The sequence below is a fragment of the uncultured Mobiluncus sp. genome (assembly GCF_947254095.1).
Classification (GTDB): Bacteria; Actinomycetota; Actinomycetes; order Actinomycetales; family Actinomycetaceae; genus Mobiluncus.
Map to the genome: position 1 here is coordinate 1 of NZ_CAMYBV010000016.1, position 45,698 is coordinate 45,698.

At 56.4% G+C, this 45,698-nt stretch carries 40 protein-coding genes and 1 pseudogene; 25 read left to right on the forward strand and 16 right to left on the reverse strand.

Features of this window, described 5'->3' with window-relative positions:
• Together Q0X47_RS06430 and Q0X47_RS06435 are read right to left on the reverse strand one after the other, a co-directional pair.
• Window positions 1–208 (reverse strand): annotated as a pseudogene (locus tag Q0X47_RS06430) (IS3 family transposase); the annotation flags it as partial.
• Window positions 205–522, reverse strand: coding sequence for a transposase (locus Q0X47_RS06435; RefSeq protein ID WP_367178288.1), 318 nt, complete (start codon window positions 520–522; stop codon window positions 205–207). The gene Q0X47_RS06435 and the pseudogene Q0X47_RS06430, both read right to left, overlap by 4 nt.
• Window positions 523–606: 84 nt before the next feature.
• Here Q0X47_RS06435 and Q0X47_RS06440 point away from each other — a divergent pair, with 84 nt between their 5' ends.
• Window positions 607–1,989 carry a hypothetical protein gene (locus tag Q0X47_RS06440; RefSeq protein ID WP_297724037.1) on the forward strand — a complete coding sequence of 461 codons (1,383 nt, stop codon included), beginning with the start codon at window positions 607–609 and terminating at the stop codon, window positions 1,987–1,989.
• A gap of 57 nt (window positions 1,990–2,046) precedes the next feature.
• On the opposite strand, the gene tsaD is transcribed toward Q0X47_RS06440, so the two are convergent.
• Both tsaD and Q0X47_RS06450 read right to left on the reverse strand, forming a co-directional pair.
• Window positions 2,047–3,159 (reverse strand): tRNA (adenosine(37)-N6)-threonylcarbamoyltransferase complex transferase subunit TsaD, encoded by a 1,113-nt coding sequence (gene tsaD / locus Q0X47_RS06445; protein ID WP_297724039.1) that lies wholly within the window; start codon window positions 3,157–3,159, stop codon window positions 2,047–2,049.
• A gap of 30 nt (window positions 3,160–3,189) precedes the next feature.
• Window positions 3,190–4,455: a class I SAM-dependent methyltransferase gene (locus tag Q0X47_RS06450; RefSeq protein WP_297724041.1), complete on the reverse strand. Its 1,266-nt coding sequence runs from the start codon at window positions 4,453–4,455 to the stop codon at window positions 3,190–3,192.
• A gap of 201 nt (window positions 4,456–4,656) precedes the next feature.
• On the opposite strand from Q0X47_RS06450, the gene groES reads away from it, so the two are divergent.
• Together groES and ddaH are read left to right on the forward strand one after the other, a co-directional pair.
• Window positions 4,657–4,950, forward strand: a complete 294-nt coding sequence (groES, locus tag Q0X47_RS06455) for a co-chaperone GroES (RefSeq protein WP_036324231.1) — start codon at window positions 4,657–4,659, stop codon at window positions 4,948–4,950.
• Window positions 4,951–5,150: 200 nt separating this feature from the next.
• Window positions 5,151–5,933: a dimethylargininase gene (gene ddaH / locus Q0X47_RS06460; RefSeq protein ID WP_295026814.1), complete on the forward strand. Its 783-nt coding sequence runs from the start codon at window positions 5,151–5,153 to the stop codon at window positions 5,931–5,933.
• Between the two features lie 177 nt (window positions 5,934–6,110).
• On the opposite strand, the gene Q0X47_RS06465 is transcribed toward ddaH, so the two are convergent.
• The gene (locus Q0X47_RS06465; RefSeq protein WP_279107354.1) at window positions 6,111–6,401 is read right to left on the reverse strand and encodes a WhiB family transcriptional regulator; all 291 of its coding nucleotides are present in this window, start codon (window positions 6,399–6,401) and stop codon (window positions 6,111–6,113) included.
• Between the two features lie 261 nt (window positions 6,402–6,662).
• Here Q0X47_RS06465 and guaB point away from each other — a divergent pair, with 261 nt between their 5' ends.
• The 8 genes from guaB (at window position 6,663) to Q0X47_RS06505 (ending at window position 18,292) form a co-directional block, all read left to right on the forward strand.
• The gene (guaB, locus tag Q0X47_RS06470; protein ID WP_297724044.1) at window positions 6,663–8,198 is read left to right on the forward strand and encodes an IMP dehydrogenase; all 1,536 of its coding nucleotides are present in this window, start codon (window positions 6,663–6,665) and stop codon (window positions 8,196–8,198) included.
• Window positions 8,199–8,241: 43 nt separating this feature from the next.
• Window positions 8,242–8,964 (forward strand): exonuclease domain-containing protein, encoded by a 723-nt coding sequence (locus tag Q0X47_RS06475; RefSeq protein WP_297724046.1) that lies wholly within the window; start codon window positions 8,242–8,244, stop codon window positions 8,962–8,964.
• 47 nt (window positions 8,965–9,011) lie between these two features.
• Window positions 9,012–9,788, forward strand: a complete 777-nt coding sequence (locus Q0X47_RS06480) for a queuosine precursor transporter (RefSeq protein WP_297724048.1) — start codon at window positions 9,012–9,014, stop codon at window positions 9,786–9,788.
• Window positions 9,789–9,805: 17 nt separating this feature from the next.
• Complete coding sequence (gene tgt / locus Q0X47_RS06485; RefSeq protein WP_297724050.1) at window positions 9,806–11,119, forward strand: tRNA guanosine(34) transglycosylase Tgt; 1,314 nt, start codon at window positions 9,806–9,808, stop codon at window positions 11,117–11,119.
• A gap of 85 nt (window positions 11,120–11,204) precedes the next feature.
• Window positions 11,205–12,323, forward strand: coding sequence for a GuaB3 family IMP dehydrogenase-related protein (locus Q0X47_RS06490; RefSeq protein WP_297724052.1), 1,119 nt, complete (start codon window positions 11,205–11,207; stop codon window positions 12,321–12,323).
• A 107-nt stretch (window positions 12,324–12,430) separates the two neighbouring features.
• Window positions 12,431–14,038, forward strand: a complete 1,608-nt coding sequence (locus tag Q0X47_RS06495) for an ABC transporter ATP-binding protein/permease (RefSeq protein WP_297724054.1) — start codon at window positions 12,431–12,433, stop codon at window positions 14,036–14,038.
• Entirely contained in the window at window positions 14,035–15,918 is a 1,884-nt protein-coding gene (locus tag Q0X47_RS06500) for an ABC transporter ATP-binding protein (protein ID WP_297724056.1), read from the forward strand. The genes Q0X47_RS06495 and Q0X47_RS06500 overlap by 4 nt, the downstream gene beginning before the upstream one ends.
• Window positions 15,919–16,186: 268 nt before the next feature.
• Entirely contained in the window at window positions 16,187–18,292 is a 2,106-nt protein-coding gene (locus Q0X47_RS06505) for a neutral/alkaline non-lysosomal ceramidase N-terminal domain-containing protein (protein WP_297724058.1), read from the forward strand.
• Window positions 18,293–18,476: 184 nt separating this feature from the next.
• On the opposite strand, the gene Q0X47_RS06510 is transcribed toward Q0X47_RS06505, so the two are convergent.
• Entirely contained in the window at window positions 18,477–18,869 is a 393-nt protein-coding gene (locus Q0X47_RS06510; RefSeq protein WP_297724060.1) for an MmcQ/YjbR family DNA-binding protein, read from the reverse strand.
• Window positions 18,870–19,085: 216 nt separating this feature from the next.
• Here Q0X47_RS06510 and Q0X47_RS06515 point away from each other — a divergent pair, with 216 nt between their 5' ends.
• The 4 genes from Q0X47_RS06515 to Q0X47_RS06530 all read left to right on the forward strand — a co-directional run bounded on the left by Q0X47_RS06515 (window position 19,086) and on the right by Q0X47_RS06530 (window position 25,046).
• The gene (locus tag Q0X47_RS06515; RefSeq protein ID WP_297724062.1) at window positions 19,086–19,568 is read left to right on the forward strand and encodes a DUF2975 domain-containing protein; all 483 of its coding nucleotides are present in this window, start codon (window positions 19,086–19,088) and stop codon (window positions 19,566–19,568) included.
• Window positions 19,569–19,787: a helix-turn-helix transcriptional regulator gene (locus Q0X47_RS06520; RefSeq protein ID WP_297724064.1), complete on the forward strand. Its 219-nt coding sequence runs from the start codon at window positions 19,569–19,571 to the stop codon at window positions 19,785–19,787.
• Window positions 19,788–20,137: 350 nt separating this feature from the next.
• On the forward strand, window positions 20,138–23,425 hold the full coding sequence (gene ileS / locus Q0X47_RS06525; protein WP_297724066.1) for an isoleucine--tRNA ligase: 3,288 nt from the start codon (window positions 20,138–20,140) through the stop codon (window positions 23,423–23,425).
• Window positions 23,426–23,795: 370 nt separating this feature from the next.
• Complete coding sequence (locus Q0X47_RS06530) at window positions 23,796–25,046, forward strand: AAA family ATPase (RefSeq protein WP_297724068.1); 1,251 nt, start codon at window positions 23,796–23,798, stop codon at window positions 25,044–25,046.
• 47 nt (window positions 25,047–25,093) lie between these two features.
• Here Q0X47_RS06530 and Q0X47_RS06535 read toward each other — a convergent pair whose 3' ends face one another.
• From Q0X47_RS06535 to rlmC, 5 genes are all read right to left on the reverse strand, one after another.
• Complete coding sequence (locus Q0X47_RS06535; protein ID WP_297724070.1) at window positions 25,094–25,990, reverse strand: aldo/keto reductase; 897 nt, start codon at window positions 25,988–25,990, stop codon at window positions 25,094–25,096.
• Window positions 25,991–26,036: 46 nt separating this feature from the next.
• Entirely contained in the window at window positions 26,037–27,374 is a 1,338-nt protein-coding gene (locus Q0X47_RS06540) for an MFS transporter (protein WP_297724072.1), read from the reverse strand.
• 45 nt (window positions 27,375–27,419) lie between these two features.
• On the reverse strand, window positions 27,420–28,793 hold the full coding sequence (locus tag Q0X47_RS06545; RefSeq protein WP_297724075.1) for an MFS transporter: 1,374 nt from the start codon (window positions 28,791–28,793) through the stop codon (window positions 27,420–27,422).
• Window positions 28,794–28,863: 70 nt separating this feature from the next.
• Window positions 28,864–29,343, reverse strand: coding sequence for an ABC transporter permease (locus tag Q0X47_RS06550; protein WP_297724077.1), 480 nt, complete (start codon window positions 29,341–29,343; stop codon window positions 28,864–28,866).
• Window positions 29,344–29,422: 79 nt separating this feature from the next.
• Window positions 29,423–30,679 carry a 23S rRNA (uracil(747)-C(5))-methyltransferase RlmC gene (rlmC, locus tag Q0X47_RS06555; RefSeq protein ID WP_297724079.1) on the reverse strand — a complete coding sequence of 419 codons (1,257 nt, stop codon included), beginning with the start codon at window positions 30,677–30,679 and terminating at the stop codon, window positions 29,423–29,425.
• Window positions 30,680–30,728: 49 nt separating this feature from the next.
• Here rlmC and Q0X47_RS06560 point away from each other — a divergent pair, with 49 nt between their 5' ends.
• Window positions 30,729–31,994, forward strand: a complete 1,266-nt coding sequence (locus Q0X47_RS06560; protein ID WP_297724081.1) for an alpha/beta fold hydrolase — start codon at window positions 30,729–30,731, stop codon at window positions 31,992–31,994.
• 21 nt (window positions 31,995–32,015) lie between these two features.
• Here the strand turns inward: Q0X47_RS06560 and Q0X47_RS06565 are convergent, their stop codons facing one another.
• On the reverse strand, window positions 32,016–32,441 hold the full coding sequence (locus Q0X47_RS06565; protein WP_297724083.1) for a Fur family transcriptional regulator: 426 nt from the start codon (window positions 32,439–32,441) through the stop codon (window positions 32,016–32,018).
• Window positions 32,442–32,576: 135 nt separating this feature from the next.
• Here Q0X47_RS06565 and Q0X47_RS06570 point away from each other — a divergent pair, with 135 nt between their 5' ends.
• The 3 genes from Q0X47_RS06570 to Q0X47_RS06580 all read left to right on the forward strand — a co-directional run bounded on the left by Q0X47_RS06570 (window position 32,577) and on the right by Q0X47_RS06580 (window position 35,443).
• Window positions 32,577–33,623, forward strand: coding sequence for a metal ABC transporter solute-binding protein, Zn/Mn family (locus Q0X47_RS06570; protein WP_297724085.1), 1,047 nt, complete (start codon window positions 32,577–32,579; stop codon window positions 33,621–33,623).
• A 114-nt stretch (window positions 33,624–33,737) separates the two neighbouring features.
• Window positions 33,738–34,586 carry a metal ABC transporter ATP-binding protein gene (locus Q0X47_RS06575; RefSeq protein ID WP_297724087.1) on the forward strand — a complete coding sequence of 283 codons (849 nt, stop codon included), beginning with the start codon at window positions 33,738–33,740 and terminating at the stop codon, window positions 34,584–34,586.
• A complete protein-coding gene (locus Q0X47_RS06580; protein WP_297724089.1) occupies window positions 34,586–35,443 on the forward strand; it encodes a metal ABC transporter permease in 858 nt (285 codons plus the stop codon). Before Q0X47_RS06575 ends, Q0X47_RS06580 begins: the two co-directional genes overlap by 1 nt.
• Before the next feature lie 85 nt (window positions 35,444–35,528).
• Here Q0X47_RS06580 and Q0X47_RS06585 read toward each other — a convergent pair whose 3' ends face one another.
• Window positions 35,529–36,365 (reverse strand): exopolyphosphatase, encoded by an 837-nt coding sequence (locus Q0X47_RS06585; RefSeq protein ID WP_297724091.1) that lies wholly within the window; start codon window positions 36,363–36,365, stop codon window positions 35,529–35,531.
• A 445-nt stretch (window positions 36,366–36,810) separates the two neighbouring features.
• Between Q0X47_RS06585 and recA the strand changes: the two genes are divergently transcribed.
• From recA to miaA, 5 genes are all read left to right on the forward strand, one after another.
• Window positions 36,811–37,923 carry a recombinase RecA gene (recA, locus tag Q0X47_RS06590; RefSeq protein WP_297724093.1) on the forward strand — a complete coding sequence of 371 codons (1,113 nt, stop codon included), beginning with the start codon at window positions 36,811–36,813 and terminating at the stop codon, window positions 37,921–37,923.
• Complete coding sequence (locus tag Q0X47_RS06595; RefSeq protein ID WP_297724095.1) at window positions 37,920–38,450, forward strand: regulatory protein RecX; 531 nt, start codon at window positions 37,920–37,922, stop codon at window positions 38,448–38,450. The genes recA and Q0X47_RS06595 overlap by 4 nt, the downstream gene beginning before the upstream one ends.
• Before the next feature lie 29 nt (window positions 38,451–38,479).
• A complete protein-coding gene (locus tag Q0X47_RS06600) occupies window positions 38,480–38,965 on the forward strand; it encodes a CinA family protein (RefSeq protein ID WP_297724097.1) in 486 nt (161 codons plus the stop codon).
• Between the two features lie 88 nt (window positions 38,966–39,053).
• Entirely contained in the window at window positions 39,054–40,550 is a 1,497-nt protein-coding gene (miaB, locus tag Q0X47_RS06605) for a tRNA (N6-isopentenyl adenosine(37)-C2)-methylthiotransferase MiaB (protein WP_297724111.1), read from the forward strand.
• Window positions 40,551–40,559: 9 nt separating this feature from the next.
• Window positions 40,560–41,519 carry a tRNA (adenosine(37)-N6)-dimethylallyltransferase MiaA gene (gene miaA, locus Q0X47_RS06610; protein ID WP_297724099.1) on the forward strand — a complete coding sequence of 320 codons (960 nt, stop codon included), beginning with the start codon at window positions 40,560–40,562 and terminating at the stop codon, window positions 41,517–41,519.
• Here the strand turns inward: miaA and Q0X47_RS06615 are convergent.
• From Q0X47_RS06615 to Q0X47_RS06625, 3 genes are all read right to left on the reverse strand, one after another.
• On the reverse strand, window positions 41,460–42,389 hold the full coding sequence (locus Q0X47_RS06615) for a hypothetical protein (RefSeq protein WP_297724101.1): 930 nt from the start codon (window positions 42,387–42,389) through the stop codon (window positions 41,460–41,462). The genes miaA and Q0X47_RS06615 overlap by 60 nt on opposite strands.
• Window positions 42,390–42,559: 170 nt before the next feature.
• Window positions 42,560–43,204: a class I SAM-dependent methyltransferase gene (locus Q0X47_RS06620; RefSeq protein ID WP_297724103.1), complete on the reverse strand. Its 645-nt coding sequence runs from the start codon at window positions 43,202–43,204 to the stop codon at window positions 42,560–42,562.
• Between the two features lie 18 nt (window positions 43,205–43,222).
• Window positions 43,223–44,206: a hypothetical protein gene (locus Q0X47_RS06625; RefSeq protein ID WP_297724105.1), complete on the reverse strand. Its 984-nt coding sequence runs from the start codon at window positions 44,204–44,206 to the stop codon at window positions 43,223–43,225.
• A gap of 15 nt (window positions 44,207–44,221) precedes the next feature.
• On the opposite strand from Q0X47_RS06625, the gene hflX reads away from it, so the two are divergent.
• A partial coding sequence (hflX, locus tag Q0X47_RS06630; protein WP_297724107.1) for a GTPase HflX occupies window positions 44,222–45,698 on the forward strand: 1,477 nt, incomplete at its 3' end.

Sequence of the window (45,698 nt, forward strand, 5' to 3'; positions counted from 1 at the left end):
CGTACACCCGATAATTTTCCTCGAAAACCCGGCGCACCTCACCAACCAAAACCTCGTCACGCAAGGCTCGGCTACTTGGCGGGCGCTTCTTGACCAGACGATAGCCACGAGAAGTAATAAACCCTCCTTCCAAGCTAGCGCCCAGTGTCCGGCAAATCGGCTCGACCCCGAAACAATCCTTATATGCGTCAATATAGGCGATCATCATCGGGCCGGTCGGTCGAGCTCCGCTGCGAAAAAAGCCGAAGCAGTTTTCAAAATCTCATTCGCTCTACTCAGCTCAGCAACCTCACGCTTAAGCCGTTTCACTTCCTCGTGTTCTTCACGCGTCATCCCCTGCCGCTCACCCGTGTTCACAAGATACTGCTCGTACCAGCGACGCAACGACTCAACCGATGTACCCAGCCGTGGAGCAATCTCGCTGATAGCCCGCCACTGCGTACACGACCTGTCATCAGCCAGACGATCACCAACCATCCTCACCGCACGATTCCTAAACTCCTGCGAATACCTCATAGACATGTTCCAATCCTCTCAAAAACAGACAGGAACAAAACCCAGTACACTTCACCGATACGTATAGTGTGTGGCGGGTAGCATGAGTTTATGAGTTCTTTTGGTAGTCTTCCTCAGGGTTCGGTTTCTGTTGGTTATCAGTCTGGTTTTATGACTAGTCCGCAACCGAGTGGTTCGGCGCCTGGGTCTGGGGGGCGTCGGTTGTTGGTGGTGGGGATTGTGTTTGTGTCGTTGTTGTTGGTTGTGGGTGTGGTGGTTTTGTTGTTTGTTTTGGGGGTGTTCCGGTCTCATTCTGGGTCGAGTTTGGCTAATGGTTTGCAGATGGATATGGAGAAGTTGGTGGTGATTCAGGTTGAGGGTGAGTCGGCTGAGGGGGTACGTCCTTATTCGGTGTTTTTGCCGGAGGATAAGCTTGCGGTTTTTGCTCCGGTGGGGGAAAAAGTTTATTTCAATGTGGTTCGGAAGGCGACTGGTGGTGAGGTTTCGTCTTGTGGTTCGAAGGTGTCGTGGCCTGGGGGTTCTGATGGTAAGGGTGGTTCTTTGCCGGCTTGTGGGCCGGGTCAGCGTTATTCGTTAGAGAATAATGTGATGGCGTGTGCTGATGTGGCTGTTCCGAAGGCAGCTGGTAAGGATGAGGGTTTTGGGCAGGTGCTTTATAGCGGTAAAGATTTGAAGATTGTTGCTGCTCCTGGGGTGGATAATGCCAAGGCGCTTTCTGGTTTTTCTCCAGACGGCAAATTGTTGTGGTCTAAAGAGCTTGCTACGCCGGGTCAGGTGAGTTTTGATGGTTCGCGTGTTATTGTCACTAGTTTTGAGGGTTCCAAGGTGTCTATTGAGGGTTACGGGGCCGTGGAGGAGAGTCAGAAGTCTTCTGAGTCGCCGACCCTGGTTGAGGCCGCGAAAGGGCCGGATAAAGACGCCATCAAAGACTTCGACTTTATGAATAACTTCGTACCTGCTGAGACTGGTGCGGATGATTTTTATTGTGATTACTCCAGCAATGATGGCACCCCGTTATTTCATAAGATTCCAGATACGAATGATGGCTGCTGGTTTGCCATGATCGAGGGAGAATCTCAAGAAATAATAGAAGGAGAAGGTCTATTTGAGGGCTGGCATATACTCTCATTTGATTTTTCTGACCCTAATCTCCAGCCGAAATATGCAGATATAAATTCGGATGGATACACCGATCTCTTGGTTGTAGGCAGACTCCCTGAAGACTTGGAACAGTTCGCCTATATTTTTGACCCCACCGACCCAGAACATCCCTATGTCGCAACATTAGGATTTATTGGTCAGGATTCTTCTTCTGGTTATCAATATGGGGTACACGGGCTGATAGAAGCCAGAGGTAGAGATACTAAGAGCGGGGAACCGTGTGTTATGTCGCGTTATCGGGTTGAAAATGATGCGAATGGCGTGCCCCGCGTGGTCGACTATGAACGGGGGAATTTCTTGGAATGCCTGTAAACCAGTGTGATTCCGAGGGAAACAACCAGCCTGTAAAAATGTGAAGCCCATGTTGCCCTAGACGGCGACGCGCGTCAGTTCCAGGGCAGAAACTGGCGAAAAATCCGCCTGGCTCGGGGCGTTCGTATCCGCAATCGCCGCCGTGATAGCCGCAATCTGCGCCCCATTGTCGGTACAGAACTTCAGCGGGGGAATCCGCAGGGTAACGCCAGCACGCGCGCATTCCTCCGTTAGCCATTCACGCAGCCGAGAATTAGCGGAATATCCGCCGCCTACCACCAGGGTTTTTGCCTCGAAATCGGTTAGCGCCCGCATAGTCTTGCTCACTAGGGAGTCGTTTACGGATTCCGAGAACCCCCGACAAATATCCGCTACCGGCAGCCAGGGTTTTCCCTCGCGCGCGGGGGCGAAATCCGCGGTAAAGTCCGGGCGTCCGCTGACTTCCGGGGCGGCTTCGAGTTGACCAACATAGCGCGCTACCGCGGTTTTCAGCCCGGAGAAAGAAAAATCATAAGGGTGGGTCTTCGCGTACTTTGCGCCGGCCAGACCGCGCGGAAAATCAATCGCCCCTAGTCTGCCTTCGCGGGCCAGGCGGTCCACGTGTGGCCCTCCCGGATAGGGCAGTCCCAGCACCCGTCCGACCTTGTCAAAAGCTTCCCCCGAAGCATCGTCAAGAGTACCGCCCAGTTCCCTGATTCCACCCGCAGCCGCAAAATCGGTGATGAGCAGCAGGTTCGTGTGTCCGCCGCTGACCACCAATCCCACCGCCGGCAGTTCCAGTTCGCCGTTGACCAGCTGGTCCACCGCTAGGTGTCCAATGACGTGATTCACTCCGTAAAGCGGCTTACCAGTGGCTACGGCCAGCGCTTTCGCCCCGGCGATTCCTACCGCCAGCGAACCAATCAGCCCCGGACCAGCGGACACGCCAATCTGGTCAATGTCTGCGAGCTTCACACCCGCCTCATCCAAAGCCTTGGTGACCACGGGCAGGAACGACTCCAAATGCGCCCGAGAAGCAATCTCGGGAATAATCCCGCCGTAGCGGGCATATTCATCCATCGAGGTCGCGACCACATTCGCCAACAGCTGAGTTTTCCCCGCCACGATGGCCGCCCCCGTTTCGTCGCAGGTAGATTCGATTCCTAAAGTCAGTCTTGCACCGTTTAACACGCGTTTATTTTAGTTGGTTTTTTCCGGGGTCTAAATTTCTGCATAGCGCCGGCACAGAATCGCCCGATGTCGGCTGCCCAAACGCGTGGCAATCAAAGTCAAATCCTCGCCGTCTTTGGCGGGTTTTCCCAGCAGTTTTCGGCGCAGCTGCGCGGGGGAGACATCGGCTCCGCGTTTCTTAATTTCCAAAGACCTGATTGGTCGCGCCTTTAGCCCAGCGCGAATCTTTTTTTCGTCTAAAGGTAGGACTTCCAGAACTTTGAACCAGCCACCTAGTTTTGTGTCTGCTGCCTCTGGGGCAGTATTCCGGCTCAGATAGGCGATTTTTTTTGATACCGTTTTTGTGTATGTGTTTTTTGCAACTTGGGCCAGCAGTCCCGCCCGGATGATTGCGTCATCGGGTTCAAAAATCCATTCCCCCAGTTCATCTTCGGTCGCAATAGTCTCGCTTAACTGGGCAGGTGTGTTGCACGGGGCAGCGGTTTCATCGTGCAGCGCAGCCACAATCTTGCCGTGTTTATCCATCAACAGAGCGGAACGCCCCTGTTGACGAATCAAGTCACCCAGCCAGATTCCCGCCTCCACAAGCTCGCCTCCCACAGAAATCCACTGGGTTTCGCACTGGGCCGGCAGGGATTGATAGTTGATTCCAGGGGCAATCTTTACGCCAAGGTTCCCGTGCGGAATCTCGTCTTGCCAAGCGAGAATGCGGGAAAGCGGGGGCTTCCAAGACTCCGGCTGAAGTCGCCTGCCTGAAGCATCGCGCCGGGCTGGGTCTGCGAAAGCGCCATCAACTCCCTCGGCACGCAACTGTTGCCAGTCCAGCTCCAAAATATCTGCCTGCGTGACCTGGGCTTCGGGATAGGCACGCAGGTTCATCAGCGCTGCCGCCGCGGTAGCTTCATCGAGTTCAAAAGCTGTGACCAGCAGCCCCAAACCGGCCAACGCCAGGGATTCTGTCCCTAACCCACAACCCAAATCAGCGACCTTGTGACAACCGGCGTCACGAAAACGTCCGGCGTGTACGGCAGCCACCGGCAAACGCGTCGCTTGTTCCAAACCGTCTCGGGTGAACAGCATTCCTTGCGCGAAATCCCCGAATTTGACCCGCGCTGCCTCCCGCAGCTCCAGCTGAGTCAAAATGGCTGCCACCAGCTCCGGCGCGACACCGCGTTTCCGTAAACCGGCGCTCAATTGGTCTGCGAGCGCCGGCGTGTAGGGTCCCAGGGTTCCCAAGGATTCCAGCAATTGGAACCCTTCTTTACTCAACACGGGCACCAGCGAATTTTCAGCCATAGTTCAATCCTAAGGGCGAGCAGAGCCAAAGAGGGAACCTCGCGGGATGGAGATATAACAGTGCGATATGAAAACGACTTAGCACTCGGGTTGCGAGAGTGCTAAATGCGGCATAAAATACAAAGCGACTGGCAGGGTGCCACCCGCGACGGCGCTCGGTTGGTGAAATATCATCAGGAACTTAGAGAAAGGGCAATCGCAGTGTCGGTTTGCATTAAACCTTTGGAAGATCGGGTTGTTATCAAGCAGCTGGAAGCGGAAACGGTTACCGCTTCGGGGCTGGTCATCCCGGATATGGCAAAAGAAAAGCCGCAGGAAGGCACCGTCGTGGCGGTAGGCCCCGGTCGCGTTGACGACAAGGGCGTGCGTGTGCCGATGGATGTCAAGGAAGGCGACAAGGTCATTTACGCCAAGTACGGCGGCACCGAAGTCAAGTACCAGGGCGAGGAATACGTTATTCTCTCTGCCCGCGACTTGCTCGCAGTGGTCGAGTAATCGAGACGCACTTTGAAAAGGCCGGACGTATGTCCGGTCTTTTCTGTTAAGTTATAACGTCACTCCTCCTGGCACATTCCAGCGCCGCAACGCCGAAACCACAGGAATATGAAGGGCTACACCGATATCCCCAGTGAGCCCGGTTATCGCATTACGCCGATCTCTTGACGGGTTTCCGGACCGCTACTACGCTGGAAGGCATGACTAGGAAGTTAGCATTAGTTCGTCGCCCCAGCCCCAAAATGGCTGATGGCATTGTGACACACATTGAAAAGTCTGCCGTCTCTTATGATCTGGGTTTGCGCCAGTGGGAAGGCTACGTTAAGGCACTCAATGATAATGGGTGGGAAACCGTCGAGGTTGAGCCCGCTCCGGATTGCCCTGATTCGGTATTCATTGAGGATCCTGTTTTCGTCTATGGGGATCTCGCTATCATCACTCGCTCTGGAGCTCCGGAGCGTCGCGCTGAGGTTGCGGGAGTTGAAAAGGCTGTTCGGGACGCCGGATACCGCGTGGCTTACATCAAGGAACCCGGCACCGTAGACGGGGGAGATATCCTGAAGTTTGATGGTAAAGTCTGGGTCGGACAAACTCCCGGCGGCCGCACCAACGAAGAAGGGGTGCGCCAGCTTGCCGAGTACTTGAAGGAATTCGACGCGGAAGTCATCCCCGTGGAAATGACCAAGGTGCTCCACCTCAAGAGCGGTGTCACCGCCTTGTACGACGGCACTGTAGTCGGCTACAAACCGCTGGTGGACGACCCGACCGTGTGGGACAAGTTCATGGAAGTTCCCGAAGAGCCCGGTTCGCACGTCGTTTTGCTTGAGGATAACAAGATTCTGATGTCCGCCGCCGCTCCCAAGTCCAAGGAACTCTTTGAGAGCATGGGTTACGAAGTGGTCGCGGTAGACATCGGCGAGTACGAGAAGCTCGAAGGTTGCGTGACCTGCCTCTCTGTGCGTCTGCGCGGTGACGTGGGCTAGCGGGCAAACTGGACTTTTCGCCACAATCCGGCGCGTCTGAAAGTTAGTGTTTGGCGGGTCGGGCAGGCGATTAGGTTTTCGGTTATATAGACATTTTGGGGGCTGAGCCACTGGCTCAGCCCCCAAAATATATGCAATTTCTAGTGGCGGATTCGCCCCCGCCCGGGCTCTACAGGTTTAAGCGGATTTAGCCTCCCGTTCTTTCCAGTAAGCGGCGCGTTCCTCCTCAGTCATGCCGCCCCAGATGCCATAAGGTTCATGGGCATTCAGAGCGTAGCTGCGGCACTGTTCCAATACCGGGCAAGTCGCGCAAATCGCTTTGGCCTGCGCAGCACGCCGCCGCCGGGTTCCCCCGCGTTCACCGTCTGGATGGAAGAAAGCCGCCGTCCCTAAATCCTTGCAGGCAGCTTCATCTTGCCATTCCCAGGATTCAATAGTCGGAGCGGGGAGATACGTTACATTACTCATTTTCTTCCTTTCCCTCGCGGTGTTTTCTTACTCTTCAAGACTAGGGGGTGGGCCGGCAATCCAGCGTCCTACCACAGGACGATTTAGACTCGCCAGACCGTCCTTCAGTAGTAGTGAACCAAACTCTGAACCCAATCCGAGCGAATCACCGGCAAATCCAACTTGAACTGCGATTCCCACCCTGTCAGCACCGTTAGCGTGAGAGCGTTAGAATAAACATCAACATTAAAAGATTTATTCCCAGGTATTTAAGGAAGGCATATGAGCGAAATCACGAATCCCTTGCAAGACCTTGAAAACGGTGTTGAACCGCGGATTTTAACCGGTTTGACCTATGACGACGTGCTGTTATTGCCTGAGGTTACTGATGTGATTCCCGCCGAAGTGGATACCTCTACTCGCTTTTCCAAAGAAATCAAGCTGCATATTCCGCTGATTTCTGCCGCTATGGACACGGTGACTGAATCACGGATGGCGATCGCTATGGCGCGTCAGGGTGGCATGGGAATTTTGCACCGCAATCTCTCCATCGAAAGCCAAGCCCAACAGGTGCGCCAAGTGAAACGTTCCGAGTCAGGCATGGTGACCGATCCCGTCACTATCGGCCCTAACGCCACTATTGAACAGCTCGACGAACTGTGCGCCAAGTATCGGGTGTCGGGCTTGCCGGTCGTGACTGATGACTACGAATTGCTGGGAATCATCACCAATCGCGACTTGCGTTTCGTGCCCGCCGCCCAGTGGAGTACCAAGACAGTGCGGGAATGCATGACGCCAATGCCGCTGATCACCGGGCGCACCGGTATTTCTCGTGAAGAAGCGATGAAGCTGCTGGCGGAAAATCGCATAGAGAAACTGCCTTTGATTGATGAAAACGGCAAGTTGACCGGCCTCATTACGGTCAAAGACTTTGTCAAGACCGAGCAGTTCCCGCACGCTACTAAAGATTCCCAAGGTCGTTTGGTGGTCGGTGCCGCTATCGGTTACTGGGGCGACGCGTGGGAACGCGCCCAAGCCCTGGCAGAAGCAGGCGTGGATGCCCTGATTGTAGATACCGCTAACGGCGGGGCCAAGCTGGCTCTAGAGATGATTACGCGAATCAAGAACGATTCGGGGTTCTCCGGGGTGCAAGTTGTGGGCGGTAACGTCGCCACCAGGGAGGGTGCACAAGCCCTGATTGATGCGGGCGTTGACGGGGTCAAGGTCGGTGTCGGCCCGGGGTCCATTTGTACCACTCGCGTGGTGGCTGGGGTGGGGGTGCCCCAGATTACTGCCATTTTGATGGCTGCCGAAGCATGTGCCCGCGCGGATGTGCCGCTCATCGCCGATGGCGGTTTGCAGTATTCCGGCGATATTGCCAAAGCCTTGGTCGCTGGCGCTCAGACGGTGATGCTGGGTTCCCTGTTGGCAGGCTGTGAGGAATCCCCAGGTGAACTGGTGTTTATGAACGGCAAACAGTGGAAGCACTACCGCGGAATGGGTTCGCTCGGGGCCATGAGTTCGCGCGGCCGCAAGTCCTACTCAAAAGACCGTTATTTCCAGGCCGATGTCTCCAGCGACGACAAGATTGTTCCCGAGGGCATTGAAGGCCAGGTTCCCTACCAAGGCACCCTCGGCTCGGTGGTGTATCAGCTGGTGGGAGGGCTGCACCAGTCGATGTTCTATACCGGGGCACATACCATTGAGGAGCTGCGCCATCGGGGTCGTTTTGTGCGTATCACCCAAGCAGGATTGCGAGAATCACATCCTCATGATGTTGAAGTCACCGTGGAAGCCCCGAACTATCAACGTCACTGAGGCTAGGGATTTTCGCCTCCAGGGTGTGTGAGAGACTTTGGCTATGAATGAAATGAACCATATGAATGCCCCCTGGCTTCATCAGGAAGTCTTGGGTTTCGACACGGAAACGACCGGTGTCTTTACGTCCCGCGACCACATCGCCACGGTGTCGTTAATCCGCAGGACAAACGGCGAGGATGCGCCGCTTTACTGGGTCATTAATCCGGGCGTTCCCATGCCTCCCGCTGCCGGGCGAGTCAACGGCCTGACTGATGAATATTTGCAGGCTAACGGGGTTGATCCGCGCGTTGGCCTCGAGGAAGTTGCGGGTATTCTCGCGGAAACTATGCTGCGGGGAGTGCCCGTCGTCGGTTTCAACGTCACCTTCGATTTTGCGATTTTGGAAGCGGAACTGAAACGTCACGGTTTGCAAACGTTGCACCAACGCTTGGAGGGACAGTTAGAGCCGATTGTCGATCCCTTGGTGCTGGACCGAATCTTGGATCGCTATCGAAAAGGGAAACGTAACTTGGCCTCCGTATGCACCGCCTACGATTTGCCGTTACGTGATGATTTCCACAACGCTCAAGCCGATGTTGCCGCGACTTTGGATTTGCTCTATGCCATGTCTGAGCGATTCCCGGAATTGCTGGAAATGGGCCCCGGGGAAATTATGCGGTTCCAGGCGGAGGGCCACAGTCAATGGGCTCAGAGTTTCAACGAGTTCATGGCGGCGCGAAAACCGGACTTTCACCCGGTATCCTTGCGCTGGCCGCAGTTTTAACGCCCTTTGAGGGATACGTCAGGTTTAAGAGTAGGGGAGAATAATCAGTGAAATCGACCGAAAGGTCTGAACAGGCAGTGCGACCGGTGGTTAACTTCGTGGCTGCGGGTAAGGGCCGTTTTTTTGATATCTTCATGACCTTGTTTGTAGCGCTGCTGCTCATCTCGAACATCTCCGCCACTAAGCTCATCGGGGGACCGTGGGGATTGATTTTTGATGGGGGAGCCGTCATGTTCCCCTTCACCTATATCCTGGGAGACATTCTCTCGGAAGTCTATGGATTCCGTGGAGCTCGCCGAGCGGTGCTGACTGGGTTTGGGATTTCTATCTTGGCTTCGGCCCTGTTTTTCCTGGTTGCCAAAGCGCCGCCGGCCAGCGGAGACTTCATCACGCCCGCTTTTTCTCAAGTTTTCGGGTTCGTTCCGCGTATTGTGGCGGCTTCCCTTGTGGGGTATGTGCTGGGGCAGCTGTTAAATGCCCTGGTGCTGGTGCGGATTAAAGGCCGCACCGGAGAGCGTTTCCTCTGGATTCGCATGATTGCCTCGACCCTGGTCGGGGAGCTGGTAGACACCCTCGCGTTTTGCACCATCGCTTTTGCCGGGTTGATTTCGGGGCCGGAATTTTTCAACTACGTGCTGACCGGTTACGTGTACAAGTGCGCGTTGGAAATCATCATGTCGCCGCTCAGCATTCAGGTCATCGGGTGGGTGAAACGCGGCGAAAAAAATTATGTACCGATTGATACAGAATTGCCCGTCGCACTGTCTCAGGGCCCAAATAATGGACCAATAGGTACAGAAACCGCTTCGATGGAACTTTCTTAACCTGGAGTGATGCTTTAGTGAGTGAATACTTTGAGGTCGTGGCTCGTCTGGGTCAGCTGGGGCGAGCAGGGGTTATTCACACTCCACACGGAGACATTCCCACCCCCGCTTTTATACCGGTCGGTACAAAAGCAACAGTGAAGGCGCTTATCCCTGAGATGGTTCGGGACCTGGGTGCGGCGGCGGTGCTGGCTAACGCTTACCACCTCTACCTACAGCCAGGACCGGAACTTGTCGATATGGCAGGTGGGCTGGGGGCTTTTATGCACTGGGAGGGGCCAACTTTCACCGATTCCGGCGGATTCCAAGTCCTCAGTTTGGGTGCGGGATACAAGAAAGTCCTCAGCCAGGAATTCGCCGCCTCAGCTCGGGAACGTAGCGCTTCGCGCAATCACGGTAACCATGAACGCTCCGGGGACAAACGCAAACTTTTAGAACAGGCGGAAGAAGCCGCGGAACTGTCGCCTCCCGATAAACGCCAAGCTCACCCCGGCTTAGCGCGGGTTGACGACGACGGCGTTAATTTTCGTTCGCACCTAGATGGGTCCAAACATCGGTTTACCCCGGAAATCTCGATGCAGATTCAGCACCACTTGGGTGCCGATATTATTTTCGCCTTCGATGAACTAACTTCCCTGTTGCATTCCTACGACTACCAGGTAGTTTCCCTGGAGCGGACCCGAAAATGGGCGGAGCGCTGTCTGGCGGAACACGAGCGTCTCACCATAGAGCGTGCCGACAAGCCTTATCAGATGCTTTTTGGAGTGATCCAAGGTGCGCAATGGGAGGATTTACGTCGGAAAGCGGCACACGACCTCGGGGAAATGGAAATCTCGGGGCGGTGCTTTGACGGATTCGGTATCGGAGGCGCCTTGGAAAAGGAAAATCTCGGTGTGATTTGTTCCTGGGTGTGTCAGGAACTGCCTGAGGACCGCCCACGTCACCTGTTGGGGATTTCAGAACCGGAAGATTTCTTTGCCGGCATCGAAAACGGAGCTGACACTTTCGACTGCGTATCGCCGTCTCGTGTGGCTCGTACTGGAGCGGCGTATTTACCCACCGGCAGGACGAATATGGCGCGGGCAGCATTTCGAGAGGACTTTGGCCCTCTCCAGGAGGGGTGCGGCTGCTATACCTGCACAAACTACACTCGTGCCTATCTTCACCACCTGCTGAAGGCTAAGGAAATGCTGGCTTCGACGCTGCTGACCATCCACAACGAGTATTACACCGTCCACTTGGTTGACAGTATTCGTCAGGCTATTATCGCAGGTGGGGACGCGTATCGAGATTTTAAACAACAGACTTTAAGCAGGCTGGGACGGGAATGACCGTTGCGGTATGAGAATGGCGGGAAAACGTGTACCCGGTAACGCTAGAGACTCCCGCTGGGGCGCATTTTGGTAGGCTGAATCCATGAATGATGAAGTTCAGATTGGGCGCGGCAAACGGGGGCGTCGAGCCTATTCTTTTGATGAAATCGCGGTGGTGCCCTCTCGCCGCACGCGAGATCCTCGTGACGTGTCACTGGCCTGGCAATTTGACGCTTATTATATGAAGGTTCCGGTCATGGGGGCACCGATGGATTCGGTGATGAGCCCCCAGAATGCCATCGCCTTGGGAAAAATGGGCGGAGTTGGGGTCTTGGACCTGGAAGGGCTGTGGACCCGGTACGCTGACCCCCTGCCCTTGTACGAAGAACTGGCAGAACTTGACGAAGTCGGAGCCAAAGCTACCGCCAAGTTGCAGGAAATTTACACCGAACCCATTAAGCCGGAACTAATGCGGGCCAGGCTAGAGGAAATTAAAGCCGCTGACGTCATCGTGGCCGGGGCGATGAGCCCGGCCGGCACTCAAAAACTGTGGGACTACGTGGCGGATTCAGCGCTGGATCTGTTCGTGGTGCGCGGTTCCACCGTGTCTGCAGACCATGTGTCTTCCCAGGTAGAACCCCTCAACCTCAAACAATTCGTGCATCAGTTGGATATTCCGGTCATTGTCGGGGGAGTGGCCACCTACACCGGAGCGCTGCACCTGATGCGCACCGGTGCGGCCGGAGTGCTGGTGGGATTCGGCGGGGGAGCCGCCTCCACCACCCGCCGCACCATGGGGATTCACGTGCCGATGGCGACGGCGGTAGCGGACGTGGCGGCGGCACGGCGGGATTTCTTGGATGAATCTGGCGGCAGGTATGTCCACGTTATCGCAGACGGCGGCATTGGTCTTGCTGGCGACGTGGTGAAAGCTATCGCTTGCGGGGCTGACGCCGTGATGCTGGGAAGTGCTTTGGCCAGGGCTTACGAGGCACCCGGACAGGGCTGGCACTGGGGCAGCGAGGCACACCACTCCACCTTGCCGCGCGGTTCTCGGGTCAAGGTCGGCACTGTCGGCACCATGGAACAGGTTATGTTCGGTCCTGCCGACAACGCCGAAGGAACCCTTAATATGATGGGAGCCCTGCGCCGGACGATGGCCACGACGGGTTACACCGATGTTAAGGAACTCCAGCGAGTTGAAGTGGTCACCAGCTATTGAGTAACTCCCGCGTAGTCCCAAAAAAGCCAGGTAAACCCCAGTTTGCAGCGCTACAAACCGCTGCGGGTCGCCGCGCGAATCGCGTGGTACTGGGGCTGTTTTGGCTCATGACACTTGGCCTGATTACGGTGTTTGTTGCGGCAGGAGAGATTCTCGACTTTTATCTCCACCCCGAATGGTCCTTTCCTGCCACTCTCCACTGGGTTCTCGCGATAGTGGGTATTGCCTTGGTCTTTGGGGCAAACTTTTCCTTGTCGCGGCGCTCGACCCGATCCCAGATACGTGAAGAAAATTACGTCCGAAAGACTCTTTTGACCCAGAGTTTTCGAGCTGGACCCGCGCGGATGAATCAGGAAAGCTCCGGAAAAGTCGTGGCGTTGGCAACCGAGTCAGCCGAAAAGTTTACTCGGTATCGTCAAGGGTTTTTGCCCGAGGTTCAAGGCTCTTTCAGCGCGCCGGTGCTGATAGTGGCGGCAATGGGGATTTTTGTTCACCCCTTCCTGGCGCTGTTGATGGCGCTGTGCCTGCCGTTGGCAGCGGGGACGGTGTGGCTGTTCCAAAAGCTCTTTCGGCGTTCCTCGGCGAAATCCGCACGAGCACGGGCGGCTTTAGCGGCAAATTACTTGGAAGTATTGCAAGGACTCACAACCCTGCAGCTGCTGGGGGCGGCGGATCGGATGGGGGACAAACTCGAGACAGTAGGCGAAGAGAATCGGCTAGCTACCATGAGCCTGCTGCGTTCCAATCAAGTCATAATTTTTGTACTCGACACCGTGTTTTCGCTATTCGTCATTACGTCCGTGGCCGCCCTGTCAATGTTCCTGGTTTCTATCGGGGAGATGACTCTGGGCAAAGCGGTGACGGCACTGGGCTTGGCGATGTTGCTGCTGGAACCGATTGACCACTTCGGGGGGTTTTTCTATATAGCGATGGGTGGACGGGGCGCCGGGCGAGCCATCTCGGGTTTTATAAACTCGCGGTTCGTGCATTTGACTGCCAGCTGCGAGGGTGCCTCCGTAGCTCTTCATGGTGATGCTGAAGTTGCGGATGAGGACATTCGTGCGGGAGATACTGAGATTCCCGCGGTATATCTGGATAATGTTGGTGTGCGCTACGGAAGCCATCAGGTTCTGCAAGGGGTGAACCTGAGGGTGTCTTCCGGTGAACGCGTGGCTATTGTGGGGGATTCTGGACAGGGGAAAACTACCTTATTGAACGTAATGAAAGGATTTTTGACCCCAAGTGAGGGCCGGGTTGAGGTCGCCGGTAAAACCGCGGACTTGGCACAGTGTTCGGCGTTGGTCAGCCAAAATACCTGGCTGTTTACCGGCACCGTGCGGGAAAACCTCCAGATGGCAGCCCCGCAGGCATCTGATACCGAATTATGGGATGTTTTGCGCGCGGCCCATCTTGACGCCGAAATTAAACAGATGCCACTGGAACTGGATACTCCTCTAGGTGAAAACGGAGTGGGGCTTTCGAGCGGACAAAAACAGCGTCTCAGCCTGGCGCGGGCCATCGTGAGCGGTCGAAAAATTCTGCTGCTCGATGAAGCGACTTCTCAGGTTGATCTGAATTCTGAGCGAAAAATTTTGGAGGCTCTCCAAGCCCTGGGGCATGACTATACACTCATCATGGTGTCACACCGCGGGGCTCTGACTGCGCTGGCAGATCGCATTTTGCGGGTCGAGAACGGAAAGCTGGTGGAACGGTGACACCATCGAGCAACGCACCCGACTCAAAGAACACGGCGCCTTCTCGCTCGACTGAGGGCAGGGGCTGTTCCTCGTCCACAGTTATTCCCTCTGAGCCAGCCGCGGCAGGGTTGCGGACAGTCGTCCGCTGGTTGCTGTCCTCGACTCGCCCAGTATTAGGGCCGGTAGCTGCCTCCACCCTCGCCAGGCTAATCGATCAAATACTGGGCATAGTCCTGTTCACCATCCCTGCGGTGTTGGTGGTGAACCTGGTGATGAGCAGTGCGGACTGCGGTTGTGTCCGTGGTGTGTCAGCCAACTTGGGGGGACTGTTGACGGTGATGGCAGGGACTGCGCTTCTGAAAGGTTTGAGTCGTTACCTGGAACAATACTGGGGTCATCTGGTTGCCTTCAAAGCCTTGGAACTGTTGCGGACCCAAGCCTACCGTGCCATTTACCCCCAGGCTCCCGCCATAGTGACCAATAATCATAGCGGAGACCTCTTGGCGCGGCTCACGAAGGATATAGATCGTATCGAAGTATTCTTTGCTCACACTTTTGCTCCGGCGATAACCGCCTTCCTGGTTCCCGGTATTGTTACCGCGGTGACTTTCGCGGTTGCGCCCTGGCAGCTGGGCATAGCCGTGGCGGGAATTCTCATTGTAGGACTTTTGATACCTTGGTACGGTATATCTTCTGGACACATGGCCGCGCGCAATAAACTCGCAGCTCGTGGGCGTGTCGCCGCGGACGTCACGGATTCGCTGGGAGGGTTGGCGGAAGTCGTGGGATACGGCCTGTGCGAAGGGCGTCTCGCCGGCAGTGACAGGTTAGGCGAGGAACTGGTTCGAGCCAGCCTACGTGAGACTAACAAGTCAGCATTCCGCGGCGCGTTTCTCTCCGCGTGGAGAATGGCTGCGGTCCTGATCCTGCTGGCGGTGGGCGGCGCGCTCTATCGGTCAGGCACTCTCGAAATGGCTGCCTGGATAGCAATACTTTTTGCGGTTTTGCGCTGCTGGGACGGATTTAAAGCCGTAGTGGACTTCGGAACCGAACTGAATACTTCTCTGGCTGCGGCGCGACGCGTCTACCAGTTGACTCACGCCGGACTGGAGCTTCGCGAGGGGTCGGAAAACGTGCGTCACGGCACGCCTTTGGCAGCGGAATTTAGCCATGTCAGCTTTCGTTATCCCAAACCGACCAACGCGCCCCCGCAAATTAGCGCGGCACCGGGGACTATTGAACAAATCAACCTCAAGTTAGCGCCGGGCTCGTGGACCGCCCTAGTGGGGGCGACAGGTGGCGGAAAGTCAACCCTGTCACGACTCCTGCTGCGTTTTTACGATCCCGAAGCGGGAACTGTCCTCCTGGACGGGCGCGATCTGCGCGAATATCGCCTCGCGTCCCTACGCAAAGCGGTGTCTCTAGTCAGCGCCGAGTCAACGATTTTCGATATGACCGTTGCCGAAAACTTACGTCTGGCCAGTCCGCAAGCCAGTGAAAGCCAACTGTGGTGGGCTTTGGCAATGGTGGGAATGGACGCGGAAGTGAAAGCGATGCCGGGGGGACTGCAGCACCGTGTGGCTTCGCGAGGGGCGGCTCTCAGCGGGGGACAACGCCAGAGGCTTTCCCTGGCTCGGGCCTTGCTGCGCCAATCCCCAATCCTCATCTTGGACGAGCATACGGCGCACCTGCCTGCACCTTTAGCTACCCGCATCAACGATAACCTGCGCAGTCTGAAACCGCGCCCCACCGTCTTGGAAATTACGCACAACTTAGATCAGATTGCCCGAGCCGATTGGGTGGCGGTGCTGGATCTGGGTCACATTGTGGAACAGGGGAAACCGGAGGAGCTCCTGGCGAACCCAGAATCAGCGCTGTGCCGCCTGCGGGGCCAATAAAAGCTCAGACAGCACGCCCAGATTTGCCGTCTACTCACGGCTGGCAGGGGTGGGGGAATTATTGGACTGACAAACCGGGGCAGTTTTGAGAGTTTATTTAACTTAATTTTTGAACAATTTGCCTATTGGAGGGCAAAATATCCCCGATTTCTTAAGCTATCGTGAAAAAACTCTGAAAAAATCCAGATAATTTCCAGTGTATGCTAGGGGTTGTCGGTGTTCTTCGCTGACCATGCCAACTTCAACTCAACGCAGAGCAGGAAACAACATGAAAAAAACACAACGATTTAAGCGGCTCGCTATAACCTTTACCGGGGCAGTGGCGCTGGTCGGAGCCAGCCTGGTAGGCGTGTCCGGACTGACACCGGAGGCTAGCGCTTCCGAAAGCAATTACTTGATAGGCGCCGGTATCTCCGATGTGACCGGCGCTATTGCGGAAAACGGCGCCTTCGGCTACGCCTCGCACCAAGAGATGAAAGGCCTGCAGCAACGTGTGTATGCCCATGCCTTTATCGTCGCTGATCAGGTTACCGACAAGCGCGTGGTTTATGTCAGCGTCGATACCGGCGGCACTTTCAACGCGGTACGGGTACGGGTTTTGGACAAACTAAAGGCAATGTATCCCGGTCTGTATGACGAGGGCAACGTGATGATTGGCATCACCCACTCGCACGTGTCGCCGGCCGGAACCTCCACCGATAAACTTTATGAAATCGCCGCTGAGGATAAGACTATGCACGGGTTCAGCCAACAGGTGTTGGATATCACCGTGGACGGCATCGTCAACGCAATTTCGAAGGCGCACAACAACCTCGAGCCTGGGACCATCGAGATGAAGCGCACTAACGTCCACGGCATCACCCGGAACCGCTCTCTGGCGGCGTACCTGCAAAACGATGACGTCAACAAATACGACGACTCGGTAGAAACGACGATGGACCAACTGGAGTTCACTTCCGCCGCCGGTGAGAAACTCGGCGTATTCAACTGGTTCTCAACTCACGCCACGTCCTTCCCGATGCACTGGGACCTGTATTCCGGCGACTCGAAAGGCTACGCGGAATACCTGTACGAACAGAAGTTCGGGACTGATCCTAATCAGGACAAGACCTTCGTGGCGGCGTTCCCTGCTTCAGGTACGGGAGACATGGTTCCCGTGGCGGGCAACTCGTCCTCCACCCCGGAATTCATGGGAACCCCTGATGATTACTACAACGCTGAAAAGCATGGTCAGGAACAGTTCGACGCATCCTGGCAGCTGTGGAATAGCCCCGGAGACGCAGTAAAAGGTGCCGTTGACTATCGGGGACGTTACGTCCAGTTTAAGAACTATGTCGTCAAAGCGGCTTACACGGAAGGCGCCGGGGACCAGAAACTGTGCGTCCCAGCTCGTGGCTATTCCTTTGCCGCGGGCGGAGAAAACGGCCCCTCGGGAATTCCTGGAATCTATGAAGGTATGACCAGGGACAATTTCTCGGTTCGCGATGTCATCAACAAGGTCGATCAATCCAGCTTGGGCGGTTTGGTGCGTTTCGCCTTTGCCTCGATTTCTTGGACGGGCAATGATCCCTGCCAGGCGGAAAAGCCAGTTTTGCTCCCCGACGGCAAGTGGGGCTGGGCTTCGACCGTGGTGCCGGTACAGTTGCTGCGTATCGGCAACGTGGCTATTGTCGGGGTTCCGACTGAGACGGGCACCATGGGCGTGCGCCACCTGCGGGAATCCGTGGAACGGATTTTGGCACCGCTCGGCGTAGAGAAGGTCATCTTTTCTGGAGCAGCGAACGATTACGCCGGTTATGTTTCCACTCGTGAAGAGTACGCTGCCCAACATTACGAGGGCGCTTCCACCGAGTTTGGTCCTTACGAATTGTCGGCCCTGCAGCAAGAGGTAGATGGCTTGGCGCAAGCTATGGTCGACGGCACTGCGGTCAGCAACGATGCGTGGCCCAAGGTCAGCACGCGAGGCAAAATCAATCGTGCCGGGGTCGTGCTGGACGACAAGCCGTGGCGTCAACAGTTTGGTCAGGTGCTGATTCAGCCCCTCGAACAGTACAACCAGGGAGATACGGCGAAAGCCGTGTTCCGTGGGGCACACCCCAAGAACAACTTGCGCGTGGGCGGGACCTTCCTCAAGGTGCAGCGTCAGGCCGAGGATGGGACTTGGCAAGATTACTTGACGGACCGTGACTGGGACACCAGTTACCGCTGGGAACGTGAAGGCGCCAGCTATTCTCGCACCACGGTCGAGTGGCGGATTCGTCAGGGCACCCCGGCCGGAACCTACCGGTTGGTGCAGGACGGTGACTGGAAGAACGGTTGGAACCACCGGATTATTCCTTACGAGGGTATATCTAATCCATTCACCGTGAACTAGGACTAACGAAAATTACTCCCCCTAGTCCGGGCAGCTGGTTTTCGCCGGCTGCCCGGACTTCGTGATTTCGTCAATCCGGCGAATCGACAAAGTTGGTGGTGCAACCGAGGTGACGAGGAACTAGGTGGAAAACACCTAGGGAAAAGCCCTAAGTACGAGATTCGACAAAGGGTGCGGAGCGGGGTTAGGCCTCCGAACTGGGCCAGTGTCGCAGGGAATCGGGCAGCTGCGGGCGGGACTTGACTGGCAGACGTGATACCACGTTCAGGTAAGATTCCTGAACCAGCACTTTCAACAGTTCCAGGTTGACCTCCGCGCCGGGGTACACGCTGATCCAGCGGTCTTTGTTCATGTGCCAGCCAGGAGTGATTTCCGCGTAGCGCTGGGTCAGTGCCAGGCCGTCCTCCGGCAACACGGCCAAGTTCACAACCGGGGTGCCGTGGACCTCCACCATCACCACGAACCACTTCCCGCACACTTTTACGGCCTCCCACTGCGGGGAATACACCCAAAGCTCGGTCTCTGGCAGCTCCAGAGCCACCGCCCGAGCCTGATCCCACAATTCCTCGGCTTTCATGCGTCCCCCTCGTGGCTGACTGTCTGACTTCTAACTGACGTACCCAGATGATTGTCTGTCAGAATGTTCACTCTAAACTGTAGCGTTTTCACAGGTTTTGTGGGTCTCTCTAGCTGGTGAGCGAATTGTTCCAAAGGTACAACCGGGCGCGGCTATGGGCAGATTCGTGCAGTAATACCTATTGACAAACGATATATAAGTATCGATAATCGATATATGAAGTTTTCTCGAATTTACGTAATTTTGTCGCAAGTTGCCTTGATTGCAGCTCTTCCTGGGGTGCTGTTGCTCCAGCTATTTTGCGTATATGCGGCATGGGAAACGGGAGAGGAATTCCCCGAGGTTAGCCACCTGGTTGTACCATACGCGTTGGCAGCCGTAGCAGCGCTCATTTGTGTGCAGGTACTGATTGTGGCGTTGATTATGCTGGTAAGGGCAGTTAACAAAGGAGCTTTTTTTACTGCTAAAACCATGAAATGGATTAACTTAGCGCGTCTCATGGTTGCTATCGGCCCCGGTATCGTCGCGATAACCGGTGGGCACATGAGCATTTTTGCACCGGCAACCAGACCGGAGCCGCCACTTTTATTCCTCGGCGGAATAGTTTTGGGAGTGGGGCTATTCTCCCTGGTCAGCCTGGCTAAGAGTATTTTTCAAACCGCGCTGGACGACGCGGCAGAGTTAGCGGAGGTCATCTAAGTGATTACGGTAAATCTGTCGGTGTTGCTGGCCCAGCGGGGTATGTCGGTTCAGGACTTTGCGCAGGCTGTGGACATCACGGCGGCGAATGTCTCGATACTGAAAAATGGTCACGCCAAGGCAATCCGCTTCTCTACACTGGAAAAAATCTGCCGAGTTTTGGAGTGCCAGCCGGGAGACATTTTGAGCTACACCCCACAGGGAGATAATCCGTCCTAACCTTTGGAATTTCTGAACCTCAGGCAAAAGGACACTTTGTTTGAGTCCAGAGAAAAAACTGGATAGAGTGGAATCCGCGTTGAACCGGTCCGGACTGTTGAGTTCGGGTATCGCCGGGGAGCTTCGGAAAGAACGGTTGCGTACCATGTGTGCGACTCATTAGACTCCGACGGGCAGGCCCGTTACAGCCAAATTGAGCGGCTCGCTGGGCCAACTCAATAGTCTGGCCGCACCGATTGGTCGGTACCCAGGCTATTGCGGGACCACGTGAGCAAGCGAGGTGGTACCGCGCCCACCGACAGAGTGTCGCAGGCGTCCTCGTGAATGAACGATTCGCGATAAGGACGAAGATGAGCGAGAAAAAACGCGGGTTCTACCCCAAACACCGGGATAATTCCCTGGACGCTAGCCCGAATTTTCCGAGCCTTGAAACCGAAACCCTGGCGTTTTGGGCTAAAGATCATACTTTCCAGGCTTCTGTAGATGCCCGTCCCGCTGGTCAAGACGGCAGTAACGAGTTCGTGTTCTATGATGGACCGCCCTTTGCCAATGGCTTGCCGCACTATGGCCACCTGTTGACTGGCTACGTGAAAGACATCGTGGGGCGTTACCAGACCATGCAGGGACGCCGTGTGGAGCGGCGCTTCGGATGGGACACTCACGGTTTGCCCGCCGAACTGGAGGCGGAACGCATTCTCGGCATTGAGGACAAGGAACAAATTGAAGGCCCTGGCGGAATGGGCATTGAGGCCTTTAACCAGGCCTGTCGTGAGTCGGTACTGAAATATACCAAAGAGTGGGAAGAATATGTGACGCGCCAGGCGCGCTGGGTCGACTTTGAAAACGACTACAAGACCCTCGACCCCACCTTTATGGAATCGGTCATTTGGGCGTTCAAGACCCTCTACGACAAGGGCCTCATCTACGAAGGCTTTAAGGTGCTGCCTTACTGCTGGCACGACGGTACCCCCCTGTCGAACCACGAACTAAAGATGGACGACGAAATCTATCAAAACCGCACCGACCAGACCGTCACGGTGGGTATGCGTCTGCGTGACACCGACGAGATGGTGCTGATTTGGACCACGACCCCGTGGACGTTGCCCAGCAACCTAGCGGTCGCCGTCGGGGAGGACATCGACTACGTGCGCGTCACGCCGACCCAGGGGGAGTTGCAGGGGCAAACCGTAATCCTGGCCCAGGCTCGCTTGGCGGCTTATGAAAAAGAACTTGGGGAAAACCCGGCTGTTTCCGCTCCTTTCAAAGGCTCTCAACTGGTTGGCCTGGAGTACTATCCCATTTTTGATTACTTTGAAGATGCCAAAGCTGCCGCCATCGCCGATGGTACGGCAGACCAGCCGGGACACGTGGGGCCGGGGTCGAAAGCCTGGACCATCATCAGTGCCGACTTCGTGTCCACCGAGGACGGCACCGGGCTGGTGCACCTCGCCCCGGCCTTTGGTGAGGACGACATGAATGTTTGCGCTACCCACCAAATCGGGGTGGTCATGCCGGTAGACGGAAACGGGGTCATCACCCAGCAAGTCCCAGATTACGCGGGAAAGAACGTTTTTGAGGCAAACCGCTACATCATCGCTGACCTGCGCGACGAAACCGGCCCGGTAGCGACCCGTGAAGCGCGGCAGCGTCCCTGCCTAGTGAAGGTCGCCTCTTACGAACACTCCTACCCGCACTGCTGGCGTTGCCGCAAACCGCTCATCTACAAGGCAGTGTCCTCGTGGTTCGTGCGCGTTACGGAGTTCCGTGACCGGATGGTGGAATTGAACCAGCAAATCACTTGGACACCGGAACATACCAAGAATGGTATCTTTGGTAACTGGCTGGCCGGGGCGCGCGACTGGTCAATTTCGCGCAACCGTTTCTGGGGTTCCCCAATTCCGGTATGGAAATCGGACAATCCCGCCTATCCGCGCATTGACGTTTACGGCTCTTTTGCGGAACTGGAACGGGACTTTGGGGTCAAGATCGATAACCTGCACCGGCCGTTCATTGACGGGCTAACCCGCCCGAATCCCGATGATCCCAGCGGAAAGTCCACGATGCGTCGTGTCCCGGAAGTGTTGGACTGCTGGTTTGAATCCGGGTCTATGCCCTACGCCCAGGTCCACTATCCCTTTGAAAATCGGGAATGGTTCGAGACGCATTACCCCGGCGACTTCATCGTGGAGTACATCGGCCAGACTCGTGGCTGGTTCTATACCTTGCACGTTTTGGCGACCGCGCTGTTCGACCGGCCGGCGTTTTTGAACTGTATCTCGCACGGTATCGTTCTGGGTGATGACGGGCGCAAGATGAGTAAATCGCTGCGCAACTACCCGGACGTTAACGAAGTTTTCGACAAGTACGGTGCGGACGCGATGCGTTGGTTCCTGATGAGTTCCCCGGTGGTCAGCGGGGGCAACCTGATTGTGACCGATAAAGGTATTCGCGACACGGTACGGCAAACGATTCTGCCGGTGTGGAACGCCTACTACTTCTTTACGCTCTATGCCGGCACCTGTCAGCAGGGCGCGGGCTACGAGGCGAAGCCCGTGGACGTGGATGATGTAGCGAGCGTCAACGCGCTGCCGATGATGGACCGTTACCTGCTGTCCGCCGCGCGCCAGCTGTTCCACGATTTGCGCACGGAGTTGGATAACTTCCACATTCCGGAGGCTTGCGAACATGTCCGCCAGTTCACCGAGGTGTTGAACAACTGGTACATTCGCATTTCTCGCCAGCGTTTTTGGGACGAGGATCCGGCTGCCTTTGACGTGCTCTACACCGTGTTAGAGGCGCTGATGCGGGCGATGGCTCCGCTGCTGCCTTTGATTGCAGAAGAGGTCTGGCGGGGGCTGACCGGGGGGCGTTCCGTACACCTGATGGACTACCCGAACTGGGACGATGCTGTCTACGATGGCGCGCTCGTGGACGCCATGAACGAGGTGCGCGACATCGTCTCGTGCGCCCACGCCTTGCGCAAGGGCGCTAACCTGCGGGTGCGTTTGCCGCTGAGCCGCCTCCAGGTGGTCGCCGCGGATCCGGAGGCTCTGCGTGATTACACGACGCTCATTGCCTCCGAGGTCAACGTCAAGTCCGTGGAGGTGCTCGGCGTTGCCGAGTCCGGATTGCAGTCGAGCCAGGAACTGACGCTCAACCCCAAGGCTTTTGCCCCCGAGGTGCGCAAACTGACTTCTGCATTGTTCCAGGCGCAAAAGTCCGGTCAGTGGCGCTTGGACGGTGACGCCGTGGTGTTCGACGGGGTGGAACTCGGTGGAGAGCCGGTGCGCCTCACGGGTGAACAGTTCGGGCTGGTGACAAAGGTTGCCGTCGAGCCGGGAACTGTTGCTGATGTGCTGGATAGCGGCACTTTTGTGGTGCTGGACACCGAAGTGACCGAGGAGCTGGAAGCGGAAGGCTACGCCCGCGATGCGATTCGCGCGGTGCAAGACGCTCGTAAGAACGCGGGTCTGGACGTGGCTGACCGGATTGACCTGACGCTGGGCGTGCCCGCCGATCACCTCGAATGGGTGAAGACTCATGAGCAGCTCATCGCCGGAGAAACCCTGGCCGTGTCCGTGAGGGTCAATCCTTCGAGCGGCAAGGAACTGGAAATCAATGTGACCAAGCACGTTTAGAAATCTGTTCAGAAATTTTCATAGCGAAGGGCGATAATCTTCCGGATTACCGCCCTTCGACCTATTTACGATTCATTTTTCCTCGTGGTGTCTTGTCCCTTAGATTAATGTGGGGTAAGCGCGGCAACAAGACTGAAACAATACTGAGATGGGTACTGCGGTAAGCTCTACCGACAGTGAGAGGTTCACCGCTCTTTCCGTCTATACTCCAAACGCCACGAAGTCAAGTGTTTGTAAAAAACACTGAGAATCTGATAGAAATGGGTGTAAGAGGAGCCTCATCTAGGTGGAGGCCGGGGTCAGAGGAATTCCGGCATTCTGTCTAAAATCCCGAGAGAACGAGGCGAAAACACGCGAAAGTGGCGGAGAGATGCGCAAACTTTTTATACTTTACGGCCCACAGGGGGCCGGCAAAACGACGTTTGTGCAGGAAAATAAGCTCGAAGAGTTTTCCGTCAGCGCTGATGAAGTGCGTCGCATGTTTTCCCGCTATGTTCCCGCTCTCGATGGCGACAAGGTCTTAATCGCCGGGGAACATTTGCAGCGTTTGACCCGCCGCATTGTGCAAGAACAAGCTGATAACTTGATGTTTCTGGGCTCTCCGGTCATCATCGATGCGGTCAATGCCTCGCCACGCTCACGTTCGCAGTGGGAAGCGCTGGCGGATTCGCACGGCTACGACGTCTTAGCGGTGGACTTTACCCAGGTTAGCCGGGAGGAATTGCTGTCCCGTAACCTCAAACGCGGGGGAGACCGGATTCCAGATATTGAGTCATTCTTGGATCGCTTCGATTCCGTTCCGCCGCCGCAGACCATCACCCCGGCACAGATGCTGGATTGTTTTAAAACTTGTCAGGTTGACCTGGGCAATCGGCCGGTGCGGGTGGTTGGCGATGTGCAGTCCTGCGGGGGCGCCTTAGAACAGGCTGTGGCAGAACTGGGCACTCCGGACGCCAAGTGGATTTTTGTGGGCGACTTGTTTGACCGCGGTCCCGATGCCGGAAAAGTCTGGAAAATCCTGCGCTCCGTAGACAACGTGGTGATCACCGGAAACCACGAGAAATCCCTTTTGAACGCCTTGAAAGGACGAGGCACCAAGAGCGCCACCGCGGAATCTGTGAAACAGTTACTGACCGCTGGTGCGACCCGCCAACAACTCGAAGATTGGTATCGTTCCACCGTGCCGTTCTATGACTTCCGAGTCGGGGGGACGCCCGCCACGCCCTCAGTTTCCGATGCTCAGGGAACGAAATCTGAACCGGAGAAACGCCCGGGAGCTCGCGAATATTTTGTATCCCACGGTGGGGTATATCCAGAAACCATCAGAGAAATCCGCCGCACCGGCTACTGCGATTTACCTGATGATTACTTTATTTTTGGGGCGGGTACGCGCGCCAACACCTATCGGCGGCGCTACGAGTTCAAAAACTTCCCTGAAATGGGGGACCATGAAATCGTCCAACTGCACGGGCATCGCAACGAAAGTCGGGAAAACTTTGTGAACCCCGGGGTGATCGACCTCGAATCCGGGGTGGACAAGGATGGTTGGCTCTCGGTTTACGCTATCGACGGCGTTACCGGTGAGGGCCAGATTCACAAGTACCGCGAGCCGCGGGACTGATGACCGCAACCACGCTGGTGATTCCGTCAAGGCACCATGGGAAACGTTTATTTCGCGCCGTTTACGTGGTCGGGGTGCGATCCAGTGCGGCCCGTCTCGCCCCGATCCAAACTGTCGAGAGCCGCTCGCGCGGGGGCATCTAGTGCAAACTCCAGCACGGCAAAGTTCTCTCGCATCCTCTCGATATGATTCGACTTCGGGATAACCACGTCGCCGCGCTCTAGAGCCCAACGCAACACGACTTGAGCTGGGGTCCGCCTCAGGCGTTTGGCGGTCTCAATCAAAACCGGGGTGTCAAAGAACCGGCCTCGCGCCAGGGGAGACCAGGCCTCAATGACCCCGCCATGCGCTTTGGTGAATTCCCTAACCGCGTTATTGGCAAACCATGGGTGTACTTCAACCTGGTTGACCTGCGGAAAAATCCCCGTCTCAGATTGCAGTCGCTGCAGATGCGAGACTTCAAAGTTCGACACCCCCACGTGACGGGCTCGCCCATCAGCCACGAACTCCTGCAACACCCGCCATAAACCGGGATAGTCCCCGCCGTAAGCCTCGGGCATTGGCCAGTGAATGAGGAACAAATCCACGTAATCGGTTTGCAGACGCTGCAATGACTCGGCAAAAGTGCGGCGGGCTACATCAGGCTCGTGATGGGGATTGTTCAGTTTGGTGGTTAAGAAGAACTCGCTGCGCGCGATTCCCGATGCCTGCAGGGCCGCGCCAACTTGCGCTTCATTTCCATACATTTGGGCGGTATCAATGTGCCGATACCCCACTTCCACCGCGTTCTCCACGATTTCTTGGGCATTTTCGGGAGCAATTTTATAAGTACCGAAACCTAGTTGAGGAATCCTCGCGACCGGAGAACCTGAGCTGTCGTCGCCGCACCCGAGGGGAAGCAGCGGAACCCCAAAACTGTCCACCACGGCTTGTGACTCCGTCATTTTCCCTCCATTCTGGCGGTGGTGCCGCCTGAGAAACGAAACACGATTACTCTACGGATTTCACCTTATAAATCATCAGCCCGCCAATCACGAACATCACGGCCATCGCGCTGAACAAGACCGTGTAGCCAATGGAATAGCTGGCGATGAAGACAATTACCGGAACTCCAAAGATGGGGGCTAACACCTGCGGGAGGGTCGCGGAAATGTTGAAAACACCGAGGTCACGACCGGAATCGTCAGTGGGAGGAAGGACTCGGGTGGTGATTGCAAAGCTCACCGCGATGAAAATACCGTGGCCAATCCCAATAAAGATCGCAGCGAGAATCGTCCAGGTCCAAGTTTGCAAGAACGCGAGGATGAGGCTGCCAATCGCCATGGTGACTGAGGAAATGAAGATGAGCCGTCGGTACTTCATCAGATAGTCGGCGACAAAACCGATGATGAAGGCGCTAAACATGGTGAGCAGCGCATAAATCGTGGACAAAATCAGCACGCCGGTGGTTGGATTCGGGTAATGCAGCACATCTTCGAGGTAATAGAGCAGGTAAAGCGCTATCGTCATGAACGGTGTGAACATTAGGAGGCGGGAGAGCCAAGTCCAGATGAAATCCGGGTATTTGCGCGGCGGAACCCAGAACCGCTGGAAAAACTTTTTGATGGGGATCGGGTCTCGGCGAGAACCGAGGAAACGGTCGTTGGAGTTCCACAAGTAGGGAGTCACACAGATGGTTAGCAGCAACACTAAGACAACGTAGGCAGCCACGATGCCCATGTAGTTGTGGATTAGATTCGTACACAGGGTTGCCAAGCCGACTCCTAGCAAAGCTCCCAGGTTCTGGCCGGCTCCCAACCAGCCGCCCATTTCTCCGCGGTACTCAATCCTGACTGAATCGTTCGGAATGGCGTTGGTAGCGATAAATGCGGCGTTTAGCGCCGCCTGGGTCAAAACCCACGTTCCCGCCAAAGACGCGGGACACCACGACAAAGTCAAGCCTGCGAGCGCGAAAACTCCGCATAAAACCCCGCCCAAGACCCAAGGCGCCCGACGTCCGTATTTTGAGTAAGTCCGGTCAGACAGTGCTCCGAAAACAGGAGCGGCAATCATCGCCATAAATGCTCCGCAGCCGGTGACTACGGAAAGCACAATTTCTTTTTGGTCGCGAGCTATCATCGAGGCTTGCAAGCCGATGAGTAGCTGAATGGGGGCAAATAAACAGGCATAAATGCCGACCTGAGTCAGCAGAAGGGCGAATTTCCGCTTGGTCGCGGGGACTTCCAGCGGTTCAATGGTTTCTTTCTTGGCGTGAAAAATGCCGGGCGACCAGGAACGCGGCCACCGACGTGGTCCTTGCGTAGCGGGGGTCAGATCCGGAGAGTTCACGCGTTAAGCCTAACGTTAAAACACCTGATTGCAGGACGATTTCGGTCATACAGGGGGCAGAGATGACAAAGATTTCAGGGTCAGGAGGTAGAACCCCACGGACGCGAGCTGAGAAATGATGGAAACGGCAACCATCGCGGGGATATTGAGGTCATAGAGTGCTCCTATCAGCCAAGATCCGAGGAACCAGGCGATTCCAAAGCCGGTTTCAAAAACACCGAACCCGGTGGCGCGCCGATCCTTGGGCATAATTTTGGCTACCGCGGCTTTCATGATGCTTTCTTGGGCGCCCATCCCCAGACCCCACATAACGATGCCAATGACGATGAACCAGGGGTTGCCGCTCAAGAATACGAATGCTGAAAACGGCGCCGTCAGGAGGGTTGAGACAATGAGCGCCCGCAAGCCAATACGGTCGAACCAGGTTCCAAAAATGAGCGCGGCGATGGCGTCGACCGCCATTGCCCCCGCGTAGAGCAGCGCCAATGCCGCTTTCGGGAAAGCCGCAGTTTTCGCGGCATGCAGAGTAATCAGCGTGAAGTCCGTGAAACCGAAAGCGAACAAGCAGATAGCGGCCATATAGAGGGCAAAAGCTCGGTTGAAACGAAAACCGGGGGCGTTCGCGGAAACGGAGGGTAACGCGCTTGTGGGGGCGCCGTCGGAAGGGGTGTCGCCGGTGGGGGTGTCGCCAGTCGGGTCGGGCGCACCAGGTTCCCGGAGCGAGTCAGCCGGGGCGGGGGCGTTTTCCGGCGAGGTGGCGGGTTGGTCAAAAATTTCGGGATGAGGATAGAAGTGCCAGGCTAATACGGTGAGCGCGATGGTGATGAGCGCGGGAATGCCCAAGGTGAGAAAGCCGAGGCGGTAAGTCCCGAACAGGTCTTGCGTGCCGATAATCAGACCAACGAGGAACAGTAGCAGGGGCCCCAGGAATGCGCCGAGTTGGTCGAGGAATTCCTGCAGTGCGAAACCTTTACCAGTACCGATTTCGTCTGCCGCAAAGCTGACCAGGGTATTTTTCGCGGGCTTCTTAATGGCTTTGCCCACGCGTTCCAAAACCACCAGACTGCAGGCAAAAATCCAGCCATTGTCGGGAACGAGCGCGAGAGCGGGAATGGCCAGCACCTGGATGGTGTAGCCGAAAATAATCAAACCCCAGTAGTGCTTGGTTTTGTCTGCCCAAAAGCCTGAGAGCAGGCGCAACGAGTAGCCGCACAGTTCCCCAAAACCGGAGACAAAACCAATGGCTGCCGCTGACGCCCCGGTCAGGTTCAGATACTCACCCAAAACGGAGCGAGCGCCCTCGTGAGTCATATCCGAGAACATGGACACGATACCCATCAGGACAATAAACGTGAACGCTCCGCGCGAAATAGTCCGCGACCAGCGAGGATTGTTCTTTTGCTCCGAATCCGAGGACACCACGGCTTCTATGGTAGTAGTTCAGGGGTAATCACGAGAAGAGGTGAGACGGGCGTTCAGGGTATAGGTTTCAAAATAGAGTCAGCAGGTAGCCATCGATTAAGGCGATGGCACAGTACATGATAAACGCCCTGATGAAAGCGGAGATGTGCTTTCGTGGGTCCTGGTAGAGAGCGGGTTGGGGGAGCTTTGAGAATCTGATGCGCGGGGTGCGTCGCCACCACAGCAAATCAATGACAATTAGGTCGAAAACGTTCAAAGTTTGTCCGAGAATCAGCAGGGAGAGGAAATTATGCGAAAAGTTGCTCTGGCGGATAAATATCCCGAAAACAAATAATATGACTAGAAAGAGGAGGAAATTGGCGGTGAAGGTTAGGAGAGGATTCTGTTCCTTGAACTGGTGTTGGTATTCCGGGAAAGAACGGATACGGCTTTGCACCGCATCGGGGTAAGAACTGTAGTTCTGTAAGTTTTTAGCATCGGTGCCAGTTCCTAAAATGCAGAGCAGGAACAATAGCGCGCACAAAACGGTCGCTTCTATAAACAACATATGAAGTACGTCCAATCATTTACCGGCATGTCGGATAGTTGTTTGGTGTTTAGTCTCCCATAGCGCTAATTTTGTGGCTCTATGACTGTCTTGACAGTAATACTAAACATTCAACATGCGAGGTATGCGGGAACATGTCTACCAGCTTGGCTGCGGCAATCTGGTAGGAACGCATTCGGCGCAGGTCCGCCACCAGGGTTTCCTGGAAACAGGAGGAATAGATGAGGTGGGGGATATCGGATTGCTCCAGCCAGGAGGATAATTCGGGCCCAAGCCCGCGCCGCGGCGGGTTTACCACCACCAAATCTGGCGGTATAAGTTTTTGATTAGTAGCCCACTTAGTCGCATCGGCGGTAATGAAATGCGGCCTAGGCACAACGTCATCGCGGGAGCTCTCAAGGGTGTTCTCAGCGCCTTGCCCCACCGGGCTAGCCGCAGTCGCACCCGCCATTTCGACCACGGCCTTCTTCGCGCCATCAATGGCCGGCCCCACGACTTCCACGCCCGTCACCTGCGCAACCCCGGCGGAACTCAGTGCAAAGGCAAATCCGCCCACTCCGCAATACAAATCCCAAGCGGTTTCCGGCTGGAGTTCGCGCGCCCAAGTGGCAGCTTGTATATACATAGCCTGAGATGCGGCGGTATTCGTCTGGAAAAAAGCCCCCGGCGCCAGCCATAAATCCGTGCCGATACCGGGCATATGTATATATTTTTCTTCGGAAAGGATGATTTCCTCCTGGCCTTCAATGACGGTGGTGTGTTCGGGCTGAATGTTTACCGAAAACACCCGCAGGTGGGGCAACTCGGCCTGAAGCTCGGACCAGGTATTTTCAATCCGATGTAGGGCAGCTTTCGAACGCAACACAAGACGCACCATCAACTCGCCCGCAGGGTTGGCACTGACCAGCGCGTATTTGACTTCGCCCTTAGCGGTGGCGATGTTATAGGGGCGAGCACCGAGACGCTGCAGCCAAGCCCGAATGGGAGCGAAAGCGGCGCGAATTGCCGGTACATACAGCGGACACGACTGTAAATCGACGCCAGCAGGATGATTCTTAGTGGGGGCCAGTCCGAGCACAATCGACTTCTTGGACCCCGACACCACCATTTTTGCCTTATTGCGAAATTCTTTCTGGGGACTGCGGTAAGTTGGCAGCCACTCGAAATGCGACTTCGCAGCGGATGGCTGAGCGGGATTTCGCCGCGAGGAGGGACGGTCCAGAGAGGCCAAAGCTCGGCGTGAGGCCCGTTCCTTGTCCCGCACCTGCTGGCTGTAAGGCACCCCCATGAGGGGACACGACCGGCAGACCCGCGCCTCAAAGTATTCGCAAAACATATCTTCAAGTCTAAGGCCAAGCCACGCCGGTGGCATTAAGCTGAAACACATGAGTGATGAAGTGAAACTGTTGCCGGGACTGAAACTACGTGAGATTACTTTGCAAGTGCCGTTGGATCATCTCAATCCAGCCGCGGGAATGATTGACATATTCGCACGAGTCGTCACCGGTAAGGATGGGGAAAAGCGACCCTACCTGCTGTTCCTGCAAGGCGGACCCGGACATGAGGCGGCTCGGCCATCGTTGTACCCCTCGCCGCAGCCGACCTGGCTGCCCCGTGCCCTTGAGGACTATCAGGTCGTTATGCTCGATCAGCGCGGTACCGGGCGCTCCACCCCGGTTTCGGCGGATCCGGATTTCGGCCCACTGGCAGGGCTAACCCCATCTGAGCAGGCAGAATATCTGACACACTTACGTGCTGATGAGATTGTTCGAGATGCTGAAGCGCTGCGCGCTTACCTGGGTGGAAAGCGCTGGACGCTGCTGGGGCAGTCGTTCGGGGGTTTCACTTCCGTGCGCTATCTCAGCTCCCACCCCGAAGGGCTGTCTGGAGCTATCCTCACCGGCGGACTGACGGCCGTGGGACATCCTATTGAAGATGTTTACGCCGAAACTTGGCGGATCATGATGGATAAATCCGAAACTTATTATCGCCAGTTCCCCGAGGATCGGGACCGGGTGCGCCAGATTTATAACCTGGCTCGGGAGGGGAAGATTATTACGCCCAACGGCGACAAGGTCGGTGCGGATCGTTGGCGTACCGTAGGGATTGTCTTGGGTGCACAAGGCGGGGGCATGAAGTTGCATGAACTGCTGGAAAATGATCCGTTCTCGCCGGCATTTCGTCATGATTTAGCTGCGATGCTGCCATTTGAGGGGCGCAATCCGCTCTATGCCATCCTGCACGAGTCTTGTTACGCGGACGGAGTGGCAACACGCTGGACGGCTAGCCGCACTATGCCCAGGGAAGTGAAACGTGACGGGACACTGTTAGCAGGGGAGCATCTGCCTCGTGACCTGTTTGAGGAATCATCTGAATTGCGGCCTTTGCGCGAAGCTGCCGACATAGTGGCCAATTATGAATGGACACAACTCTATTCGACTGAACGCCTGGCCAGCGCAGACGTACCGGTTGCGGCGGCGGCCTACTATGAAGATGCCTACGTGCCTTTGAAGTTCTCGACCGAAACCGCTGGCATATTAAAAGATTGCCGTCTGTGGGTCACCAGTGAGTATGAACATAACGGTTTGCGCCACGATGCGCGGGTGCTGGATAGGTTAATCGGGCTGCTCAAAGGCCAGATTTTGCAGTAAATTAATATACAGCAAAGGGTATTATTTTTTCGCAGAGCACTTAGAGCACAACCCCGTCAGCTCCACCGTGTGGTGTAAAGCGGAAAACCCCATTTCCTGGCCCATTTCGTTGAGGGTTTCTTCCAACCCCTTCAGATGGAGCTCTTCGGTCTTTCCGCAGCTCCGACACACCAGGTGGTGATGGTGTTCGGAACTTTCGCACTCTCGATACAGGGTAGTGCCATCGGCGGACTTGACCGTGTCCAAGATGCCGTCTTCCGCCAGTGCCGCGAGATTGCGGTAAACAGTCGCCAATCCTACTCGGGTGCCGTTTAGCTGCAGTTTTGTAAAGATGTCGGCGGCTGATTGAAAATCAGTCATTCCTCTGACCGCGGAAAGTACCGCTTCTAATTGTCGCGTTTTGCGCTGCCGAGCGGGGCTTTGGGGTGTTGATTTACCTGTGGTCATTGGTAGTCTCCCTCCCGTTTTTCGCGCTCCTAGCCTAACATTGTGTCTCGTTTTGACAACGTTTTCCAGTTACGTGATAATGAGAACGATTCGCAATAAGAACAAAAACTATAACCCCTGAGGGGAAAGGAAAATATGAAGTTGAAAACAGTTGGCGCCCTGTTCGGCGCTGCCGCACTAGCCGTCAGTATGTCCGCCTGCTCGACCGCAAACGATACACAAACGAAAGACGCGGCGGGAGACGCTGCTGCGACAAAACCGACGGTGTACGCCTCTACTGACGTATGGGCCTCCGTGGCAAAAGCCGTTGTGGGGGACAAGGCAGACGTGATTACGTCCATCGACCAGCCGAACCTGGATCCGCATTCTTATGAAGCCAACGTGAAAGATAAGAAGCTGGTGAACCAAGCCTCCGTAGTAATCGTGAACGGCGGAGGTTACGACGATTGGGCGCTGCAGTTGGCCAAGTCAGCGGATAAAAAACCTACTGTGCTCAATGCGGTGGAGTTGGCTGGCATTGACTGTGGCGAGGAAGCTCACGAACATGAGCACGAGGGTGAAGAGGCTCATGAACACGAACATGAGCACGAGCACGAGGGTGAAGAGGCTCATGAACACGAACATGAGCACGAAGGACACCATCACCACCATCATCACCATTGCTCCGTTAATGAACACGTGTTCTACGATTTGCACGCGGTCAGCGAAGTCGCCAAGGCAGTTGCTAATACGATGAGCCAGACTGACGGCGATAATGCTGCGGCTTATCAGGATGCTGCAAAGGCATTCCAAGGCAAGTTGGATGAATTGGAATCGCAGGCAGAGAACATTAAGGCGCGGGGCGAAAGGCATTCCTTGGCGACCGAGCCATTGGCGAACTACCTGTTGGAGGACGCCGGTATCCATGACCTGACTCCCGAAGAATACGTGGAACAGTCCGAAACGGAATCCGGTCCCAGTGTGAAGACGCAAGCTGACACCAAGGCTCTGATTACGGAGGGGAAAGTTGATGTGCTGCTGGTCAACTCGCAGACCGAAGATCCGGTGTCCCAGGCACTGCAGGATGCTGCTGAGACTAAAGGCATTCCAGTGGTGACGCTGACCGAGACCTTGGCTGGAGCTAGCGACTATGTTAGTTGGATTGGTTCTGCTTTAGACCAGTTAGACAAAGCATTGCAATAATACACGATTAGAGTATAGAACTGTCCGGGCTTCAGAATTGAGCATAGCTCCTGGAGCCCGGACAAAATCCGTTAAGGTAGATGGAATTGGGGGACTGAGGGAAGGACCAGGAAAATGAGCGAAGAACCGCTGTTGGAGATGCGTGACCTAACGCTGAAATATGGCACACGACAGGTATTTTCCGGCTTGAACCTGCGGGTCGCACCGGGACAAGTCGTGGGAATCCTGGGCCAAAACGGAGCCGGAAAAACGACCCTGTTAAAGTCGGTACTCGGTGACGTGAAACCCGCCGCGGGAACCATTTTTCGGCAGGGCTCGGCAAAAATTTCTTACCTTCCGCAACACGGACGTTTCCCGAAATCTGTGCAGATTCGCGGACGAGACGTAGTCTACCTGGGGCTTGACGGAGCGAAACTGGGGTTTTGGACTTCTCCCGGGGCGCGCGAAAAGGTCGAACTCGCAATAGCCCTAGTGGGAGCGCAGAGTTACGCGGATACGCCGATTAGCGGACTGTCCGGGGGAGAGCTGCAGCGTTTACGTATCGCCGCGGCCATTGTGCAACGTCCCGATTTACTGCTGGTTGACGAACCGTTGGCGTCCCTCGACCTTAAGCACCAAACCGACATTGTAAAAATTTTTGGCAATCTGGCGGCGCAGGGCACCGCCATCCTCTTGGTGACTCACGAGTTAAACCCGGTGGAAAAACTGCTGGATACTGTGGTGTATATCGCCCTCGGACGGGCTGCGGTCGGTTCGGTGTCAGAGGTCATGTCCAGCGAAACATTGTCCGCTTTATATGGTGAAGAAGTTCGCGTCGTGAACCTGGGAGGAACGTATTTCGTGGTGGGAGCCCAGAACGGGTCAGAATCCGGCTTTGTGGAGGAAGCCCTGCACGGACACCATCACGCCAGCCATTTTGAATCAGCCGAGTCACCGCACAATCCCAAGGAGGCAGGCCACTGATGGAGGCAATCATCAACTTCCAAGATTTTTGGCAACTGGTACCGTTGGTTCGGGAATCACTGGTCGCCGCAGCAATTCTGGCTGTCGTTTCAGGGATTCTAAGTCCGTTGGTGCAGCTGCGGGACGCGGCTTTTGCGGTTCATGGAACGTCAGAACTGTCTTTTGCCGGAGCATCGGTGGCGTTGTTTCTCGGAGCCAGCGTCACCGGCGGAGCCATCGCGGGATCAATCGTGGCGGCGCTATTGATGTCCGCGACCTACACTCGGCGCTGGGGTACAAATGCTCTCATCGGCGTGCTGTTACCGTTTGGCTTGGGCATCGGGGTGCTGTTCCTGGCGCTTTACAAAGGGCGGTCCGCCAACAAATTCGGCCTGTTGACGGGTCAAATTGTCTCTGTTGATGAGAACCAACTGGCCGTGTTTGCCGTGGTCGGAGTTATGGTTTTGGTTGCTATAGCCCTGTTTGGGCGTCGACTGTATTACGCTGCGGTCGATCCGGTGGTGGCGCTGTCGAAAGGGGTTTCCCCACGAGTGATGAACCTATGGTTCATGCTTATCCTCGGTTTAGTTGTGGCGCTGGCTGTGCAGATGGTGGGAGCGCTGCTGGTTTTGTCGTTGCTGATTACTCCCGGAGCGGCGGCTGCTCGCATTTCTGCCAATCCCTTGCGCCAGCACGCCTGGGCGGTGCTGTTCGCGCTCATAGCCGCCGAGGGAGGTATTCTGCTCTCTCTCGGGCCCGGATTGCCGATTTCGCCTTATATCACTACGATTTCTTTCCTGATATTCCTGATTTGCTGGGTTGTTGGGGCAGTGCGCAGCCAAACCACCTGGGCAAGGCGGGAACAGGCCCTCTCCTGAACTGTCGAGACGGACTTCAAAACGATATCGAAACCGAGAGACCCGCCCCCTACCCTTGTGCAGTGGTGGAAAATAACGCGGGAACCTAAGCCACCACGGGCTCGGCGGGAGCAGAGGTCGGAGTATAGTCCGGTGCTACCGCGGTGACTGATGTCGCCGCATCGCGGAACGCTTGAATCTGAGCCTGAGCGATGGCTTGATCAGGGTGTTCGCCCATCTGGACCAGGTGCATCTGATGAATCCAGAACTGGCTTTCTTCGATGCGCTTAGCCCACATTTCAGCTTCCGCTTTCTTGCGTTTTTGCGTGGCCTTATCAGCTTCGCGCAGGTGCATCCAGCCTTCTGAGACTTTCTTTTGCGCGATTTCCAGACGCTTGCGCTTCGCTTCGGCGGCAGCTTCGCGGGCTTTTTCCATCGCCTTGCGCCGCTCGATTCGTTCCCGGCCTTCTCGGTCGAGCTTTTCCTTGCGCTTCTCGGCTTCCTGTCGACCCAGCTCAGCGGCCTTGGCATACATCTTGATAGCGTTACTCACGGCCTGGCGAGCCTTGGCTTCATAGCTCCGCGCGGCTTCTTCGTCGCCTATATCCACGGCGGCACGAGCCCGCATTGTATATGCCACCGCATCGGCCTCATAGCTGCGTGCCAAACGATTAGCTTGCGCGGAATCAGAGGCAAAACCAATCGAGGTACCCGTCCCGCCTAAGGGGCCGAGACTCTTTGATTTCGCTTTGTTTTGCTTTGCCATCGCGCGGACGCGCGCCTGATCCATCTCAAACCTGTCCAGGGCGTCCAGAGCTTTCTTGTTCTCATCGGTGAGGGTGCCGTTTTCCTTGGCAAAAGAGCGAATTGCGGCGCGCTGAGCCATTCCGGGAACGTACAGATTACGCATCCCGAAATCACGCATGGCAAGCATAGTGGCCATTTCGCCCTCCGTGGCACATAGACTCCTGTCGCCTTCCTAGCGACAGCCTCCATATCGGCAATTGGTTTAAGAATTTTAGGGAATCGCGCGTTTAGTGAGGTTTCTCACACAGGTACTTTTAGTAAAAGAATCGTCAAAAGTTGAGGTTTACGGGGGATATTGCCAGTTCAGCGTGTTTAGGTGAGGTAGGAGGTGGGGTCAGCAAAAGCGCGCGGGGTGGGGAATTTTTGTGGAGCGTCGGCGTGTCGGGTGATTCGAACTAATGTTCGATATAGTGTTTTCCACAGATGAGTCGAAAAGGGACTTTTCCACAGGTAAAGAAACTTTCGATTTTTCGCTTCCGGGGTGGGGCGTAAGTTCATCTTGAGAGCTTCGGAGAGGAGCTCAACAATCACACCCGAACTATTGGAGCGGCGGAGAGCCGCGCAGATGAAAGGAATACACAATGGCAAAAGACGAGCGCGCGAAAGCGTTACAAACTGCGCTAGGTCAGATTGATAAGCAGTTTGGTAAAGGTTCCGTGATGCGGCTGGGCGACTCAGCCGTGAACACGAATGTTTCGGTCATTCCGACAGGGTCAGTAGCCCTGGACGTGGCTTTGGGGATTGGGGGACTCCCGCGGGGCCGCATTATTGAGATTTACGGTCCAGAATCTTCCGGCAAGACCACCGTGGCTTTGCACGCGGTGGCGAACGCTCAGAAACAGGGCGGGAACGCGGCTTTCATCGACGCGGAACACGCTCTCGATCCGGTTTACGCACAAAAGTTGGGTGTGGACATTGATAATTTGCTGGTTTCGCAGCCCGACACAGGGGAACAGGCGCTAGAGATTGCGGATATGTTGATTCGCAGCGGCGGTCTGGACATCATCGTTATTGACTCGGTCGCGGCCCTGGTGCCGAAGGCTGAAATCGAAGGGGACATGGGGGATTCCCACGTGGGTTTGCAGGCCCGGTTGATGAGCCAAGCGCTGCGAAAGATTACCGGGGCGCTATCCGCCACCGGCACCACCGCAATCTTTATTAACCAGCTGCGCGAAAAAATTGGGGTGTTCTTTGGCTCGCCTGAAACCACTACCGGCGGGAAAGCGTTGAAGTTCTACGCTTCGGTGCGTATCGACGTGCGCCGGATTGAGACACTGAAAGAAAATGGGGACGCTATCGGTAACCGGACTCGTGCCAAGGTCGTTAAGAATAAGATGGCGCCGCCTTTCCGCCAGGCCGAATTCGACATCATGTATGGTCAGGGCATTTCCCGAGAAGGTGGCCTGATTGACCTTGGTGTGGAAGCGGGTATCGTGACAAAATCGGGCTCTTGGTTTACCTACGGCGAACTGCAGCTGGGGCAAGGCAAAGAGAACGTGCGGAAGTTCTTGGTGGATAATCCTGAGCTCAGCGCCGAAATCGAAGATAAGATTCTCATCGCTCTGGGCGTGCGTGAGGATCCGAATGCGGCAGCGCAGGCAGAGACTGGCAAGGGCAAGAAACTCGCTGTCGCGATGGATGACGACTCCGCAGATGAGGGTGCGTCCGTCAAGAAGGTTCAAAAAGCCTCATGAGTTTGCGGGTAGTGGATGCGGCGGCGGATGCCGCCGCGGAAGCTGGTTTATCTCTGCTGGATCGGCGGGCTGTTACCGAGACTCAGATGCGCGACTACCTGGCCGAAAAGGGATTCGGTGACGAGGCCATCGATGATGTGGTGGCGGCTTTCGCCGCTCGTGGCTGGCTGAACGACCGCGACTACACCGTGGAGTTCTTGCGTCAGCGCTGCCAGCGCCCCGGGATGTCCCGAGCCAAGTTGGCCGCGGATATGGAAAAGCGTGGGTTGGATTCCCAGTCTATATCCGCGGGCATAGCGGCTCTGGATGCTGAGAATCCAGACTGGGAAACGGAAAACGCCCGGACCCTGCTAGAGAGCAAACTTGCCACGGCGCGCCGGGGCTTGGACCTGAGTAATTTCGAGGATTTCCGGAAACTGAAAGCCAAGCTGTGGCGCTATGTAGCGACACGCGGGTTTTCCTCAGCTCTGGCCACCACCGTAGTCAATACCGTGATGGATGAACTGAAAACGGAGAGTCAAAGCTAGCGTGGGATGAATCGTGAAGGGACGAAACGATGGGTGACGCCGTATCGGCTGATGAATTAGCCGCAAGGGCGCTGGGGAAACTCGCCGAGCAGGGACAATCGCTTTCCTGCGCGGAGTCGCTGACCGGGGGTCTGCTGGCTGATGCTTTTGTCAGAATCCCCGGAGCCTCCCAAACATTTCGCGGCGGAGTCGTGACGTATACCGATGCGGTGAAAACCGCGGTGCTGGGAGTGAGCCCACAGCTGTTGCAAACGAACACCGCTTATGATCCCCAGGTTGCGGTACAGATGAGCACCGCGGCACGACGGTTGTTTCACTCGGATTATGCGCTGTCTACCACCGGAGTTGCGGGTCCTGGCCCGGATGAAGGCGTGGCGCCGGGGACAGGGTATGTCTGTCTGGCCACTCCGCAAGGCACGGAAGTGCGGGAGGTCGACCGGCCAGGTACTCGCCCAGAAGTTCGCGCGGCGTTTGTGCGGGCGGCTTTGGAGTTGCTGGTGTCTCACTTGGGCTGAGAATCCCGGACGCGGCGCGTAGTCGCGGCAGTCGGCGGCAATCGGCGAAAGTGACGGCGTCAGCGGCATGACATAAAATGAGCCGGTGATGGAAACTCCGCGAACTTACCTGGTGAAAACGCTTGGCTGCCAGATGAACGAACACGACTCGGAACGCATGGCTGGCTTGCTTGACGCTGCCGGCTGGGTGCCGGTTGAGGAGGTTCCGCAAAAAGCTGCGCGCGCTACCAACGCCGGAGACGGTGGGGCTGACCTGGTGGTTTTGAATACCTGCTCGGTGCGTGAGGCTGCCGGAACGAAACTCTATGGCCATTTGGGACAACTGGCAGATGTGAAACGAAATCGCCCCGGAATGATGATTGCCGTGGGAGGATGCTTCGCCCAGCAGGAAGGCTCGAAAATCCTCGACCGGGCTCCGTGGGTAGACGCAGTGTTCGGGACGCATAATATCGACGCCCTCCCGGTGTTGTTGAAGCGTGCCGAACACAACCAAGAAGCGGCGGTGGAAATCGAGGAAAGCCTGAAAGTCTTTCCCTCCGTTCTGCCGGCGCACCGGCAATCCCCGGCTTCAGCCTGGGTATCCATCTCGGTGGGATGCAACAACACCTGCACTTTTTGTATCGTGCCTTCCCTGCGGGGTCGGGAACGGGATCGGAATCCCGCCGACATCCTAGCGGAAGTGCAGGCGGTAGTGGATGCGGGAGCCGTGGAGGTGACCTTGCTGGGGCAAAACGTGAACAGCTACGGAATGAGTTTCGGAAGGCGCGGGGCTTTTGCCGATTTGCTACGAGTTGTAGGAAATACGCCGGGGCTAGAACGCTTACGTTTCACGTCGCCCCACCCCGCGGCCTTTACCGAGGACGTCATCGCCGCCATGGCGCAGACCCCGACGGTGATGCCTTCCCTGCATTTTCCGCTGCAATCCGGTTCGGACCGGATTTTGCGGCAGATGCGCAGGTCTTACCGCTCCGAACGGTTCTTGAAGATTCTTGAGGAAGTCAGGAGCGCTATCCCCGAAGCCGCCATCACCACCGATGTCATCGTCGGATTTCCTGGCGAAACTGAATCTGACTTTCAAGACACCCTCGACGTTCTGCGTGAGGCTCGGTTCCAAGCCGCGTTTACGTTTATTTACTCCCGGCGGCCCGGAACCCCCGCGGCCGACCGAGACGACCAGGTGGACCCGGAAGTCGTGGCGCAGCGCTACCAAAGACTCTTGGAACTGCAAGAAAAAATCACCTTGGAGGAAAACGAAAAGCTGGAGGGGCAGACGGTGGAGGTTCTGGTCACCGCGGGTGGCCGCAAAGACGAAGTTACTGCGCGAATGAGCGGACGTGCCCGAGACAATCGTTTGGTTCACTTTGCGGTTCCCCAAGGCGTTAAGGTCCGTCCCGGGGATTTTGTGACGGTCGGTGTGACCCACGGTGCACCGCACCACCTCGTGGCGGATTCCGCCCTCACTCCAGGCGGCGTATTCACCGTTCGCCCCACTCGCGCCGGCGACCTGTGGGAAGCGACACACCTCGAAAAGACTCGCGGCACCCTCTTGGGAATGCCCGGACGCAAGCTGGGACCAACGAAATAGGACCAAACCGTGATTGTTGCGATTGTGGGGCCGACCGCTACGGGAAAAAGCAACCTGGGGCTGGACTTCGCACAGCGAGTGTCCCGCGACCCGGAGCTAAAAGCTAGGTTTCCGAGCGGGGTAGAGATTATTAGCGCGGACGCTTTCCAACTCTATCGGGGCATGGACGTGGGTACGGCGAAAACCCCGGAATCCCAACGCCACGGGATTCCGCACCATCAGATAGACGTGCTGTGGCCTGATGCAGAAGCCTCGGTGGCGGCATATCAGAAATATGCCCGCTTTGACGTGACGGCGATTGAAACACGTGGAGCTTTACCCCTGGTAGTGGGGGGTAGCGGGCTGTACGTGCGGGCGCTGTTGGATGTGTTGGAGTTTCCACCCACCGACCCCGCGGTTCGCGCCCGGTGGGAGGCGCAGGCAGAGCAACTCGGGGCGCCCCAACTGCACGAAATCTTGCAGCGTAAAGACCCGAAAGCAGCCGAAACCATCGAGCCGCTCAATGCGCGTCGCCTGGTCAGAGCCTTGGAAGTGATGGAAATTACCGGGCGCCCATTCTCCGCGACTTTGCCGCGCGGGGAATACTGGCAGCCCGACACCCACGTCTTTTACCTGACGCGAAACCTTGATGAGCTGGACGAACGCATCAATGCGCGATCGCACGAAATGTTTAGCCAAGGACTGCTCGAGGAAACGGCACGACTTGCTGCAGACCGGGCTCACCCTCTGGGGATTACCGCGCAAAAGGCCACCGGATACAGCCAAGCTTTGGCGGTGCTACGCGGTGAGATGACGGTGGAGGATGGTATCACGGCCACCGCTTTGGCGACCCGACAGCTGTCCCGGCGACAAATCAAGTGGTTCCGCCGCGACAAACGGGCAACAGAAGTCGCCTGGAGTCACATGAGCTTAGAGGAACAGGGTCGGAGCTTTTTTGCGCAGGTTCGCAGCCAGATTCTGGGTCACTGACATCCCCGTCACGATTTCCGTGTCTAGCTGGCGTTCACTCAGGCCTTCGCCCACGGAAACCAGGTAATCAAAACGCAGGTAGGGTTGGGTTCGCATCCCCAGAACAGAAGTCACGCCCAAGGCGTTGAACGTATTTAACTCATTGATGGCATCGAACAAGTTTTCGGCAGGGAACGGCTGTCCCAGCTCAACCAGCAGAGACGTGGACAGCCAGGTGTCTTCCCCGAATAGCCGCAAAACCATCAAGTCGTCCGAATCGCGCAGTCGCAGCACCGTCCCGTCACGGTATACTCGCAGGTCGAGGCGGTCTGTGGCCTGGGCAACCGACTCCATACTGACCGGCGCGGTGAGAGAATTATCCGAAAACCCCGGAACAATTTGGACGATGTTCTGTTTGGGCAGCAGGTCATGGTGGGAAAAGTCCGTTTCCGCATCCAGTTCGCAGGGGAAATCGGCTTCTACCCCGGAAAAGAAACGGTCAGCCATAATCAAAGCCAGCAGCAGATGGGCTTCCAGCTGCTGGTCACCCATACCGACAGTGACCTGGGCGTTCGTCTGGGTACAGAGATGATAGTGATTGTCGTGCAAATAAGTCACCACTCGTGGGCCGACAGCCTCGCGATTGTGGTGCAGGATGTAGGGCAGCAGCCGAGAGCGTTCATGGACGGAAACCGTGGCGCGCCAGACCGAGCGCATGCGCAAGACCCCCGTCACCAAGTCAATGTAACTGGTGGCGGTTGCGCCAGGCATCATCACCGTGCGCCTAGAGTCGTAAACGTCCACCACATAGCTGCGAGAAGCGCCATCGAGGGCTTCGCAGATGCGTTCTAGTGTCACCACCCGCGGACGTTGAGCGGTCAATTGCGGCATAATTTAATGTTACGGGGCAGGCTCGTGCTTTGGGTGAAAACGGGGGTCCGAATAATTGAGCCACCTCTAACTCCGCAGTTCACAAGGGAATCGGTCGTTTTGTAGGTGACGCTCGGGGGAGGCTGTAAGCCCGCGGCGCGGGTTCCTTTGCCGGAGACTTTCGGGGTGCCTCAGGCGGCGCTCCGTCGCAGCTGCAGCACCCGAAATCCTTTCGAGGAGGCGATTTTTTCCCCGGTCCAGCCGTGTTCGTTTAGATATGCCAGGAATGGATCAGATCCGAGGTTGCGTCCCATCACCAGGTAGGCGACCCCATCTGGCTTTAAACGAGTTCGCCAGGCCTCCCACATTGCGTGCAGGGCTGTTTTGCCCACGCGCACCGGCGGGTTGGACCAGATAACATCCACAGAGTTGGGACCCAGGGTAGCAAAAGCGTCAGCTTCGCTCAGGGCTTGGATGTTGTGCAATCCATTAGCGGCTGCGTTTGTCCTGGTCAGCTCGATAGCGCGAATGTTTACATCCACGGCGTAAACCTGGGCGGAGGGCTGCTCGGCGGCTAAAGTCAGCGCCAGCGGTCCCCATCCGCAGCCCACATCGACGAAAACTCCTGACCCCCCCAGCTCTGACACGGAAGGCAGAGGGGGAACCTTACGCAACAACACCTCAGTGCCCTTGTCCAAACCATGACCAGAAAAAACCCCGTGAGCAGTCATGACACGAAAATCACGACCGGCTAGAGACACGGTTAGCTCCCGAGTGGAACCCTCGGAATGGGGAGTGGCTGCGAAATAGTGCTCGCCGGCAGGCTGCGAACTCAACTGGTCTCCTAACTTGTCTCAAAAAAGTTTAGCGACCACGTGGCTGATTAAGGAAGTGAGCACGCTGACAATCAACCCCAGCAGGAACGCTCCCAAAACGCTGTGTGTAAAGAAAAATAGGCAAACGCCCGCGCCCAGGGCGGAAAGTACGAACTCAACCATCCACTCCAGCAACTGCGGAATATGCAGGCGCAACGCCACGGCTTGTGCCGCCTCGTCCAAAATGACTAAAACGACCGTAACCAGCAATGACAGACTGAGGTAGGGCCAAAAATCTTCAAAGATAATCGCAATCTCTTGAGGACCCCAGCCGGAGAGCAGCAGCACACACAGGGTGGGAATCATCAGTACCAGCAGATTTCCCAGCAGCCGTGCCGCGATGTTGGCGATTTCCACAGGGGAGCGCGGGCCGGTAGTCTTCGCGGGACGGTTCGCGGCAGCGCGGGGTTCCGAGGGCTGCGAAATCCGTTGTGTGTGGCCTGGAGCGATGGGGTTTTGCGCCGTTTCTGAGGGATGGTCCGCAGAAGCGGTGCCGGGCGGGTTCGCGTTTTTTTCCTGTTTCGTCTCTGGGGACGATGCCGGGGCGCTAAAGGTCGGAGCGCCGGGATGGGGATAGACTGTTTCGTCCCCGGTCGTCTCCGTGGTTGCTGGCGATGCGGTGATTTCAGCAGCGGAATCTGTCGGAGCTTCTATCTCAGCAGGCTGCGAGGGGTTCGCGGCGGTTAGAGCGGGACCGGAATCAATGGTCTTTGGCTTGGTTCGACGCAGTCGTTCGGGAACCATGATGGTGGAATCGAGTTCGGCCGCTTCGAGGATGATTTCTTCCTCGGAACGCCAGTCAGGCACATTGAACAGAGCCTTGTGGCGTTTCTTAAGGCGTTCATCGGCAGGATTAGGGACGGGAGCCGTGCGGGGGAGCGACTGGCCGAACGGGGACGCACGCCGAGCAGACGGAGCGTCAAAATTTTCGTCTCCAGGGTCCGTTGTATCCTTTAAAACCAAAGCTCAAACCTTTACTTGCATGGGCCGGGGGATACCCTAAATTCTAGGCGGAAGGACTATAACTTGCAGGAAAACACGGAGGATTACCCAAACTTGGGTTTCCTTTCGGGTGCGCCGCAGGCGGGAGGCCAGACCGCGTCGAACAATCCGACCCGGTCCCAGCCCGACGCTGCCGAGCAAGCCCAGTGGTGGGCCGATCGCTATGCCTTGGGGCGGGTGGAATCCATCGGTTCTGAGCTACAGGACATCAGCGAGGTTGAATACCGTGAAGTTCGCCTGGAAAAAGTCATTTTGGTGGGGATTTTCGCCGCCGACCGGGATGAGGCCGAACTGTCGCTGCAAGAGCTTGCCGCCCTGGCGAAAACGGCGGGAGCTGTCGTGCTGGCCGGGCTGCTGCAACGGCGCGAGAAACCTGACGTGGCGACTTTCCTGGGACGAGGCAAAGCCCACGAACTGCAAGCTCAGGTGGCGGCTCTCGGCGCGGATACCGTCATCGTCGATGATGAGTTAGCCCCCAGTCAACGCCGGGCCCTGGAGGACGTGGTAAAGGTCAAGGTCATCGACCGCACTGCCCTCATTTTGGATATTTTTGCCCAGCACGCCACCTCACGGGAAGGCAAAGCCCAGGTGGAACTGGCTCAGCTGGAATACCTGCTGCCGAGGTTGCGCGGCTGGGGCGAATCGATGAGCCGGCAGGCTGGCGGACGTGCCGCCGCGGGTGAAGGTATCGGCGCGCGCGGACCCGGTGAAACCAAGATTGAACTCGATCGGCGCCGAATTCGGTCCCGGATGGCTCGGCTGCGGAGCACCATAAAATCTTTGGCTCCGACACGTGAAGCGAAACGAGCCAGTCGTAAGGCTGGGGGAGTACCCGCGGTGGCGATTGTGGGCTACACCAACGCGGGCAAGTCCTCGCTGCTGAATCGGCTGGCGGGGGCCAATCTGTTGGTGCATGATGCCCTGTTTGCCACTCTTGATCCCAGCGTGCGCCGGACCCATACTCCGCAAGGGCGGGAATACACTCTGACGGATACGGTTGGGTTCGTGCGGCGCCTGCCTACCGAACTGGTGGAGGCTTTTCGTTCGACTTTGGAAGAGACCGCTATGGCCGATTTGATTTTGCACGTCGTGGACGGTTCCAACCCCGACCCGTTGGCGCAAGTCGCCGCGGTTGACGCCACTCTGGAGGCTGTGGAGGGCATCGAGGACGTCCCGGTCATGATGGTGGTAAACAAAATCGATCAGGCTTCGGCTCCCGCCCTCGCGCTGCTGCGTCATTCCTTACCGGAGGCGTACTACGTTTCCGCACGGACCGGAGAAGGTATCGAGGCGCTGCAGGAAGCCATCGCCGAGCGACTGCCCTGGCCGGGGCAGCGGGTTAGGGTGGTGGTGAAGTGGGAAAACACAGGTCTGCTGGAACGGATTTATCGTGACGGAAAACTCTTGACCCGCCAGAATCGTGAGGACGGCACCTTTGTAGATGCCTGGGTAC

Coding starts and splice junctions, on each gene's coding strand:
- Q0X47_RS06585 (WP_297724091.1), bottom strand. CDS start 36,365: ATGGCCACTATGCTTGCCATGCGTGATTTCGGGATGCGTAATCTGTAC.
- miaB (WP_297724111.1), top strand. CDS start 39,054: ATGGAAACTCCGCGAACTTACCTGGTGAAAACGCTTGGCTGCCAGATG.
- Q0X47_RS06565 (WP_297724083.1), bottom strand. CDS start 32,441: ATGACCACAGGTAAATCAACACCCCAAAGCCCCGCTCGGCAGCGCAAA.
- ileS (WP_297724066.1), top strand. CDS start 20,138: ATGAGCGAGAAAAAACGCGGGTTCTACCCCAAACACCGGGATAATTCC.
- Q0X47_RS06515 (WP_297724062.1), top strand. CDS start 19,086: ATGAAGTTTTCTCGAATTTACGTAATTTTGTCGCAAGTTGCCTTGATT.
- Q0X47_RS06550 (WP_297724077.1), bottom strand. CDS start 29,343: ATGTTGTTTATAGAAGCGACCGTTTTGTGCGCGCTATTGTTCCTGCTC.
- Q0X47_RS06505 (WP_297724058.1), top strand. CDS start 16,187: ATGAAAAAAACACAACGATTTAAGCGGCTCGCTATAACCTTTACCGGG.
- Q0X47_RS06570 (WP_297724085.1), top strand. CDS start 32,577: ATGAAGTTGAAAACAGTTGGCGCCCTGTTCGGCGCTGCCGCACTAGCC.
- Q0X47_RS06595 (WP_297724095.1), top strand. CDS start 37,920: ATGAGTTTGCGGGTAGTGGATGCGGCGGCGGATGCCGCCGCGGAAGCT.
- Q0X47_RS06475 (WP_297724046.1), top strand. CDS start 8,242: ATGAATGAAATGAACCATATGAATGCCCCCTGGCTTCATCAGGAAGTC.
- Q0X47_RS06600 (WP_297724097.1), top strand. CDS start 38,480: ATGGGTGACGCCGTATCGGCTGATGAATTAGCCGCAAGGGCGCTGGGG.
- Q0X47_RS06495 (WP_297724054.1), top strand. CDS start 12,431: ATGACACTTGGCCTGATTACGGTGTTTGTTGCGGCAGGAGAGATTCTC.
- Q0X47_RS06440 (WP_297724037.1), top strand. CDS start 607: ATGAGTTCTTTTGGTAGTCTTCCTCAGGGTTCGGTTTCTGTTGGTTAT.
- Q0X47_RS06615 (WP_297724101.1), bottom strand. CDS start 42,389: ATGCCGCAATTGACCGCTCAACGTCCGCGGGTGGTGACACTAGAACGC.
- Q0X47_RS06510 (WP_297724060.1), bottom strand. CDS start 18,869: ATGAAAGCCGAGGAATTGTGGGATCAGGCTCGGGCGGTGGCTCTGGAG.
- Q0X47_RS06450 (WP_297724041.1), bottom strand. CDS start 4,455: ATGGCTGAAAATTCGCTGGTGCCCGTGTTGAGTAAAGAAGGGTTCCAA.
- Q0X47_RS06490 (WP_297724052.1), top strand. CDS start 11,205: ATGAATGATGAAGTTCAGATTGGGCGCGGCAAACGGGGGCGTCGAGCC.
- Q0X47_RS06435 (WP_367178288.1), bottom strand. CDS start 522: ATGTCTATGAGGTATTCGCAGGAGTTTAGGAATCGTGCGGTGAGGATG.
- Q0X47_RS06535 (WP_297724070.1), bottom strand. CDS start 25,990: ATGACGGAGTCACAAGCCGTGGTGGACAGTTTTGGGGTTCCGCTGCTT.
- Q0X47_RS06465 (WP_279107354.1), bottom strand. CDS start 6,401: ATGAGTAATGTAACGTATCTCCCCGCTCCGACTATTGAATCCTGGGAA.
- Q0X47_RS06580 (WP_297724089.1), top strand. CDS start 34,586: ATGGAGGCAATCATCAACTTCCAAGATTTTTGGCAACTGGTACCGTTG.
- Q0X47_RS06530 (WP_297724068.1), top strand. CDS start 23,796: ATGCGCAAACTTTTTATACTTTACGGCCCACAGGGGGCCGGCAAAACG.
- rlmC (WP_297724079.1), bottom strand. CDS start 30,679: ATGTTTTGCGAATACTTTGAGGCGCGGGTCTGCCGGTCGTGTCCCCTC.
- guaB (WP_297724044.1), top strand. CDS start 6,663: ATGAGCGAAATCACGAATCCCTTGCAAGACCTTGAAAACGGTGTTGAA.
- recA (WP_297724093.1), top strand. CDS start 36,811: ATGGCAAAAGACGAGCGCGCGAAAGCGTTACAAACTGCGCTAGGTCAG.
- ddaH (WP_295026814.1), top strand. CDS start 5,151: ATGACTAGGAAGTTAGCATTAGTTCGTCGCCCCAGCCCCAAAATGGCT.
- Q0X47_RS06560 (WP_297724081.1), top strand. CDS start 30,729: ATGAGTGATGAAGTGAAACTGTTGCCGGGACTGAAACTACGTGAGATT.
- Q0X47_RS06575 (WP_297724087.1), top strand. CDS start 33,738: ATGAGCGAAGAACCGCTGTTGGAGATGCGTGACCTAACGCTGAAATAT.